Genomic DNA, 57,671 nt, shown 5'->3' with positions numbered 1-57,671 from the left:
ATTTTAATGTTTATTAGTGTTCTTGGCATTCACTTTCTATAAAAAAGGAACGATTTAACATGTCGAAAAATATCTTAATTCTTGGTGCAAGTGGGTCCATTGCCCGACTAGTTGTTCAAAACCTACTGCCACAAGTTGGTCACCAGCTCGACAACCTCACCCTATTGGTTCGCCATCCAGAAAAGCTGAATGACTTACCATTAACGAACGACCACGTGCACGTCGTCAAAGCAGACGTTACGAACACCGCTAAGTTGACGACGATTATGCAGGATCAATCCTTGATCTACGCCAACCTGTACGGGTCAAACCTAGCCCAACAGGCCAAATCAGTGGTTACTGCCATGCACAAAGCGAACGTTAAACGCCTGATTTGGATTTCTGCCAACGGGGTCTATAACGAAATTCCTGGCAAATACGGTCAGTGGAATCAAATGATGCTGGGCTCAACGTTAACGGCCTACGCAGATGCGACACATGTCGTTGAGAAGAGCAAGACCGACTACACGCTCATCCGGCCAGCTTGGTTCCAAGATGAAAACACCGTTGATTACGAACTAACTGTTAAAGGTCAGGCATTTAAAGGCACCGAAGTTTCACGGAAAAGTGTGGCTCAGCTGGTGACTCAAATCATTGATGAGCCTAGTCAGATGATTCGGGAATCGGTTGGGATTAGTAAGCCGGGTACGGATGGGGATAAGCCTGCTTGGTATTAGTATTTGGAAGTTTAGATGAAGAAACCGCCGTGGATTGGGGAATCTGCGGCGGTTTTGTTTTTTGTTCTATAGAGTGGTGCTGGTGATGTGCATTGGTATTACATTGTTTTCGGCGCCTCGTTAAATTGGTCTTTCCGCTTACTACTTTTATAGTGGGATTGCCTATTCTAGTGTCTTCTGGCCACCGCGCCGAAACGTGCTCCACAAAGCAGAGACTTGCACGTAAGGCCCTCTTACCACAATTCCCCAAAACCGGGGATGCGCATTTCTAGTATTGAGTGCAATTGGCGACGTGCATTAAGGTTACCTTGTTTTCGGCGCCTCTTTAGATTCGACTTTCCGCTTACTACCTTTATAGTGGGGTTGCCTGCCTTGGTTCTTTCCGGCCACCGCGCCGAAACGTGCTCCACAAAGCAGAGACTTGCACATAAGGCCCCTTTCCCACAATCCCCAAAAACCGGGGATTATGGGAAAGGGGCCTTATGCTCCAGTCTCTAACCGCTTTGTTCCGCACTCTGTTTTATTGCCCAATTCCCGTCTTCCTAAAATCACTCAGTAACCGCCGGGTATGCTTTTCCATCGGGTTCTTCAACAGATACCCCAACAGAATCATGCCGCCGGTCATGAGGCTTAGGACGAATATATCAATGAAGACCGTTTCTGGGTTTGGTCCACCCACTGCTTCCCGGAAGCCGCCAATGGCGTACGTGAATGGGAATAGGGGTTGGAAGACCCGGAAGATCCACGGGTTCAATTGGACTGGGTACATGGCGCCGCTTCCGGCTAGCTGCATGGCGACTAGGATCACCGCAAAGGCTTTTCCTAGGTTCCCGAACAGCGACGCACTGGTGTAAACGATGCTGGTAAAAGCCATCGAGGTCAGCACCCCGAAGACCAACATCACGAAGAAGTTTTCCACGTGGGCGTGCAACAGCAACACCGACGAGAAGATGATGATCGCCGTTTGCACCAACGATAACGTGCCAAAGGTCAGCATTTTACCCAAATACTCCTGGTGTGGCGTGGCGTTTCTAAAGCGCCGCTCCTCTCTTGGAATCGTGGTGTGCAGCACCATGATCAGCATCGTACAGCCGACCCAGATGGAGATCGTCACGTAACTTGGCAGGAAGGCTTCCCCGAAGGTCTTCACCCGGTAGATGCTTTCGTCCTTCACGTTAAACAACTTCACCAAGGTGTTGCCCATCATATTTGGATTGTTCTGCAACACCGTAATGATGCTGACAATGTCGTTATCATCCGTCAACTTCAGCTGATCGCTCATCTTCTTGACGTCACTCTGATAAGCCAACAACTTGGTTTCCAGATTACCGCTGGTTGACGCAATCAACTTATTACTCTGAATGGCATTATCGAGATAGTCTTCATTAATCCCCTTGGCCGCCTTCAACTGTTTCAAAATTGATTGCGATTTCTGGGTTGCTGAAATCAAGTTGGCACTAATACCACTCAAGTGGCCTTGAACGTTAGTGTTATACTGCGTCAGCGCCGACGTTAAGTTCTCGTTGATCTGCCGCGCTGTTCGCAAGGCACTCGCCCGGTCAGCCGCACTGGTATTGCCAGCCGCCGTTACCGTTCGCTTCAACTGGTTCAGTTGACTCTTTTCGGTAGTCAACAACTGCTTCGTCCCGCTCAACGTCGTCGTTAAACTGGTAATGGCACTCAGGTGCGCCTGCTGGTTCAAACTCTTCAGGAACGTTTCCAGTGGCGTAATTTGATTCTTCAACAGGTCCACCTGCTGAATCGCTCGGTTAAGCTGCGAATTCACTTGCCCCTTCGTCGTCGAGTTCGTGGTCTTATTCAGCTGACTCACCAAACTGTTCAGCTGCTTACCACTGGCATCCGCCGCCTTCAAGTTGGTATTTAAACTACTAAATGCCTTATTGACCGTCCCCTGCACCGAGTTTAGAGACGTGATCATCGCTGAGTTACTCTGCTGCAGGACATCAATGTTTTGCGAGGCTGAAATCACCGGCTTCAAGCCCGTTAACACCGTCGCCATGTTGGTCGAGGCGCTGTTCACATCGCCGAGGACGTTGGTGGCGAGGTTCATGCTGTCGCCCAGCGTGACGATCCAGTCTTTCAAGGCCAGAATCTCTGCCTGTTGGCTGCCAGCCTTATTGCCGACCATGTTCAACACCGAGAAGATTTGTCGGTTAACCTGTTTCAGGAAGGTTTGTTGCACCTGATTGACTAGCGTATTGGCAGCCGTTTCGGTGATCTTGCCACCCATGGGACTGTCGCGGGCGTTACTCTTGTAGATAATTTTCGCTTTTTTCGGATTATCCGAGGCGATGCTGGCGAGGTGCTTGGAGAAGTTCTTCGGGATGATGATCTCCGCGTAGTATTTGCCACTCTTCAACCGCTCCCTTGCCGTTTTGGCAGACGTAAACTGCCAATCAAGCTGTTTATCCTTCTTCAGGGTGCTGATCATCTGGTCCCCCACCGCCAGCTGTTTGCCCTGCAACGTAGCGCCCTGATCTTGGTTGACCACCGCCACCGGAATGTTTTTAATTTCGGTTGTATCATATGGGTTCCACAGTGCCCGCACGTTGATCAGCGTGTACAAACTAGGCAGCACCACCAAGGCGAGGACGGTGACGATTGTGAACCGGTATTTAAAAATCGCCTTTAGATCTCGTAAGTATATTGCGCGTATCGTTGACATGAATTGCTCCTTTTATGTGTTGCTCGAAAAATGCGACCGATTTTGGTCCGATTAACTAGTATACCAGTTGTGTCGATGTCGAGCCATTGACACTCGTCAAGTTGTTGTTCAAGAAAGTGAGTATAATGGGACAAGAGCGCCGTTTAGCAACCACTCATTATGGCCGCAGCGTTTCCAGACCACTTTCAATTTTCACCAAAATCATTTACACTGTATTCTAATGCAATTAAGTTGAATTCTCAATGCGTTTCCAACGATATGCTTGATAATTCAAATAAAAACAAACTTTTCAAGGAGGTTTTTTACCATGAAAAAACCAGCACTCTTTCTCGCATTACTTGGGGTCTTCGCTATTTTTGCGACAGCCACTGCCCCAACCACTGCTTCAGCTAAGGCAACGACGAAGGTCCTCTCATCAAAGACGATGACTAAAACCGCCTACCGCGCCGTGACCGGCTACATGTACACCACCGCTAAGCTCACCAAGAAGGCCCACAACGCGGATAACTACCCGTTGACCACCTTCTACACCTACAAGACAGCAACGGTTCGCAAAGCCAACGGCAACAAGGCCGTTTACTACTACGTTAAAAACGGCAACGGTAAGGTGAAGGGTTGGATCTGGCGTGGCCACCTTGTTCGTTACATCAACGGCCAAAAGCAGTTATCGCAGTTTAACGAACTCGTGGGCGCCACTGATAAGTTATCGACTCAAACTCACAACAACGTCATGACGATCCTCGAAAAAGTCACTAGCGCAACTACCATGACCAACCTCACTAGCCAATTAACGGCGCTGGCCAGCACGGTTAACAACAGCAATGACTTGAAACAGTTGAACACGATCATCAGCTCGTTGAAGACCAACGCCTCAGCTTTAGGAACCGCCCTCAATACCACTGGCAGCAACCTCGTGACAACGTTGAACAACGCCAACCAAGCGTTGACCATCGCTAACGGCTTGTTGAGTAAACTCAAAACTGCGGCTTAATTTATATTAGGAAGACTTTTAAATAACCCTGGAAAACCAATGCCCGGTTTTCTCAGGGTTATTGCTTACATAGCTTTAGTTAGGTAGAATAGCAAGGAAGTCACCACCCGAATCACTACACAAAGGAGCAACCATGCAGCATTTTCGTAACTTACGCAGTTTAATTAAAGAAGATTACCGGCGGATCTTTCACACCAAAACTATTTGGATCACAATCCTCGTTGTGGCGTTGATTCCCATGATTTATGCGGTGCTCAATATCGCGGTATCTTGGAACCCCTACTCGGCCAGCAACACCAGCCGACTACCGATTGCCGTCGTTAACAACGACGAAGGTAGCGCACTCAAGGGCAAGCAGTTCAACATTGGTAAGCAGATCACCAAACAGATGAAGACCAACCACGCGATCAACTGGATCATCACCAACGACTGGCAGGCCAACGATGGTCTGGATCGTGGTAAATACTATGCGTTGATTGAAATTCCTAGCGATTTCTCCGCTAAAATTGCGACCTTCGCCACGGAAAACCCACAAAAGCCAAGCGTCATCTACAAATCTAACGAAAAACTGAACCCGGCGGCAACCAAAATCACCGGGCAAGCCAAGGATACGTTGACGGCAACCATCCGTTCGAATTTCATCAAAATCGGGAGTAAGCAAGCTTTAACGATGATGAACTCGGCGGGTGAAACGTTGAGCCAAAAGGAACCGGAGATTCTCCAATTGCGGTCCTCTTTGAATGATGCCATCAAGACCATCGATAAAACGCAGGCTAACCTCGCCAGCATCAACAAAACGTCCAAGGAAACCGCAGCAACCCTGCAGACTGTTAAAACCGACGTACCGAAGATTTCCAGTCAAATCGATGACCTTCAAGCTGTGTTGGACAACGCCAAGGCCATCAACGACTCAACCCGGCAGCTAAACACGGCACTTCAAAACAACCTGTCCACGGGTATCACGTCGTTGCAGACCCAAAACAACAAACTGCAACGCCAACTGGGGAGCCTGCCAACGGATGGAAGTGCCTCAAACAGCTTGATCAAGGCGCAAACCGCCACCTCGGCAACCTTGATCAACGGCATTATCGACACGATCAACGGTAACTTACGCGTTTTGAACGTGATTAACAACTTCGTGCCAACTAATAAAACGACTGCCATGATCAAGTCACTGGCAACTACCAAGCAAAAGTTAAACAAGCAAAAGTCCCAAATCGCTAGTTTGCGGACCGTCGCCAACAGTAACGGCTCTGCCGCTAAGCGTAAGCAGCTGATCAATCAGATCAACGCTACCGGCGATAGTCTGCAAACCTTGATCAACAACGCCTACACGAACTTTAACGGTATCACGAGTCCGGCGTTGGACAGCCTTAATTCAACAATTAACACCAACCTGACTGCCAACAGTTCCGTTGTGCAGTCGATGAAGTCCCTGCTTCCTGGCTTAAAGGCGCTATCCAGTGCCGGCAACCTCTCGACCTCTCAGGTCACCCGAATCAGCCAGCGTCTGGACGGCATCAAGTCACAGTTAAAGGCGCTCAACAGCCAGATGTCGTTCATTAACAAGAAGAATCTGGACGCCCTCGTCAAACTGCTGGGGACTGATCCAAAGCTGTCCTCGTTGCTCTCAGCGCCAATCAAGCTCCAAACCGAGGATATCTATAAGATGAAGTCCTTCGGTGAACAGGTTACGCCATTCTACACCAGCCTTGCGCTGTGGATCGGCGACCTCTTGCTGACAACGTTGCTGTCGTGGGAGTACATCCTTCCCGACCGTCGCAACGGCCTGCACCGACCGAACCACTTAGAATCCTACTTGGGAAAATTGACCCTCTTCTTAGGCATCTCAGCGGTTCAAGCCACCTTCACTTTTGTGGGAGAATGGCTACTGGGCGTCCGGCCACCGCACGTATTTGCGTTCTTCATGACCTTCTACCTGGTGTCCTTCGTCTTCTTGGTCATCATGTTCAACCTGGTCTTCATGCTGGGAAATGCCGGGAAGGTGGTGAGCGTCCTGCTGATGCTGGTCCAGCTGTTTGGGACTGGTGGGGTCTACCCACTCCAAGTCGTTCCAGCGGATCTGGCCGCACTGGCACCGTTCCTCCCGTTCACCTACTCGATCCAAATGTTTAGGGAGGCCCTCACCGTCCCAGACTGGGGCATCTACTGGCACGATATGCTGATTCTGCTCTGTATCGCCCTATTCTTCACGGTCATCATGCCGCTCAGACGACTGTTGTCACCGATTGTTTATCGGATGGAGGATGAGATGGAAAGGTCGAAGTTGTAGAGCAGAGCGTGAGGAGAAGCGGTTAAAGAGCGGCGTGTAAGGTGACTCAGGTGAAAGCCCCGGGCTTGGGGTTTTACCTGAGTTACCTTACACATAGCTCTTTGCTTCTCCGAACGCGTTTCGGCGTGGCGAAGGGAACCAGTTCCAAAAGCGCACGTTCATAGTCGCTAAATCCCCGAACATCCAAGCCCCAGTGACGCCGAAAACAACGTTGCCTTAATGCACGTCGCCAATACCACTCACTAACCTAAATCCACTAAAAAACGCTCCTGAAGTCCTAAAATAGGATTTCAAGGAGCGTTTTAATTATTGTAAGTCAAAAATCTGCTTTATAGGTTAATCAGACTAATCCGTGCCTCTTAATAATGACCCTTATAATTAGCGGCCACCTCATTCCACGCTTTTCGCAAAGGTTCGGCTTTTTCCATCAAGTACTCATTAAAAGTCTTGCCTTTCAAATCGGCCTTAAGCTGCGGATCGGCATCCGGCGAATCTTCAATTTCTTGAACCATTTTTGCTAGTGCCGCCTCGTCATTTAAAAAGTCTAGCGCTCGCTGATGTTCCTCTTCAAACGACATTTTTCTGTTTCTGGCCATGTTTATCAGCCCTTTCTGATTCATATTCACTAGTCATTTTGAAACCGGCGTGAAAATTATTTAACTTCGAATTTTAAACCAAGACTATCAGAAAAATCATTTATTTTAAAGCGAACAACGATCCAATTTTTAAGTCACTTACCGAACCAATCACTCGCACCAACAACAATATAAGTCGTCAATAAAAGCGGTAGATTCCCAATCAGAAATCTACCGCTCCATATTTATTTTCAACTAAACATTCCGCCGTCTAAACACATAAAACCCAATCCAAAGGAAAATCGCAATGTAAATCACGTTCCCCACAAACATCTCAAACGACGAAAGCTTAACGAGCGCTTGATAAGTTCCGGGATGCGCCAACGCATTGGGATACAGCAACATCGTCAACGGGTTCCACTTCGCCCATTCCCACTTCTGAATCAACATAATCAGCAATTGACCAACAATGCTGGTCGCAAAGTAGCCGATGATGCCGACTGAAACAGCGGCTGAGGAGCTGGTAAAGACGTTGGCCAGTAAGAACACTAAACTCAGCAACAACCACAACGTGACAAAAGTCGCCGCACTGATTTCCAGTGTTCGGGTGAAGATGGTCAGTCCGTCGCCCACACCCTTATCTAAATCGAGGTGGTGACCAAACAAAATCGCCTTCATTACCAGCGCCATGCCCAAGCTCAACACGTACCAGAACACACTATAGATAAACATCGCCAGCCACTTGCTAACGAGGATCTGCCCGCGACTGTAGCGCCGGTACAGCACTTCCTTGATCGTCCCGTACTGAAATTCCATGGTGATAATCGTCGCACAGGCCGCAATCATAAAGAAAATGATGATGGGTCGGGCAAAATACAGTGATTCAAAGGTCGCAGCCGGTTCAAACGTTTTCGGGTAAATGCGAGACAGAATCGCGAAGAACGCCTCCGCTGCTAGTAGGAAGAATGCGCTGATCCAGGTACTGTTCTTCTTATAAAGTTTGAATAATTCCTGCTTCACTAAAGTGCCCACTAGCTCATCTCCTTTTGCTGCTTCTTCTGTAACTCGCTGGCTTTCAAGACTTCGAGCAGGGACGTTTCCAGATTACCTTCCAGTCGATCGATGTCTAAGACGTCAATCTCACCGTTAACTAACACCTTCAGCATTTCAGGTAACGTGGTGTCGTCCGTTTCAACGACCTCTAACTGTGGATTTGGCGTTAATTGGAATCCCGCTGCCTTCAATAGTTGCTGTGCTTGCGGATCATTATTGGTTTTTAGGATGATCGTCTGCTTGCCTTGCGAAGCCAATAACCGGTGCATCGTGGTTTGTTGTACGATGGCACCCTGATCAATGATCAAGAGGTCTTGCGCCAGTTTTTGCAGCTCACTTAAAATGTGAGACGAAATCAGGAACGTGGTGCCCTTTTGTGCTTCCAGCATAATGACGTCACGTAGGTCTTTGGTCGATTGCGGATCAAGCCCGTTCATCGGTTCGTCCAAAATCACGAGCTCAGGTTCGCTGACCAAGGCCATCGCAATACCCAACTTCTGCTTCATCCCCAAGGAGTAATCCTTAGTTTTACGTTTAATGTAACTATCCATATTCAACTGCGAAATCACGTTTTGAACGTGGCGCAACTGGTGGTCACCATCGGCAAACAGCCGCAGGTGATCCCAACCAGTTAAAAACGGGTAAATGCCGGGGTATTCGATCAACGCCCCAACCTTACTGAGCGCTTCGTGACTCGTTGGCGTAATTGATTCACCATCGATTTCAATCGTCCCGGTCTGGTAATTGATCAGACCAAGGAGCGTCTTCATCAGGGTCGACTTCCCAGCACCGTTAGGCCCAACGAGCCCAACAACGTGCCCCCGTTCAACCGTAAACGACACGTCATGCAAAATGTGCTTATTGCCGAAACTCTTGTTGAGATTCTGCACGGTTAAGATATTTCCCATAAGGGCCTCCTCATTGTGACTTACCTTTTATTTAAGCACAGCTGGCGGTTGGGGGCAAGAGCGTGAGGAGAAGCGGTTAAAAGGTGGCGTGGAAGGCGTCCCCAGTGAAGGCGCCCGGGCTTGGCGGTTTCACTGGGGACGCCTTCCACATAACCTTTTGCTTCTCCGAACGCGTTTCGGCGTGGTGAAGGGAACCAGTGACGAAATAGTACGTTCACAGTCGCTAAATTCCGAAACAGTTAAGCCCCAGTGACGCCGAAAAATCCGTTGCCGGAATGCACGTCGCAAGGCCCACTTTTGCAAGTGAACAATAACTGCCACTCTGTCCAAATACTATCCAAATTAAAAACGATCACCCTATTTGGGTTAGCCGCTTTTAATACTGCATTTTGAAATCATCATTAATATTCAGCGCTGTCCTCACCATGGTAGTGTTGGCGACGTGTATTGCTACTACCTAGTTTTCGGCGCCTCTTTGGATTCGACTTTCCGCTTACTATTTTTCTAGCGGGACTGCTTTCCTTGGTGTTCTCTGGCAACCGCGCCGAAACGTGCTCCGAGAAGCAAAGAGCTATGTGTAAGCCGACTTTGGCAAAAGCGCCCAAAGCCCAGGCGCTTTGCCAAAGTCGGCTTACACGCCGCTCTTTAACCGCTTCTCTCCGCACTCTATACTCTACACGTAATACACCTCAACCCCCGACAAAACAACATCCCCAGTCAAATAAACCACTTTCCCGTCCACCTGCTGCACGCCATTTTCATTAATACCACTCAATGACACGTTCGTTTTGTTGATCACCTGCCACGCCTGCGGTAAGTACAGTTCCACGCCGCTAAACCGGCTGTTCACATCAATCACGGCATTTTCAATTAAGTCAGCCTTATCAAAATACACCTTCAGTCCCGTCATATACGCCGTCACGTTGACCCGTTCTAAGTTGTTGCCGCGGACATAGCGGATGCTGTTGCTCATCCGACTTTCAATGTTTAATTCCGTTTTATCGTCCGACACTGTCTCTTCGTCAACCATGCCGCCATTATATTGGTGATGATGGTGTGGGCCATACGGATGGCGTGGTGGTGTAATCGTTTCTCCCAGTAACGGTGCCGCGGTCGGAAAAAAATTAGCGAAAAACCAATCGTCAGTAATAGTGCAATTCCCAGAATCGTCCAAGGGGCTAACGCCTGAATGCCCAGTGGGCCAGCGTACAAGATGCTCAAAAAGGCCAGTGAAAAAATAATGCCGCCAATACTTAACATCACCAGGCTTTGAATCAATGCCCCCGCCAAAACCAGGGTCGCGATGACGCCCCAGAAACTAAAGTGGTAATTGATCAGATTTAGCTGACTTGCCCCCAACAAAAGCGCCCCAACGATGAAAAAAGCGCCCCAGAACCAGTTACGGTTGCGAAATGAACGATTCATAATTTATTCAAGGAGTCACAACTTGTCCGCAATGACCCCATCCTCCTGTCTGCCAGTTTGGCAAAAATTTATTTTACGTGATAAAACCAGTAATAATCGGCAATTTAACCAACTATACCAAATTAATGATGTTCCATTTTTGAATTTTATGTTATTATGACTGCACAGGCGTTTATCGTGACTTTAATCACTAATTTTGCCTTAAATAATGGCTATACCATTTAATTATAGCTGTTCCAATTCTTCTAGCCGCCGCTTCAACACCGGATAATAACGCCGTGACACGTACACCTGCTTATGCGATTGCTGGAACGCCACAACGTTACTCGAGAGAGAATGGGTCAACGCAAACACGTTGGCCACGTTTAAAATAGCGGATTTTGACACCCGCATAAAACTTCCGGGTAACAGGTTTTCCAGTTCGTATAAGCGGTGGCGGGTTTCGAAGATATCATCCGCCGTATGGGCATTGACCTGCCGCTCCTCAGTTTCGAAAAATAAAATCTCATTCAAATCGAGGTAGTAGGCCGTGTCCCCCTTGTAACACGTTAACACCGGTGGCGTCGGAACATCCGGAACGTTCAACTGCTGCAGTAACTGTCGAATTTCCGCATCCTCGGCGGGTGTGCGAATCACGATTTCCGGCTCAGCCAGTGTTTGATCAATTTCAATCCGGACCTTCACAACGTTTCCCACCCTTCTATGTTTCTAGTTAACCTGATTTTACCCATGGACACAAGCTGTTTGCGCTAAGTGGCTAAAATGTGACCGTAAGTGGTCGTCTTTATCAACGTTAGGTTATTTGAACCGGTTGAAAATGTAAGCGATTTCATATTCATGCAATCAATTTTGACGTCTCAACCATGCCTTTTAAGCTCCACTTAAGTTCCCAGCCATAAGATGTTTGCATACCAAACAACTTGCGAAACATGTGTAATTTTTAAATCCAAACTTAACACCGTATCACCTAACACTTAACCACGAACTTAATGCCGTGGCCATAACGGAGGTTTCTGATCCATGACAATTGCGCAACAACAACACTTGATTCTCAGTCGCCACGAGGTCAGTTATCACGACCTCACCCTCTTCAAGCAAACCGATGGGTCGCCGATCGCATTTCTGGGTCGCGGCACCGCCGCCATCGATATGTACCGGGGCAACTTTGATATCAAGGATAACTTACAAACTAAGATTCCGCTCACCATCACTGATGAGCAGGTCGCTGAAGATGACATCACCCTGACGTTAGGGTTCGATGGCCGCGACTACCTTAGTCTTAACTTCACCATCGATAGTCACGACCGCCTACAAGTGACGCCAACCTTACTCATTGATGGTTGGAACCGCCTCTGGTTGCGGCTCACGGCTCAGTCAGACGAAAAGGTCTACGGGCTGGTGAACAACTCTCATATTTCAACTTACGCGGGCACCACTTCCCGCTCTGGTCATCCGAACCCGGAATTGGCCGCAACAAGCACACCCTGACCACCTTCCAAGCGGATCAAAATCACGCGGGTGGCGACTACTACACCACCAACTATCCGGAAGCAACGTTTGTTTCCACGCAACACTACTTCTGCCACGTGGAGAGTTACACCTACGCTGACTTTGATTTTCAAAACGATGACTACCACGAACTGCAATTCTGGGGCGTGCCGACTAAGTTAGTGTTTGACCAAGCGCCAACCTACTTAGAACTCGCGACCAAACTAACAGCGCTCATGGGCCGCAACGCCAACTTACCGACTTGGACCGACAACGGCATCATTTTGGGCTTACAGGGTGGCACGCAACGCGTCAACGACCTTAAAAATAAACTCCAGGCCCACGACGTTCAAATCGCCGGTCTCTGGTGTCAGGACTGGGAAGGCATCCGCATGACCAGCTTTGGCAAACGCCTCTTCTGGGATTGGCGCGCGGACGAAAGACTTTATCCGCACCTCACCGATCAGATTCAGGCTTGGCAACAGGACGGCATTCAATTTTTGGGGTACATCAACCCTACATCGCTAACGATGCCGAATCCTTCCAAGCCGCGGCCGCCAAGGGCTACTTCGCTCAAACACAGGACGGTGGCGTTTACCTCGTTGATTTCGGTGAATTTCACTGTGGCGTCGTTGACTTTACCAATCCCGACGCCTTCGAGTGGTTTAAAGGCATCATCAAGCACCAGTTGATTGACGCTGGCATCACCGGTTGGATGGCCGATTTCGGCGAGTATTTACCCACCGACGTCGTGCTGTACGACCATTCTGATCCACTGATGATGCACAACAAGTGGCCAGTGCTTTGGGCCCAGTGCAACTACGAAGCGGTGCAAGAATCCGGTAAAGCCGACCAACTGATGTACTTCATGCGTGCCGGCGCTGCTGGTAGTCAAAAATACACGCCGCTACTTTGGGCTGGTGATCAAAGCGTCAACTGGAGCCAAGACGATGGGCTGATTTCAACCGTGCCCGCCGCCCTCTCAAGCGGCATCATCGGTAACAGCCTAAGCCATAGCGATATCGGTGGCTACACCAGCCTCTACGGTAACGTGCGGTCGAAGGAACTGTTTATGCGGTGGGCCGAAATGGCCGCCTTTACGCCAATCATGCGGTCCCACGAAGGCAACCGACCTGACCAAAACTTCCAAGTTTACGAAGATGACGAAGCCATCGATCACTTAGCGCAATATACGAAAGTCTTCAAACGACTCACTGCATACCGCCGCGCCGTGATCGCCGAAGCCGCGCACCGCGGGTTACCCGCACAATGGCCACTGTTTATGCACTACGAGGACGATGCGCATGCCTACGACGTTCAAGACGAGTTCTTGTTTGGCAGTGACCTACTGGTTGCCCCCGTCAGCCAACCGAACCAAACCAGTTGGTCAGTTTACTTGCCAGATGATCAGTGGGTCCACCTCTGGTCAGGACGGCCTTACACCGGTGGCACCCACACCGTTCCAGCACCCTTGGGTGAAATTCCAGTCTTTTACCGCAAGGACTCAGCCTTTGCGGATCTCTTTCAACAGATAGGAGCTTCAAAATGACTTATCACGTGACGAATCCCTATACTGGACAGTCGGTTATCGACTATCCCAATGCATCTGATACCGACATCGCAACCGCCTTACAGCGGGGCGATACATACTACCACGACCACTACAACGATTCGGTAGCGCAACGGGCAGCCCAACTTCAAAAAATCGCCGACAGTTTCCGCAACCACGTTGACGACCTTGCCGAAACGGCCATGACTAACATGGGCAAACTCTACCGCGAAGGCCTCGGTGAAGCCAACGCCGCCGCTAATATCGCGCAGTACTACGTGGATCACGGGCCACAGGCGTTGCAGCCAAAACCCTATACGTATTTGGACAACAAACAAGCCCTTTTACGCTACGATGCGACTGGCATCGTGCTGGCAATCGAACCCTGGAACTTTCCTTATACTCAAGTGATGCGGGTGTTTGCGCCGAACTTCTTGTTGGGCAATCCAGTGATCTTAAAACACGCCGCCATCGTTGCGGGGTGTGCGGACTTGTTTGAAAAGCTGGTTTGGGACGCTATCGGTGACGATGGCGCCTTCAAGAACCTGTTCATCACTAACGATCAGGCCGCCGCAATCATCGCTGACGACCGCGTCCAGGGTGTCGCCCTCACCGGTTCCACCAAAGCCGGCAAAATCGTTTCAATGGAAGCAGCCCAAGCCTTAACCAAATCCACTCTAGAACTTGGCGGCAACGACGCCTTCATCGTCCTCCCCGGCGCTGACATTGATCAAGCCGTGGCGGATGGCGCCATCTCACGTCTGCGAAATGCTGGCCAAGTCTGTACCTCAGCCAAACGCTACATCGTCCATGAAGCCGTCGCCGAGGAATTTACCACTAAAATGATTGCGACCTTCAAGGCCCAACAAATTGGTGATCCGAAGCTGGACAGTACCACGATTGCGCCCCTGTCTTCTAAAGTGGCTCAAACTGGGCTTCAAGCCCAAGTTGATGCCGCCGTTGCCAACGGTGCCAAGGTCCTAGTTGACGGTGGTGCCGTGACCGATCAGCCCGGCAACTTCTTCAAGCCGGTGCTGTTAACGGGCATGACCCCCGCCAACCCAACCTACGATGACGAATTCTTCGGTCCCGTGGGTCAGATCCACGTGGTTAAGTCAACGGAAGCCGCCATTAAACTGGCGAATAGTTCGCAGTACGGCTTAGCCGGTGCCGTTTACGCTGGCACCACCGCCGAAGCACAGGCGGTCGCCGAACAACTCGAAACCGGTCAGATTTTCTTGAACCAACCTTCCAACGGTTACCCACAGTTACCGTTTGGTGGCGTCAAGAACTCCGGTTACGGCCGTGAAATGAGCGACCTCGCGTTATACGAATTCGCTAACCAAAAGATGATTGCGTTAGGCTGATCACCTTTTCAGCACCACTTGATTCTTAGCTCGATCCCAACGAGCTAAGGTGAGACAACTGTTGCGTTGTTTGACCTCAGCTCGCCGGGATACATAAACTACTTAGCAATCGGAGGGATTTAGCAAAATGGATTCTACAGAAACCCAAGCCGCAACTCAAAAAAACGACATTGCGCCCCGCACCGTCACCCTGCGTAACAAAATTGGTTACGCCATGGGCGACGTTGGGAATAACTTCCTGTTTGATATGGGACAACTCTACTTATTGAACTACTTTACCGACCAAGTCGGGCTTCCCAGCGCAGCCGCCGGGACGGTCTTTCTGGTTGCCAAAATCTGGGACGCCTTCGCTGACATGTCAGTGGGGACCTGGATCGATAACCGAACCAACATTAGTAAACGCGGGAAGTTCCGGCCGTTCCTATTGTGGGCCGGGATTCCACTCGGCCTGCTGCTGATCGCCAACTTTACCACGCCAAACTTCTCGGTGACCGGTAAACTGATCTGGGCCTACCTCGCCTACATGCTGTTTGGGACCTGTTACAGTATCTCCAACGTGCCGTTTGGTTCGATGATCCCGACGATGACCCGAAACAGTCAGGAACGTTCCGAACTGGCCTCTTGGCGTCAAGCGGGGTCTAACCTAGGCTTGATGCTGGCGACGATTGGGTTTATGCCGATCGTCAACCTGCTGCCAAACGAACAGACCGGTTACACCGTGGCTGTCGTGGTCTTCGCAGCTCTCGGCGTCATCTGCCAGTGGATCTCCTACGCCAACATTAAAGAAAACTACTCGGCGCCCGCGAAGCAGAAGGTCAATAAAAAGGACCTTAAAGCAGCGTTCAAATCACTGCTGAAAAATAAACCGCTCATCACTTTGAGCATCGTTAACCTGTTCACCTTCTCGGCTTTTAACCTCAAGCTAGCCGTTCAAGTTTACTACTGCAAGTACATTTTGAAAGATACTGCCGCCATCTCATGGTTGGGCTTCTTCAGTATCGGGATGGTCTTCGTCTCGGTATTTTTAACCCCAATCTTAACCAAACGCATTGATAAAAAATACGTCTACATGCTGGGCTGCGCCATCTGGGCCATCGCCGACATTCTTGGCTTCTTCATGGCCGACAACACCTTCCTGTTCGTGTTCTTTACCTCTATCGCCTACCTTGCGACGGCTTTACCAGCGCCCTCAACTGGGCCCTCGTTTCCGACTGTGTGGAATATGGCGAATGGCAGACCGGCATCCGTTCCGAAGGGATGACCTACTCCTTCTTCCTGTACTTCCGAAAGCTCTCTCAAGCCATTGCCGGCTTCGTGCCTGGCGTCGTGCTCGCCTGGGTCGGTTACGTCCCTGGTCAAACGCAAACCGCCGGCGCCCTACTGGGGATTCGTGGCTTGATGTTCCTGTACTCGGCCGTCTTATCGATTGCCACCATCATCTTGATGTACTGGGCTTACTCCCTGACTGAAAAGCGCTACGGCGCCATCGTCAAGGACCTGCTGAACCGTCGCGGTGATGAAAAAGTTAACTCAGTTCAAATGACTAATTAAAAAGGGGAATTTTATCATGAAGTATTTTTTAGATAGTGCCAAATTAGATGAAATCAAGCTTGCTTACGAACAATACGGCTTTGACGGTGTCACCACCAACCCCAAGCACATTATGGCCAGCGGCAAGCCGTTCATGACGGCGATTACCGACATCGCTAACTATGTGGCTGACAAGCCCGACTTCCCGGTTTCCGTAGAAATCAACCCTCACTTGGAAACCGCTGATGAAATGGTTGAAATGGCCACCAAGATTAGCGCCTTATCACCCAACTTCGTCATCAAGATTCCAACCAACAAACAGGGCATCATCGCCGCTCGCCGCCTCGAACAGGCCGGCATCCGCACGAATATGACGCTGGTCTTCTCCCCAGCCCAATCGATCATGCCGGGTAAAATCGGTGCCAAATACGTTTCGCCATTTGTCGGCTGGAAGGAAGATTACGGCGACGATGGCATGAACTACGTCAAGGACGTGGTCGACATCTACCGGACTTACAACTTCAAGACCGAAATCATCGTGGCCGCCATCCGCAACGCCAAACAGATCCAACAAGCTGCCATTTACGGTGCCGACATCGTGACCTGTTCACTGGCCGTTTACGAAAACAGCTTCTACAACCCTTACACCGACTAGGCTTGAAGATTTTCCAAGACGCCTGGGACAACACGGAAACGGAGTAAGCCATGATCACTTTAACGAAACTGCAACAAGCTAACCCTGATACTAAAATCACGTTAGTCACCGACCCCGCCTTCGCACTGTACGGCCGTGTGGTCACCCTTCCGCACCAAAATGAACTCGCTGAAACGTTGGCGGCCAACACAGCGATTCCCGCCGAAAAGAACGTCTACGTGCGCGACGACCCGCAATTTTTAACGGCCGCACAACGCGCCGACATCGGCCGCGACTTCTACGGTGAACAAGCCATCGAAATCGGTTACTGCAACGGTAACAGTGACCGGATCAACGCCTTTGAATGGCACAACTGTTCCGAACTGAATTTAGCCACTACGGATTTAGTGCTGTTCCTTGCCCACCGTAAGGACCTCGATGGCAAGACAATGACGACGGACAAGGCCCACGCTTTCTTCGTGCCAGCCGGGACCGCCATCGAAGTGTATCCAACCACCCTGCATTTTGCCCCCATCCGAGTTTGGCAATCCGGGTTCAAATGCCTAGTGGTGCTCACCGCCGACACCAACACGCCGCTGAACAGCGACCGGCAACCTGACGACCTGCTGTTCCAACACAACAAATGGCTCATCACCCACCCTGAAAATACCCGAATGGTGAATAACGGCGCGTTTGCTGGGCTTTCCGGCACCAACACCGTCATCACCCCACTTACTACAGACTAACTTAGAAGGAAGCGCACACTTATGAGCAAAATTCTCTACCTCCCCGTCGTCCGTCGTAAATTTGACGCCGACACCGCTGAAAAAATCATGCAAAGCACCAAACAGCAATTATCCGAATACGATTTGGTTGCGCCAGAAGCTTCATTAGGCGACCCAACAGAACTGAGCAGCTATCTGGCCTCTGTTCGTGATCAACATTTCGCTGGCATCATCTTCCATAACACGACCTTTACGGATGCCGAGTTCATCAAACTGGTCCACGAATGGTACCCCAACACCCCAATCTTATTGTTGGCACCCCACGAACCCAGCATTCACGGTTGGTTACGCCTCAACGCGTTAACTGGCATCATGAGCTCTGGCAACTATTTAGCCAGCCAACACCACCAGTTCGACCACATCTACGGCAACCCTGACGAACCGGCCGTTCACGATAAGATCAATAGCTTCGTGAAGGCCGCTCAGATCAAGGACGAAGTCGCCCACCTCAACATTGGCGTTGTTGGCACCTTTCCACCCGGATTCTTCTTCTCAGATGCCAACGCTGCTGAACTTCAGAAGCATTTTGGCACCCACCTGATCCACTACAACATCGACGACTGTTTCGACCAAGCCTACGCTTTAGAACCCGCCGTCTACAAGGAACAACTGGACTACGCCATCGCCAACTTCAAGGATCTTGACGCCAAGGGTGATGAAACCATCCGCTTCGTGAAGTTCGCCACCCTGATGAAGCAGTACCAAGCCCAAGACCACTTAGGTGCCCTAGCGTCACGCTGCTGGCCAGACTTTTTCGACAAATACCACAGTGCCCCCGGCGCCGTTTGGTCCCAGCTCTGTGACCAACAGTTGCCGACTGCAATGGAATGTGACATTCACGGTGCGTTGTCGATGTACATCCTGCAACAGATGACCAGCGACCACGCCGCCACCTTCTTGGGTGACTTCTCCAGCATGGATCCAAGCGATAACACGATGACCACTTGGCACGACTACGGCGCTTACTCACTTGCCAACCCCAAGTACGGCGTTGAAGCAGCGTTCACCCAAACCGCAAAGTGCCCGTTAGCCCGAACATGGTCCTCAAGCCTGGACAAGTGACCTTCTTACGGGTCCACTACACCGAACTTGACGGCTACGAATTAGCAATTTCTCGCGGCAACGTGTTAGACGTTGAACCACAATTCAACGGTGCTTCTGGTCGAGTCCAAATGGACGCGCCAGTTGAACAACTGGTTGACCAATTCGTTGAAGAAGGCTACGAATCTCACTTTGCGCTGGTTTATGGCGATTACGTTGATGATTTGAAGGCTCTTGGTCGGTTGTTGCAGATTCCGGTTAAAGTTTATACGGATTAATAAAAGTACCGCTAATTTTCGAGGTCGAAAATTAGCGGTACTTTTGCTTTAAATTTACTCGTCTTACCTCACCTCGCTCGTGTATACTAAATTGTAAACGATTACACAAAAAAAGGAAGACCTCACATGGACTATCTCATTAACATGCCCGTCAACAACTGGTCCGTTGACGAATTCGACAGCACTGACGACCTCAAACACTTTTACCAGCAGTATGGTTGCAACGGCATCGAGGCCATTTTAGTTGGCGATGATTTCTCACCTAAGATGAAAGCCGACATGATTCCCGGCCTGCACCTCAGTTTCTACGCCAACTGGCTACCGCTATGGCAAAACGACACCGAAACCTTAATGAAGGAGTACGGTTCCGAAGCTGCCTGGACCGAATTTTTCCAAGCCAAGAACCGCGAAGAACTGATTGAAGTCTACGGTAAACAGTTGATTGCAGCCCATAAGTTAGGGGTTAAATACGTGGTCTACCACGTTGGCGACACTACCCTCGACGAACTCTACGCCTACGACAAGGCCGACATCAGCTACAAGAACCAGCAAATCATCGATGGTACCGTGGAGATGGCCAATACCCTTTACGACCGCTATGGTGAGTATATGGACTACGACTTTCTATTTGAAAATTTGACCGTGGGTGAGCTGAACTTGCTGAATCCCAAAACACCACTAGAACTATTAGACCGGGTAAATATTCCTAATACCGGCATCGTTTTGGATACTGGTCATTTAAGCAACACGAATTTAGCCATCACGAACCAAGACGATGCCTGTGATTACATCATGCAGATTCTCGACCGAAACGAGAGTCTAATTCCGTACATTAAGGTCATGCATTTAAACTGTAGCGTGGCCGCCCATGACGGCTTCTTTGCGGAAGTTGCTAAAAACGTACCGTTAGACCACTCTAAGTCGTACCTCGACCAGTTTGCGCAAGTCTACAACCGGTTGGGTAAGGCTGATCAGCACATTCCGTTTACGACGTCGGCTATTCAGAAAGTGGTGGACCGCGTACAGCCAGAGGTTGTGGTTAACGAACTGGCTCACCATAACCGTGAGGAGTGGGGCGACCGGATTGGGACGCAGATGGCGGCGTTGGGAAAGTATCAGAAGTGAGTTTTCAACATTGATATAGCGTTAGTCCGTCAGGTTAAGTGCTGGAGATGCCCTGAGGTGGTGTCTGTGGCGCTTTTTTGTTGGATTAGCGTTGGGTGGCGACGTTCATTGCTATTACGTTGTTTTCGGCGTACTTTTGACTGAATTTTTCCGCTATTAGGTTATAGTCTAATTTCGGCTTCGTTACTTTTTTCTGGACACCACGCCGAAATGCGCGAGGAGAAGCAAAGGGCTATGTGTAAGGGGAATCCCAAGTAAATCTACCAAAAACGGTAGCTTCACTTGGGATTCCCCTTACACGCCGCCCTTTAACCGCTTCTCCTCACGTTCTGTACCCTTTACTTTTCCTTTACTTCCTTTTAAGTTCGCTTTAAGCTACCAGCCGTATATTAGACTCATCAACAAGCAAACAACAACTTAATCAATCCAATTTGAAAGGAAGCCCTGCCCATGAAGCCTAGTGGTCATCACCGGTACCCCCTAATGCCAACGGTGATCACGGTAATGAATCTTTAAAGGTTCAAGCAAGTAATACCCCCAAACATGATGAGGTCGGCTAGCCCCCTAACTAGTCGGCTTTCCTTAATCAAAATGACGAGTAACACCCTTTTCAAGCATATATATAAACAAACAACATAAACCCGAAAAATCTTCCAACAGGACTCCCATGCTGTTGGGGGATTTTGGTGAGAGAGTGTGAAAAAAATCGGTTAGGTCCCAGAAGATAAGCAGGTAAGGACGTAGAGTCCCGGGTCTGGGGTCTGCGTCCTTACCTGCTTACCTGGCCGGGACCTGATTTTTTCACACGTTTAGGCTATATAACCGTCAAGAACCCCATTTTATGTTTCACTTAAGCCAAATTTAAGTCCCGCTTAAGCGTCACCCCTTAATATATAACTTGTAGATGAGGTTCCTACCTCTCTAAAATTGATCACCCTCACGACACTAGCCCCCTAACTAGTATCGTGAAACAGTCGCTACTCCCACTAACAACCCCAAACCAACAACTTGATGCCCCCTAATCATCAAGTCTCCCATTCATCAGCGACCGGGAATTGATCAATTTGTAGATAACTAAAAAATCACCGGCCGTCCTCCCCTGACATTGCCGGTGATTTTTTGTATTTTATAACGCAACCTCACTTTAAGCTAGGCTTAAGTTGCCATTAAGTTCTGCTTAAGCTACACCCGTTATGATGTTACTTGTAGATGAGGTTTTACCTCTCTAAATTGATCACCCTCGCCAAACTAGCCCCCTAACTAGGTTGGTGAATCGGTTGCAACTCCCACTCTTAACAAACCCCTAAACTAACAACAACTTGGTGTTCCCTAATCACCAAGCCCCCATTCATCCGCAACCGGGTGTGATCAATTTCTGACATAACTTAAAAATCACCGGCCGTCCTCCCCTGACGTTGCCGGTGATTTTTGTTTTTTAATCCGCCACTGATAAATTCAACTTAAGCTTCACTTAAGCACCAGTTAAGTCCGCTTTAAGCTCCCCGAACTATCATGGTTCTTGTAGATGAGATTCAATCCTAGTCAACTGAAAGGAAGTCTGTTTATGAAAATACTACTTGCAGCTATCCCCGCCGTGATCACGGTCGCGACCATTAGCGCCGTCACCGTCCACCGTCACCAGCAACGCTTGCTGGCAATGATTCCCCTCAAATAACCAAGAAGTGCAAATTTAGCTCCCACGATTTCTCAAATCAAACTTTTCCAAACCAACTTAACTGAATTGAACAACACCCCTAATTAACTGAAATACCCCTCTCTCTTAGCAACATCTTCTTAGCAACATCTCCCTAACTAAATAACGCAAAAAACGGCCACTTTCCCCTGAGTGGCCGTTTTTTTGTGTCCGTAAGCCATAAAAAATAAGTCCACTCATAACGAGTGAACTTACCGTGAAACATTTTTAGCGATAAATAACAATGTCAACATCATCGTTGATCAAACCGACTAACCTTACTTAGAATCTGTTTTCTTGCGTTTCTTCCAGCCAGTCAACCCCAGCGCACTCATCAAAAGTAACCCGATAAGTGATGTGGCCTGATTAGCCTCATCAGTTTGTGGCAAAGTAGCCTGTTCATTTGATGTTGGTGACTGACCGACTGTAACAGTCCCAGTTGCCGCTGGTGTTTTAACCGCGCCTGGTGTCGTTGGTGTCGCTGTGACTTGACCACCACTTCCGCCAGTCTTGGTATTACCACCGTTGTCACCGGTACCCGCGCTGGCACCACCGCCAGTAGTACCACCAGTATCTACTATTGGTGTGTCAATAACTGGTGTCGTGCCGCCTGGGGTCTCGTTACCACCTGAACCGTTACCGCCACCTGGGGTTGGTGTTTCAATCCCAGTTCCCGGTGTAGACGTTCCTGGCGTAGAAGTTTCTGGCGTAGAAGTTCCCGGAACAGCCGTGTAGTGCACGTTAACGATCGTATTGGCATCCGTTGGTGCAACCGCTAATTGCGCGACAATTGCCAAATCAGGGTATACCCTTGAATCGTAGGACTCAAAACTGCAGGGAAAACATTCGAATCAACAACTGTCCAATCACCATAAGTGACCGCTCCCGTTGCAACGTTCAAAGTCGCCTGACGCTCATAGTGCACGAGCTGGATCACACTATCCGCCGCCTTAGTGCCATCCGGATTCAAGTAATTGATCGTCCGTGAAATGATCTGGTTAAGATCACTTTGAGTCAAGCCACCCGGATACTTAGGGCTATCCTCATCGCCAGGAACGATTGACGTTCCCGGATCTTTAGGTCCCGTTGGGTTGCTTGGATCAATCGGCTTGTTTGGATCTGGGTCCTTTGGCCCAACGATGATCTCAGCAGGATAGTATTTGACCGTCGTGACGATCGGCGCTGTGTCGCCGGTGACCGTAACAGCATCGACTGTCGTTACGATTGGATACAGACCTGCCACACTTGGACTCGTCACCGCCGCAAATTGATCAGTCGTCACTGGTGTCCATGGTGAGTAGGTCACCGTTCCAGTCGCAACATTAACGGTCCCGGTTCGGGTAAAGGCTAACGTTGCAGCACTGTCTGGTGCAACCGTCTCACCCGTACCAGCGTTTACATAGTGAATCGTTTGCGTCACGATGGTGTTCAGATCCTTTTCGGTGACACCTTCAGGGTATTTCGGCCCATCTTCATCACCTGGTACGATCGAGGTCCCCGGATCTTTTGGCCCGGTTGGGTTGCTTGGGTCGATTGGTTTGTCTGGATCTGGATCATGTGGTCCGACAATCACTTCAGCTGGATAGTAAAATACTGTCATATCGGTATTTTCATCCGTTGCCGTCACCGCTTGGGCATCAACTTGTGGGTTCAATGTGATCTTACCCGCCACTGTTGGGTTGACGACTGCCGGATAATTGGCAGTCGCTGGCGTCCAATCCGTGTACGTGACTTGCCCGGTCTGAACGGCCACGATACCGTTGCGTTCGAAGGCTTGCGTTGCCACGTTGTCCTTGGCGACCGTCTCACCAGTAAGTTTATCGATATAGTGAATCGTTTGGGTCTTAGTAACGTTCAAGTCGTCTGCCGTCAAACCACCTGGATACTTAGGGCTATCCTCGTCACCTGGTACCACGTCCGTCCCCTCGTCCTTTGGCCCAGTTGGGTTACTTGGATCGATCGGCTTAGTTGGATCGGGGTCTTTTGGTCCCACGATAACTTGATCAGGATAGTATTTGACCGTCTCAACGATCGGTTGACTATCGCCTTTCACCGTTGTCGCCGGGATACTAGTGACCAAAGGATAGTACCCATCGACCGTTGGACTGACGACTTCACCAAATACATCCGTCGTGACCGCTTTCCAGTCAGCGTAACTCACGGTGCCGTTTTGCACATCAACTGTCCCAGTCCGCGTAAACGCTAATTCAGCGGTTGCGTCTTTCGCAATTGGTTGTCCAGTCGCGGCATCAATATAATGTACCGTTTGCGTTACTGACGTTTTCAAATCATCGGCCGTCACGCCACCCGGATATTTAGGACTGTCCTCATCACCGGGAACGATCGACGTTCCTGGATCTTTTGGCCCAGTTGGGTTAGTCTCGTCGATTGGCTTGTTTGGATCAGGTTCATTTGGCCCGACGATGATTTCTTTAGGGTAGTATTTAACCGTTTCAACGATTGGCTGACTGTCACCAGTGACCGTAACCGCTGGAATTGCCTTGACCAAAGTAAACATGCCATCAACGTCTGGGCTAACAACTTCACCAAATTGATCAGTTGTCGTCGCTACCCAAGGTGAGTAGGTCACTTCCCCAGTGGCCACATTCACCGTCCCAGTTCGCGTAAAGGCCAATTCAGCAGTCACGTCAGTTGCAACCGAATCACCAGTTGTTGCATCAACATAGTGGACCGTTTGGGTGATCTTTGCATTCAGCTTATCTGCCGTCACGCCTTCAGGATATTTCGGCCCGTCCTCATCACCTGGCACGATCGACGTTCCTGGATCTTTTGGCCCGGTTGGGTTGCTTGGGTCGATTGGCTTGTCTGGATCAGGGTCATGCGGACCAACGATCACTTCAGCTGGATAGTAAAATACTGTCATATCAGTATTTTCATCCGTTGCTGTCACCGCTTGGGCATCAACTTGTGGGTTCAATGCGATCTTACCCGCCACGGTTGGGTTGACGACTGCCGGATAATTGGCAGTCGCTGGCGTCCAATCCGTGTACGTGACTTGCCCGGTCTGAACGGCCACGATACCGTTGCGTTCGAAGGCCTGCGTTGCCACGTTGTCTTTGGCGACCGTCTCACCAGTAAGTTTATCGATATAGTGAATCGTTTGGGTCTTAGTAACGTTCAAGTCGTCTGCCGTCAAACCACCTGGATACTTAGGGCTATCCTCGTCACCTGGTACCACGTCCGTCCCCTCGTCCTTTGGCCCAGTTGGGTTACTTGGATCGATCGGCTTATTAGGATCAGGATCTTTTGGTCCGACAATGATCTCAGCTGGGTAGTATTTAACGACCTCAACGATTGGCGCGGTCTCGTTAGTTACTTTTACCGCTGGCACCACGCTAACGTTTGGATAATACCCAGCCACCGTTGGACTAGTAACTGCCGCAAACTCATCCGTTGTCACTGGCTGCCAATCAGCATATGTCACCGTACCGGTCGCAACGTTCAGCGTTCCGGTCCGGGTGAAGGCCAATTCAGCATTGTTAGTTTGTGCGATTGGATCGCCCGTTACCGCATCAACGTAGTTAATCGTCTGCGTTACCTTGGCATTCAGATCATCGGCCGTCAAACCGCCCGGATACTTAGGGCCATCCTCATCACCCGGAACGATCGTGGTACCTTCATCCTTTGGTCCAGTCGGATTAGTTTCATCGATTGGCTTATTAGGATCTGGATCATGCGGCCCAACAACGATTTCGGCCGGATAGTAGAAGACAGTGATGTCTTTATCCGTATCAGTATAAGCCACATCCATGGCAGCAACTTCTGGTTCAAAGGTAATTTTGCCTTCAACGACCGGACTAGCAACTGCCGCAAACGTTCCGGGTGCCGGTGTCCAATCAGTATACGATACGGTCCCCTTTTGAACATCAACGAGACCAGTCCGGGTGTATTCAATGATTGCGGTATTGTCTTCAGCAACCTTTTCACCCGTGGCCTTATCAACGTAATGGATCGTTTGTGTTCGCTGACCATTCAGGTCTTCTGCTGTAACCCCAGCCGGATATTCAGGGCTGTTGTCATCACCTGGAACGATTTTGTCGCCTTCGTCCTTTGGCCCGGTCGGATTGCTTGGATCGATTGGTTTGTCTGGATCCGGTTCTTTTGGACCAACAACAATCTCATTTGGATAGTAAACAACCGTCACTTCTGATGGGGCACTATTGACCGTTACCGGAACGCCTTCAACGACTGGGGTCTTGGTAAAGTAACCCGTAACCGTTGGACTAGTCGCATCTGGGTAAGCCGTTGGGCCCTTCCAGTCTTGATAGTAAACAGTTGGGTTCCCATTTTCATCTAGTTGATCAAACCGAATCAACGCCACCCGACTGTACTCAGCCGGTGTAACCTCATCTGGCGCCAGTGTCTCACCAGTCAACGCGCTGACGTAGTGGATCGTCCGGTCAACCGACTTATTCAGGTCATCTTTAGTGACCCCATTTGGGTAGACCCGCGGATCATCAGGCTTATCCGTCACAGTATCGCCCTGATCTTTAGGTCCAGTTGGATCACTTGGCTCAACTGGTTCTTTCGGTCCAACAATTACCTCGGCTGGATAATAGTTAACCGTATCCTCATATGCCGGGTTCTCTTGGGTCACGTCAACTGGCACTTCTGGATAAACTGGCTTACTCGTGACATAACCCCGAACCACTGGATTGGTAACTTCCGCAAACGTATCAGTCGTCACCGGACGCCAATCCGTATAAGTTACCTGCGGATTACCTTGGCTGTCAGTCTTGCTGAAATCAACACTGGCAGCCCGTTTAAAGTCTAGCGATGTCGTATAATCGGACGCCACCGTCTCACCAGTTTCACCGTCTTGGTAGTGCAGGATCTCCGGTACGATTGTTTCTAAATTATTATCAGATACCCCTGGCGGAAAGACAGGTGAATTTGGATCACCCGGTTTAACTGGGGTATTGGGATCCTTTGGTGATACGTTAGTACTTGGGTTATTGGGATCCTCAACCGTATCTGGGTCAACAGTATAGACTGCCGGGTAAAGTTGAACATACTGTTTAACGTCCCCATTTAAAAGACCTGGTATCGTCGTTAGTCCACTTGTGGCAGGTAAGTAGCCATCGATTTTTTCCAGATCTTCTTTAGCAATTGCTGGAAAGACGGCAGCTGCACCGTTAGCCTGAGTATACGTTCCTCGCGTAATGGTGGCACTATTAGCTGAAACGCCTGATGGGGTGCCACCAGCCTGTACGATCATCGACGTTGGTTGACTTGACTTAATTTCAGCGCCCGTCAAAGCATCCATATAAACAATGGTTCTGGTATCTTGACCATATTGTAAGGCAGCAGCGGCCCCTGGAATATCGCCAATGTTATTACTTTCAACCACGTAGATGCCATCAGTTGCCGTAAACCCAGCTGCCGCTAAATCGGCGCTCCAAGTCCAGTTACTGCCAACTGTCGCCGTGACCGACTTCTTGCCATCATCAGACTTGATCGTGATCGTATCGCCGACAGCAGTTCCAGTTCCAGATGCAGCTAACTCGGTTGAACTAAATGGGTTCCATGTAACGGTTGGTTTGAGCTGAATATTTTCAATTGTAAATACACCATCGTAGACCCGATTAGATGCGGATACTGCGGTTGGTGACGTGCCTGTCGTGTAATATTGACTGGTCGACACCGTGATCGTATCGGCGTTGCCGACTGTCGCAGTCTTGGTCGTTGCATTAATCGAAATTGATTTTGGAAAACCGTCACCAATATTTGTCAACACCGTAACGCTCGGACTAGCGCCGGGGGCATCGGATTCAATAAATAAGGATGGGACCCCACCGGATGCCTGTTGGAAAGTCGACGATGTGCCGTCATAGCGAGATTTTGATTAGGCACCGTGACAGTGATCACTGATGCCGGTGTCAGTTCAACCTTGCCATTCACGGTACGCGTATTGGTGGCCGAGATGGTCACGCCCTTGACCCAAATTTGACCGTTAATGACCTCGGTTGAAAGCGCATTGGGATAAGTGGCAATATTACCACTGAATGGTGTCCCTGAAAATTCAATCGCTACCGTTGGACTCGTGTAAAAAGCATTTGTCCCGGGTCCACCCACTTGAGTCAGTCCAGCAGCCGTTGTCGAAGCGTTGGTCTTATCCTTATAGATAGCGATTGCTTCTTGCAGCGCCGTATTGGTCATCGTTACTGATCCAGGATTAACCGCCGAGACCTGTGTCGCCGGAATAATGACCGACGACATGACCAATGGAGCGGCCGGTACTGCTGCTGATACGGCTTTAGTAGCTGCTGTCGATGGTGCTGCAGCCGCAATTGATTGTTGCGTTGCCGCCGAAGCAGAAGCTGCTGTTGTCGTTGAACTGTTATCAGTCGAATTTACATTACCGGATGTTTCCTGTTTAATAGTTGGCGTTTGGTCTGGTGCCGTACTTTCTGATTGAGATTGGGTAGCTGTCGCCCCGGCGCCTGAACCACTGGCTGGCGTGGTGGCAGTTGTACTTGCTGAATCACTAGCCGGTTTCGTGGTAGCAGTCGAACTCGCATCCGTTGAAGCAGCTGGTGTTGCTGGGGCACTATCCACCGGTTGATATGTTGAATCAGCAGAAATTTCAGATGATGTCGTCGTTTGTGCCGACTCAGCAGTCGCTTGCTGGGGCGTTGAATCTGCGACCGGTTGCTGTGGTGCCGCAGTTGCATCAGCCGCCGGTGTCGTTAAGGTTGCAGTTTGCTCGTCCCCCGTTCCACTGGTAGTTGATGGTGCTGGTGCACTAACTACCGGATCAGCTGTGTCGCTAGTGGCAGCCTTGGCAGGGACAGTCGAAACGGCTAAACCTAGTGCAGTGGTTGCAATTCCAGCCACAATCCAATTTTTGCCATTTTTATACATTTTATACCAAACTTTTGTCTGGGCCGTGTCCTTTATTAGCTTGGCACGGCCGCGAACCGCTCTCTTACTCATGCCAATTCCTCCTCCTCGAATCTTGGCCATTTTCGCTACAAACACAAACACCTGACTTCCCCAACTTTCACAGCGTAGTTTAATGCGATTGGTATAGATTATCAACTAATTACACACCAACTAGCAAAAGTCGGTTCACACCTAAAATATCGTCATTTTTTTGAATGTATTATAACGGCTGTCAATTATTGGTATAGTTACAAGGATAGCTGTGCTCATCTCCAGCACAAGTTCGTTTTGATTCATCACCTATATTGGGCACATTGAAATGGCTTTAAGAAACGGGTAGCTTCAGGCTGTTTTTGGCCGCCACGCTGAAACGTGCGCCACAAGGCAGAAGGTTATGTGTAGGGGAGAAAAAGCGGTATTGCCCCAAAACCAGGCAATACCGCTTTTTCTTCCCTACACGCCACCTTCTAATCGCCTTGTTCTGCACTCTGCGCTATAATAGACTCTAATCAAACTCTAACGATAAAAGGGGACCTCACCATGAACGTCCATACCGGATCAGAACCTTGGAACCACGCCGCTGCCTTAGCGGTTCGCCTAAACGTGTTTGTTCAGGAACGTAACATCGCTATTGAAGATGAATTTGACGACCACGACCTGCCCGACACGGTTTACGCGGTGGTCTATGCGGACGCTAAAACACCCGTTGCAACTGGTCGTTATCAGCCGTTAGATGCTGACACGATTCGGATCGCCCGGATCGCAACGCTGAAAGACTACCGTGGTCAGCACCTTGGTGCACAAGTGGTTGCGGCTCTGGAGGACAAAGCGCGTCAAGAAGGTTACAAAACATCCCTGATTCACAGCGAATTGACCGCCCAAGGTTTCTACGAACGCCAAGGCTACGTTGTTAGTTCCGAAATGTACTTGGAAGACGGCGTTCCTTGCGTCAATGTCGAGAAAAAATTATAACAGCAAAAACGACAACCGGATTTTTCGGTTGTCGTTTTTTAGTTCGTTTTGCGCAACGTCTCAGAAATCGTTGTCACGACCTGCTGTTGCGCCGGCGTAAATACGTGCGACCGCCGATAGACTAAACTCGTCATAAATTGCGGCACCTGCTCGTCTAATAACGGTACCCGCACGACATCAGCATCCTGCTCCAAAATGGTCGTAGTTAAAAAACCGACGCCAACCCCATCCGCAATCAGGTTCAGCAAACTCTGCGTCCCGTTAGACCTGAAAACGACGTGCGGCCGGAAGTGGTTCTGTTTCGCCAAATCATTGAAGGCGCGGTTGTGAATGAAGCCGCCCTTGAACAGGACAAAGTCTTCACCCTTCAAATCCGCAAAGTAAACTCCGGCTGTTTCGCCAACGGATGCGTGCGCGCAACGTAAATTGCAAAGGGGCGTTGATCAAATATCACCGTCTCTAAGTTAGGATCGTTTAGCGGTGCCACTGATCCTAATAACGCGAGGTCAATCGTCCCCGCCTGCAAAGCTTCCAAGGTGGTCATCGACCCCTCCTCCAACGTTTGCAGGCGACTCAATAAATTAGCCGCCTTCAACTGCTTCGCGATTTTCGGAAAATAAGTATTTTCAATAATCGGCGGTAATCCCAGCAATAGTTTTTCCTGCTTCTGATTTTGCAACTCTTGCCGCAGCAATCGATCCTCGTTCACGATGTTGGTCGCGTGCACGAGAAGTTGCTGGCCACTAGGCGTTATCAGCAGATCACCGTGTGCGCGATGCCGAATCAAGAGCGTTGCATCCAGCTCCTTTTCCAGTCGTTGCAACGCAAACGTGATGGTTGGTTGACTGACATGAAAATACTGCGCCACTTGAGAAAAATTTTTAATTTCGGTGAGTTTAACAAAGTAAGCTAAATCCCGGATATTCACGACGATCGCATCCCCTACGCGTTATTTTAAAGCTTCTTTCTCCTATTATAACCATTTCTTATTAAGAGTGAGTAAGTTGACTATCAAAAATCAACGGCGTTACACTGACCTTATTCAAATACGAAGAAGGCCAAAACATGTCATATCAATTACTAAACGATCCATTCCAAAACAAAGGGACCGCTTTTACCACTGCTGAACGCCGCTCACTTGGTTTAGAGGCTTACTGCCGCCTTACGTTCAAACGCTTGATCAACAGACTGAGCAAGCTTACGCTCAGTTTCAAGCGGAAGCAACGCCCCTAGCTAAGCGTCGGTTCCTGATGACGATTTTTAACGAAAACCGCGTTCTTTTTTACAAACTGTTCAGCCAGCACGTTACCGAATTCATGCCAATCGTTTACGATCCAGTGATTGCTGACAGCATCGAGCACTATAGCAGCCTATTCGTTGATCCTCAAGGCGCAGCGTTCTTGTCCATTGATGATCCCGAGGCCATCAAGGCCAGCTTAACGAACGCCGCAGCTGGTCGCGACATCCGTTTAATCGTGGTCACCGATGCTGAAGGCATCCTTGGTATCGGTGACTGGGGCACTAACGGTGTCGATATCGCCGTTGGTAAGCTGATGGTTTACACTGCCGCAGCCGGTATCGATCCATCACAAGTCCTCCCAGTCGTTTTGGACGCCGGGACGAATAACCAAACCCTATTAAACAGTCCCCGCTACCTTGGTAACCGCCACGAACGGGTAACTGGCAAGCGTTACGATGCGTTCGTTGACCAGTTTGTGACTACCGCTGAATCACTGTTCGATAATCTCTACCTGCATTTCGAAGACTTTGGTCGCGACCACGCAGCCAACTTGTTGGCCAAATACCGGGATCGTTACACCATCTTCAACGATGATATTCAAGGCACCGGATCATTACGTTAGCTGCCGTCCTTGGTGCGCTCAACGTGTCGAAACAATCCTTACTCGACCAGCGTTACCTGTGCTTCGGTGCTGGAACTGCCGGCGCCGGAATTGCTAAGCGGGTTTATGATGAATACCTGCAACACGGTTTAACCCCCGCTGAAGCTAAAAGTCATTTCTACCTCGTTGATCGTCAGGGACTATTGTTTGACGATGATGCAACGTTAACCCCAGAACAGCGGGAATTCGCTCGTTCCCGGACGGAATTTAACCACCCCGAAACGTTGACGACTTTGGCTGCCGTAGTAAGCGCCATTCACCCAACGATTTTAGTCGGCACATCAACGCAACCGGGTACCTTCACCGAGGCCATCATCCGTGACATGGCAGCTCACACTGAACGACCAATTATTTTACCATTGTCCAATCCCACTAAATTGGCCGAAGCCAGCGCAAAGGACTTACTGACTTGGACTGACGGTCGGGCATTGGTCGCCACTGGGATTCCAGCCGATGACGTGACGTTAAACGGTGTCACTTATCAAATTGGCCAAGCCAACAACGCACTCATTTACCCTGGGTTAGGCCTTGGCGTGATTGCTAGCACGGCAACGACTTTGAACGATACCATGTTGTCCGCCGCTGCTCACTCCCTTGGTGGGTTAGTTGACCCAGATCAACCCGGTGCCGCAATCTTGCCACCCGTTACGCAGTTGAATCAGTTCTCAACTGCAGTGGCCAAGGCGGTCGCTCAGAGTGCTGTGGATCAGAAGTTAACGCGGACAGCTGTTGTGGATGTGTCGCAGGCGATTGCTGATACGCAGTGGGTACCAGAATATTAATCTTTATTTTTGAGAGTGGAACAGACTCGCGTGACCCGGTTGGGGGTTGGCGGGTCTGTTTTTTTCGCCGAAATGATCAGTACCGGCACTATGCCTTTTAGGAATGAGCGTTGTTTGTTGCTGAGTGCGGTTTGGCGACGCTCATTGCTATTACTTTGTTTTCGGCGCCTCTTGGACTTGGATGTTCCGGATAATCGATTTTATTGAAACACTGATTACGGGACTTCGTTTAGGCCACCGCACCGAAACGTGCTGCGAAGAGCAGAGAGTTGCATATACGGGAGTCCGTCCCATACTGGCGAAACCCAGCCAGCATGGGACGGACTCCCGTATACTCCACTCTCTAAGCGCTCTTCTCCGCACCTAATGCGTAATAATCTTCCCCAAAAATTGCCGCGCCCGCTCATTTGTTGGTTGGCCATCGAAGAACTTTTCCTTCGTATCATCTTCCAAAATCTGACCATCTGCCATGAAGATAACCCGGTTAGCCACTTCGCGCGCGAAGCCCATTTCGTGGGTCACCACCAGCATTGTCATGTCGGAATCTTTAGCGATATCCTTCATAACGTTCAGCACATCATCGATCATTTCGGGATCCAGCGCACTGGTTGGTTCATCAAACAGCAACGCCTTGGGCTTCATTGCCAACGATCTCGCAATGGCGATCCGCTGTTGTTGGCCCCCTGATAATTGCGATGGGAACTTTTCAGCTTGGTTGACCAAGTCTACCCGGTCCAACAAATCCATCGCAATTTTGCGGTTTTCTTCTTCTGGCCGCTTCAGCACCATTCGTGGCGCCAGCATGATGTTTTCCAAAATCGACTTGTTAGCATACAGATTGAAGTGTTGGAACACCATCCCCACGTTCTTACGAATTCGGTTCATATCGGTCTTCTTTTCCGCTAGATCCTGACCGTTTACGATCAACTGGCCCTTTTGAATCGTTTCAAGACCGTTGATCGTCCGAATCAGCGTTGATTTACCAGAACCAGATGGGCCAATCAGCACCACCGTTTCGCCACCATCGATTTTTAAGTTAATGTTGTGCAGTGCGTGGTAGTCGCCGTAGTATTTTTCAACGTTATGAAATTCGATCATTGACATGTGAATCCCTCCCTTTTCTACTATTTAATGTGCGCGTTCAATGAGGTGATCAAAGATACTGATGAATGCCGGGGTCGTTCTAAACATCCGCTCTGGGTGGAACTGGACCGCAAACACGTTGCCATCATCGGATTCAATCGCTTCAATGACGTGGTCATCGCTTTCCGCCACTGCGGTAAGCCCCTTTCCCAGATCGTGGATGGCTTGATGATGGAACGTGTTGACCAAGAAGCGGTGCCCCATCAGCTTATCTAGGAATGAATCGGCCGTCGTTGTAACGTGCTGGGTAGGAATCTCCCAAGACGTTGGCAACTGATTATGCTTCTCAGTGGCCCCCATTTGAACGTAAATGTCTTGGTACAACGTCCCACCAAGCGCAACGTTAATGACCTGTTCGCCACGACAAATCCCTAAGATTGGTTTATGGGCCTTCACAGCTGCCTTCACCAACGCAATTTCAAACCGATCGCGGTAAATATCCGACTCAGCCATTTCCCGAATTGGTTCCGTATCATATAGTACTGGCGACAGTCCCTGACCGCCAGCTAACAATAACCCGTCAACAAGTTCTATGTAGTCTTCTGCATCGCTAGGATCGCCTAGTGGCAAGACAACGGGTAAGCCGCCTGCTTTGCGAATCGCGTCCACGTAGTCTTTTTGGATGTAATCAAAATAGTTCGTATCTAAAGTCTGTGTTGGGTGAATCATGTGATTGCTAGCAATGCCAATTTTAATGGTCAATTCAAGGCCCTCTCTCTGAATATTAAAATGAATATTAGAGTGAATATTCAGAATATTTAAACCATTTTTGAATGAATATCACTCGCTACATTAAAATATACTAATTATTTTTTAATGTGTCAAGTATGGCGCATTAACGGTAACTACGCAGAATTCAGAGATGTATTAATTAGAACAAGTCACTTTTATTTTCATATAAAGCGTGGTATAGTATTCAAAAACCGCCAAGGATGTGAAATTAATGAGAAAAAATTCGATTAAAATCTTACTTGCTTTTGTTTTTTTATTCGTTGGCATGCTCGCCCTACCAACTGGCGCAAAGGCTGCTGATCACTATACAATTGGGACTGGGCCGACCTTTATGCCGTTTCAGATTCAGGATAATCAGGGTACATATACCGGCAAACATCCGGGATTAGAGATTGAAATCTTCAAAGCAATCGCTAAAAAAGAACACTTTACTTACACCTTCAAGCCCATGGAACTTACCGCCAACATCACGGCGTTGGAAGGAAATCAGACTGACGGTATCCTGGCCGCACTGATGATCACGCCTGAGCGGAAAGATAAAATCGATTTTTCAGATTCCTACCTAAGTGTTGGGCTGACCTTGGCCGCCCCTACTAATAGTAAGATCAAGAGCTGGAAAGATTTAAAAGGCAAGACCATCGCCGTTAAAGCCGGGTCAACTTCCGAGGCCTACGCCGAATCCGTTCAAAAGAAGTACGGCTTTAACCTGCGGCGCTTCAAAGATAGTAACACTGAATTTAACGACGTCTTAGTTGGCAACACCGTTGCGGCCGTTGATTCCACCGCCACCGTTGAATACGCCATTAAGAATAAGATGAAACTGCACCTCGTTGGGAAAGCCTACAATAAGAATCCCGTTGCGTTTGGGGTTAAGAAGGGCACCCATAAGAAACTCCTTCGTCAATTTAACGCGGGCTTGAAAGCCATCAAAGCTGACGGCACCTACAATAAGATCATTGAAACCTACCTTGGTAAACACAGTACCGTCACCGGATCAACTAAGATCGACCGGTCGTTCATTGGCCTTCTGCGCGACAACGCCACATCGTTCTTAGACGGGATCAAAATGACCGTTGAGATCACGATTGTTGCCATCATTCTCGCCACCGTTATCGGCGTCATCTTGGGGATCATGGGTGTCTTTCCAAACAAAGCGCTTCGGGCCATTTCCACCACTTACGCTTCATCTTTAGAAGTATCCCCGTCATGGTGCTGGCCTTCTTCGTCTACATCGGGATTCCCAACCTGACCGGGCAAAAGATTCCGCTGTTCGTCGCCGGGGTCGCTACAATCACGTTGGAAAACAGCGCCTACACGGCTTCGTTCGTTCGCGGCGGGATCAACGCCGTACCAAAGGGCCAAATGGAAGCCGCCAGAGCCTGTGGCCTCTCCTACCTGACCGCCATGCGCCAAATCGTGCTTCCACAAGCCGTCCGCATCATGGTGCCATCCTTCATTAACCAATTCATCATCGCTTTGAAAGGGACCTCAGTGCTGTCAGCCATCGGGGTCGCCGAACTGACGCAACAAGGGACGATTATCATCGCCAAGAACATGGAAGGGTTCAAGGTTTGGTTGCTGATTGCGGTCATGTACCTGATTTTGATTGGCATTTTGACCTGGCTGTCAAATGCCGTGAAGAAGCATTATAAGTTGGCGGATTAACGTATAAGGATCAGTAATCAGACACTTCTATATGCCAGAAATTCCAATTATAGTGACCCTAAGACATGTCATCACAACAACTATTTCCAGTCATTTATAGTCAATGTATTCAACTAAAGAGGACCAGCCAAGCCCAATTCACAAGCTTGACTGGTCCTCTTTAAATTGTTTCATGCTAAAAGCCGCCAGCGCGATGCCACGCATCAACTAACGGCTGACTCTTCTCATCCAGCCACTCACTGAAAGTCATTTTTTTCAATTCAGCCTTCAACTTAGGATCTGTATCTGGAGCGGTTAGCATGTACTGCCGAAATTTTTCCGTTTGAACCGGATCATCAAGAAGTTCCAAGACATACTGTGTTAATTCGGTTCCACTCATTTCTTCAATTGCTTTCATTTTAGCGCCCCCGTTCAGCAATATAAATTTCACATTTTTGCAAAACAAGTTTAAATTTTTTCAAATGCGTTTTGCGTTCTAATACAGCTATTAATAATGGAATCGACTGATGATGAGAAAATTTCGTAATTCGATAACTAATAATTTCAAGCAGGTGCTCTTCGTGCATTTCTTGATAATAGAAATAACCGGATAATCGACTTAACATCATTAATATTTCAATCAGTTCTTCGACAAACTTTTCAGCATCTGAACTTTCAGCCCAATTTGCAACTTGCATTGTTTGCGTTAGTAATTCTAGTTGCGTGTCTATATTTCTTCGATTACCCGCGCCAATCATACCATCAAATTGTGCGAAATCCAATCGATCAATCTTCGCTCAATCTCTGTCACATAGAGATCTAACGCCTGCTTCGTGTAATCAAACCGTTTCATCTGTAGATTCAAATGCCAACTCCGGTTTGCAATTCGAAACTGCCGAGCCGCGGTTAGAACGCCAAATAACGTTGCTAACGACACCATGACCGATAACCAGCTCAATATCCCGGCAACCCGTAGTTCGTGGACACTCCCCAGAATCGTGACAATGTTCATCAATAAAATCGTAATCAACGTCCACAAAAATTCCACATCCGCACTCATTCGTCGCCATTGTTTCATTTAGATACACCCTTTCAACCTGATTTCAACTTAACTACGTCTCATAACCAGCGTTAAATTGATGTGAAATCGGTTTGATTAGACCTGGCGTTGCTGGTGTCGTTTGTGTCCAGCGTAAGTGTTGGGTGCGATTTGGGTGTTGGCTGTTTGTCATCGCTTCGCTCGTCAAAGCCGCATTGAAAAGCGCTCGTTCAGGCTACAAAATTCGGCGCCATTTAAACTGTTATTTCCAGGGGCCCTGAAGTGACTGAAGCTTGTCAACCACGCGCTTTCTGGCCACCACGCCGAATGGTGCTGCGCGAGACTGAGAGCTGCATGTAGGGGCACTTCGATAAAACCGCCAGGCCCGGGCGCTTTCACCGAAGTGCCCCTACACACCGCTCTCAACCCGTCTCGCTCCGCACACTTACGCTGGACACAAACAACAGCAAAAAAGAAGCCGGCCACAACTCCTACCAAGGAATTACAGCCGACTTCTTTAACTTGTTAACTTAATTCTACATTAACCCTTATTTCTGAACGTTCCCATTCTCCACACTCACCGGCCGGTAAACCACCTGATAAACCACCAACATCACTGCGAAGACGACCAATGAAATAATCATTGAAACTCGCGTTGAGGCGTTGAATAACAGGAAGACTAGTACGGCGCAGAAGAAGATCAAACTGACCCAATCAGTCACTGGGTACCCTGGCATCCGGAAGGTCTTGGCCCCGGCTGGGTTAGTCTGGCGGTATTTGATATGACACCACAACAAGATGACCCAAACTAAGACGAAGTTGATCGTTGAAACCCCGGAGATCAGCGTGAAGACGCTGGCTGGCATGAAGTAGTTCAAGATAACGATAATGAACAACACTAAGGTCGAGAAGTTCAGGGAGTCGTTTGGCACCCCGCTCTTGCTTAACATCATGAACCGCTTTGGTGCGTTGCCCCCATGACTCAGGGCGTGCAACGTCCGGCTGGTACTGAAGAGACAGCTGTTGGTTGCGGATAAGGCGGCGGTCAAAACCACGAAGTTTAAGATCCCGGCAGCCCGGTGATCCCGATGCCAGAAAATACTTGGACGAACGGACTAGCCGTTGTGGTGATTCCATTCCAAGGGTAAACACTCATGATGGCGATCATAGACCCCACGTAGAACAACCCGATTCGAATTGGCAAACTGTTGATGGCCTTAGGTAAGTTGGCTTCGGGATCGTTCGTTTCCCCAGCGGTCAACCCGACCATTTCGATGCCGACGAAGGCGAAAACGACCATTTGGAAGGACATCAAGAACCCGTAACCCCCGGTTGGGAAGAACCCACCGTGACTGACCAAGTTAGTAAATGATGCCGTTTGACCATCGACCTTGAAGTGGATGATGGCTAAAGCAAACCCGACGACGACCAGAATAATAATGGCTAACACTTTGATCATCGAGAACCACGATTCCATTTCCCCGAAGGCCTTCACGTTCACCCGGTTGGTCAAATACAGCAGGATCAAAATGACGAACGGTGCCACCCACTGTGGTAGACTTGGGAACCAGTATTTAATATAAATCCCGGTTGCGGTTAAATCGGCCATTGCCAAACTGATCCAGCAGAACCAGTACAACCAACCCGTGACGAACTCCATCCGGTCACCTAGGTACTGTTTCACGAAGTCCAAAAATGAATGCTTGCTGGTATCGGATAACAGCAGTTCCCCGATCGCCCGCATCATGAAGAAACAAAACAACCCGACAATGAGGTAGGCCAAAATGATTGATGGCCCAGACGTCCGGATGGCGCTCCCAGAGCCCAGGAACAGACCAGTCCCAATCGCCCCACCGATGGCAATCATCTGAATATGGCGACTCTGTAGCGACCTAGATAGTTTTTTCTGATTCTTACTCGTTTGCATACATGCTCTCCTTTTCTCTGACTGAGGGTCCACCGGGTGGTTCTGGCTGACACAAAAACGACGCCCCTTGCACCTACCACACGTTATGGTAAGTACAAGGGGCGTCGTAACGCTGTTCCACCCAAGTTTCACAGTTCCTTATGAACTGCCTTTAATCGCTGATATCGGTTGCGCAACCTGTTTGATGTTTCTGCCATTTTCTAGTACTGGCTCTCAGCAACTCGCCAGCTCTCTGTCCGTCTTAAGACTTCTTGTTTCACATTCTACTTTAATATTTTTAAAATGCAAGGGGTAGGAATAACGAACATTAATTTGGAATAGTCTACAAACGTTATTATTTCGCTGGTTTGTCACCCGTTAAAATCACTGAAAAAAAGTTTTTTTATTCTAAAATTAAAATATAATTAGATTTTCTAATTAAGGTTCTAAAGACCGCTTTCATCACTTAATTAGCGCTGTTTCAAATACTGCCGAAATACCGGCATCAAAATCGTCTGCAGCAAGTTTTCAAACCGCTCTCGCGTTAGTGGCCGGTCATCACCATAGAACATCTCACCCAGCATTAAAACCGTTAAACTTCCGCGTGCCGAAATGCTTCAATCATCCGCCACGTCAGACTCAACGTTGTGTCATCCTTTGGCAGATCCTTTCGATCGTACCAAGCCGCGTTCGCCAGTTCGTCTCGCTCCAACTGAATCGCAAGTTCCTCGTTCAAGTCCGCAAAGAAGCCCATCAATACGGACCCCGAAAAGGCCCAAGGCTGGCTCGCATAGTAACGAATATTATGAACTGCTAAGCCCACTTCTTCAGCCACTTCTCGTTGTACGGTAGCTTCCATGGATTCACCAACCTCAACGTAGCCGGAAATCAAGGTTCGACGCCGGTAACCGTTCAAATTCCGGGTCAACAACAAGCGGTCGCCATTCGTTACGCCAACGATAATTGCGGGCGCAATGGTGGGAAAAATCTCCCGGTGACAGTTCGGGCATTTAAGCGCCCGTTCTTCAGTCTCACGACCCATTTGATGACCACAACGGCCACAGAACCGGTTAGCCGCATACCATGACGCTAAGTGACAGGCAGTCGCTCCCGCATAGCCTAACCATTCGGGATCCAGATGCCGAAACGTCCCAACGTCTTCGTAACGGTAATCAGTCGTCTCGACCACCGGATCCTCAATCAAGTAAAACCGCGACTGATCGATTGAAAACAAGTAGGTATACTGTTCCAAATCAAAGTGCCACTGCGCCGTCACTTCTTTATAGCGCGGTAGTTGTTTACCCTTATACAAAACGGCCTTTCGATCGTGATAAATCACAACGTAATCGTCCTTAGAAGGCGCCGTTTTTCGGTTATAGTGATTGTCAAATACTTTGGGTGCGATGTCTTGAAACATGAGCCTACCAGCTTTCTATCACGTTGACCACCGCCAAATCGGCGATAGCGCGCTACGGTTATTTAACACTAATTATAGCATGCTTAGTTTCGAACAAACACACCCGAAAAACCAGGTTTGATTGGTTGAGCGTTCTCCTGTTAGCCGACATGTCTGTCAGCATTGTTTCTGGTATCGTTAAAGCGAGTTCCAAAGCAACGTTTAATAACCGCACCACGATTGCTTACCAGCTATCAGCAAGACTTCCTCTGGGCGGCAATTTTAGCCATTCCAACGTAAGTGCTGGGTGCGATTTGGGTGTCGGCTTTTTGTCGTCGCTTCGCTCGCCAAAGCCGCATCGAAAAGCGCTCGTTTAGGCTACGAAATTCGGCGCCACTTAAACTGTTATTTCCAGGGTTCTTGAAGTTTCAGAAACTTGTCAACCACGCGCTTTCTGGCCACCACGCCGAATGGTGCTGCGCGAGACTGAGAGCTGCATGCAAGCGTAAGCCATACAACACAAAAAAGAGGTCGATTTCTCGACCTCTTTTTGCGTACGATTAAGCGTTATTTGTTAACGATAAACTTAGCGGCTTCGCCCTTGTTAACCAGCACAACGTTGCCAGCAACGATGTTAGCCATAGCGTCACGCGCTTCAACAGTGGCGTTCCCAACGTGTGGGGTCAAGATAACGTTCTTCAAAGTCTTGAAGCCGTCGTCAACTTCGGGTTCCTTTTCGTAAACGTCCAAAGCAGCCCCAGCGATTTCACCAGCCTTCAAAGCATCCAGCAAGGCAGCTTCATCAATGATTGGCCCACGACCAACGTTAATGATCGAAGCAGTGGACTTCATGGCCTTAAAGGCGTCAGCATCGAATTGGTGATGGTTGTCAGCAGTTTGTGGGGCGTTAATGCTGATGTAGTCACTGGTCTTGATCAATTCATCCAATGAAACATACTTCACCTTCATTGAACGCTCTTCAGGATCTGACAGGCGGTTTGGCTTGTAGTATTGAACGTTCATACCCAAAGCATTGGCCTTGCGCGCAACGTCACTCCCAATGTTGCCCAAACCAACAACCCCTAAGGTCTTGCCGGCAATTTCGTGGCCCAAGAAGTAAAGTGGGGCCCAGCCAGGGAAACCTTCGTGACGCATCTTTTGATCACCCTCAACAATTCGGTGACTTAATGCTAAAATTAAACCAATGGTAACTTCAGCCACGGCGTTTGTTGAAACGGCTGGCGTGTTGGTTACTGGGATACCCTTTTCCTTTGCGTAGGCGGTATCAATGTTGTTGAACCCGGCACCGAAGTTCGCAATTAACTTCAGTTTAGGTGCAGCATCAATGATGGCCTTATCCACTTTAGTTGACAGTGGCGTGATTAAAAAGTCGGCATCCGTAACGTTTTTGAGTAATTCTTCATGAGAAATTAAGCCGTCACCAGCGAAAACGCTGACATCCAAACCGGCATCGGTCAGGGTTTTAGTGGCAACTTCTGGTAACTTAGCTGATAAATATACTTTGCTCATAAGATTTTACCTCCAGTATTTTGTTAACGCTTTCATTATCGTCCTAAATCGTTCAAAGTTCAATCACGCACTTTTTCGTAACCGTGCCAAAAGCCCGTCATATACCGCTGGAAAGCAATTGATATTTATTTCACAACTAACCAAATTCACGGGTTTGTACGCTTATCAATCACCTTAACGATGCGTTGATTTTAGCACGAATTTCTGAAAATCAAACGATTTAGCTCGACCCCAAATCTTAGTTTCTTGAAAGGAAAATTCACCATGACCGATCTCGTTCGTAACGAAGTTTTACAAAAGTTAGCCGATGGCGCGTTCAATTGTCCCAAGGAGTTTACCCTGTCCATGTTTAGCGGCAAGTGGAAAATCAACATGATTTACCACATGGGTAAGGAAGGTGCCTACTACTTCAATGAATTTCAAAAACTATTACCCGCCGCTTCACACAAAGAACTTGCTGAAAAACTGAAGGAACTGGTTGCGGATGGCCTCGTGGTCAGAACCGAAGAAGCCGGCCAACGCCGCAAGGTTTCCTACGCCCTAACACCGCTGGGCGAAACCCTGCTCCCCATCGTGAACGCGATGTACGACTGGGGCACGCAACGATTAGCCGAACTGAAAATGCAGGACGTGAAGTTCGGCCTCGGTCAGGTTAAATCAACCACGAAGTAACCTACCGACCATGTGTCATTCATGCTACACTACTTGAATAAGTAATGATTGAGGTGATGTCTCCAATGCAGTCTGATACAACCGTTTTCCTTGGTCTTTGGATCGTTCAATTAACCGTCGCCAACTTTTTTATTGCGGGGTTTGTTGAACTATTCAACACCATCTGGCGACAGGCGTTTCAACCTGACGACCTGCCACCGTCAATCAAACGCCATCGTCGCAGAACTTGGCTTTTCTTGCCCATTATCGTGGGCGGTGTCATGCAGTACGGTGGCTTAATTAGCGGGCGCAATACCGCCATGTTCATTAACATCAGTTTATTTGTGCTGGTCATTCCACTATTGGCCCGAAACAACACAACCGTGACCTACCTCTTTCGGTGTGCCATTCTCCTCGGCGTCTGGCAACTGACCCACCTCACCAACTGGTTCATGGCGCCATCGATTGCGGGTAACGGTGTTTTGTTGCTTATGATGCTCCTGATCGGTCATTACACTGATGAGATCCGCTACCACTGGCTTCCCGCCATGGCAACTTGGTTGACCATTGCCCTGGTATTTTGGCTCACGATTCCCGACCACGTCTACCACGTTCCCATGACACCACTACTGCGCGGGCAGGCTATCACCATTTTTCTGGCGATGGGGTCATTAGCTACCAGCTACTGGATTCGACGCCAACAAGAACTCATCCAAACCCAAAAGATTCAACAGTTGGCCGACTATGATAGTTTAACTAACGCCAAAACCTACTCGCACTACCAACGTGATACTACCGGCCTTTTTCAGGACGCTCGGCAGTCACATCAACCACTAACGCTGGTGAGTTTGGATATCGACCGCTTCAAACAAGTCAACGATACGTTCGGCCACCTTGCGGGCAACACCGTTCTGGTGGGCGTTGCCGATACCTTGAAGCAAACACTGGAGACCCATGGTGAGCAGAACCACATTTATCGAACCGGTGGCGAAGAATTTAACATTATCTTCCCTCACAAATCAATCGATGCGGCTCTGCCAATCATCGAAGCCTGCTGGCAAGCCGTGCGGAAAAGTTACTTTACGTCTGGCGATGATCAAATTTCCGTCACGATTTCAATGGGCGTTACCCAAGTGGTTGAAACAGATCAATCGATCAACGACACCTACAAACGCGCCGATAGCAACCTCTATCAGAGTAAGCAGCGCGGCCGAGATGCCGTGACGGTCAACGGCCACACGTTGCATACGGATCACGATTTAAGTACTGATGCTGATATTCACACGTTCTTCACCCAATCGATCATGACCGTTATTGACGGTGACCCAATTCTCTGGGGAAACGAGCTATTACTCCGGCTATACGATAAAGATCGCGAACACTGGGTCTTGCCGTCAGAATTCGCTATTTCTGTTGAAATGCAAGTTGCGCTGATCAACAAAGTGCTTCAAACTGACGTTAACACCCGGCTTGGCCTAAACCTCACCGCCGACCAGTTTCAGGATCCACACGTTAGCGATGTCTTATGTGACTTTTTCCAAAAAACACCTGCGATTCCGGAACTGGGTGTTGAAATTATCGACGTTCCTAGTCTCGATGTGATGGCTGAAATTAGTCAAAACTACCACGAGAGCGGCATCACGATTTATATCGATGACGTCGGTAGCGACAACAGTTACGAACTCGTGCGCGACATGTTGCCCTACATCGATGGGATTAAATTTGCCATGCAAAACCTGCGCCGAACCGACTCCTTAACCCGGATCCAAGACCGAATCAAATTCTGGGTCGAAGTCGCGAACACCGCAAAGATCACCTTTATCTTGGAGGGCGTTGAAAACCAATCGGAACTCGCTTTTGCCAATCATTGGGCATTCAGCAGTTTCAGGGATACTACTTTGACCGGCCATCGTTGCCAACGCGGGTATAGGGTGCGATGTGAGACGAAAGTCGGCAATTCAAGTCAATCATCGCACTTCGCAAACTGACAGTAACAAAAAAGCAGCTAGCCACCAGGCTAACTGCTTTTTATGATGCCATTTAATCAACTGCGCGTTCAACGCGTTTAATAAAGTCTTCAAACAACGTCAACATCTGCGCATCCACTTCAAACATGGTTTCCGGATGCCACTGCACCGCCACGATGAGGTCATTATCAACACTCTCAACTGCTTCAATCGTGTCATCGCTGGCAGTCGCGGTCACTTTAAGCTGAGACGCCACCGTCTTAAGTGACTGGTGATGATGGCTGTTCACCAACAGCCCATCCGCCTGCACGATCGTTGCTAACCGACTCTGAGCATCGATGGCAACGTGGTGAGTCCCCTGCGTCATTGCGGCATTTTGAAAATGCTGTAAGGTTGGGTGCCCAAACTGGGTGGCGATATCTTGATACAAATCACCGCCCAGTGCCACGTTGATCACCTGAATGCCCCGGCAAATGCCAAAGATTGGGATTCCACGCTTAACGGCTTCTCGAACCAGTGTTAGTTCGCTTTCGTCTAACAACGAATCCGTCATGCTTAACTGTGGCAGTGGTTCTTCACCGTAAAACCGGGGCGCCACATCCGGACCACCTGGTAATAATAGGCCATCGATGATATCAAGGTACCGGGTGACCAACTCTGGATTTCGCGTTGGAATCAACACTGGTGCCCCACCAGCCTTCACAACCGCCGCAACGTCCCCCTGATTGACACTGTTGCGGTAAGCATTGTCTAACACCCGACTTTCAGCCGGGATTCCGATAATGACTTGTTTGCTCATCACAGCTACCTCCAATTTATCCGTTATTTCCAATAAGCGTACCGGTAAAGTGTATCACGCAACAACGTTGGTTGCACGCCGGCGACTTTGGTACTGATCAAGTTCGCTTGAGTACTTTGGTAAAGTGGCGTGAAGCCTTGATTGTCAGCCAAAGCCTTGGCCGTGGCCTGCATCGTTTGGTAACGATCTTTAGCAGACTGTTTATCCGCCGAAATCGTGGCGATTTGTTTCTCGTAAGACTTATTGTCAAACTTCCCGAAGTTAATACTGTTGGTGATTGAAGCCTTGTTCAAGAAGTCCACTGGATCTTGGAAATCACTGGTCCAGCTTAACGTCCCACTTTGGAAGTCACCCTTGGTGAAGGTGCTGATTTCGTTGTTCAACGGAATGGCACGAAGGGAAACCTTTAACCCTTTCAGGTTCTGTTGAACGGCCCCTTGAATGTACTCCCCAACGGATTTGTTCACGTCTTGGTCGTTAGTTAAGAGTTCGATTGAGACGGTCTTCTTACCCAGTTCTTGTTGGGCTTGTTGCCAGTACTGCCTGGCCTTCTTCAAGTTGTAAGGGTACAAGTTCCCGGTATCGGCGTTGAAATCTTTGCCGGTGGTTGGGTTCGTGAAGTTACCTTCTGGAATGGCACTCTTTGATGGCAGTGAGCCATCCTTCAACACGTTCTTAACCAAGGCTTTTCGGTTAATGGCGTAGCTAACCGCTTTACGTAATGCCGTGTTGTTAGTGGCCTTTTGCTTTGAATTCCAAACGATGAAATTCAAGCGGTTCAACTTGGTCAACTTCAAGTTCTTCTTCAACTTACCGGTACTATCCGCCTGAACTTGGTTACCGGTGACCGTTGTGACTTGCACATCACCTGACGCAAACAGGTTTTGCGCCGTACTGTTATCCTTAACGGTTTGCACCTTAACCGTCTTCAACCGAACGTCCTTAGCGTTGAAATACTTCCCGTTCTTCGCGTACGTCCAAGTATCACTACTCCCCGTCCAGTTTTTGATGTTGTAGGCGCCGTTGCTGAGGGTTTTGGCGGCACTGCTGCCGTACTTTTCGCCGTATTTTGAAACAAACTTTTGATTTAATGGGTAAAGCTCGGTGGCTAAGCGGGAATTGAACCACGGTGTTTTTTGCGCCAGCGTAATTTGGAGCTTATGTTTGTTGAGCGCCTTAGCGCCCAGTGTGCTAACCGCTTTTTTACCGTTATTGATCGCCGTTGCGTTCGCAATTCCTTCCACGTGACCGGCTTCTTGCGACTTCGTCTTTGGATCAACCTGCCGTTGCAGTGAGTAGACGAAATCCTGTGCCGTCACAGGCTCGCCGTTTGACCACTTGGCATCCTTACGTAGCGTGATCGTGTAGGTTTTACCGCCATTGGTTGGCGTTGCGATTTTAGTGGCAACACCGGGAACAACCTTCCCCTGTTTATTCGTTGTATAAAGACCCTCGTAAATCTGGGCAATTGCTGCCTGACTCACAATGTCAGTCGCCTTGTTGGGATCGGTTGTTGCAATCGCCTGACTGGCCGTGACCTTTAACGCCTTACTCTGAGTCCCCGTTTTGGGAGTACCGTTGCTTGAGCTGGTTTGACCACAGGCGCTTAATAGCAGCCCTAACCCTAATGCTGTGATGCCGAATACCGTTTTTCGTTTCATGCTGATGTTCCCCTTTTCTGGTTTGATTTCCCTAATAACCTGATTTGAATAGTTTGAAAAAGCAATTTGAATAGATTGAATTTTAATCGGTTAAACTTCGGTGTTTTACGGCTACCGTGCCGAAACGCGTTCGGAGAGGCAGAGACCTGCACCTAAGGGACTTCCACCACAAGCCCCAAAAACCGGGGCTTGTGGTGAAAGTCCCTTAGGCTCCGGTCTCTAACCGCCTTGTTTCGCACTCTACACAAAAAAACGCCCCCTACTCATATTGCTACAAGTAAGGGGCGAAAACTTCGCTGTACCACCCTTATTCACGCGTTGCCGCGTCTCAAGATACCCATTGATATCCGGGAAGGTAACGGTTCCTACCGTCGCACCAGCGTTAACCAATGCGAAACCAACGAAGCTCATCTTCACAACCGTAATCCCATCCGTTTTCACCATCCCGGACTCGCTAGGGTAATCGTGGGTTGCTACTCTTCTTCCGTGTCTTTGTTAAAATTCAATTGCTTTTCGATGAGTAAATCTTAATTCCGTGTGGTTGAAATGTCAAGGTGTTTTTTAGTGTGCGGAGCGAGACGGGTTGAGAGCAGTGTGCAAGGTAACATCGGTGAAGGCGCCCGGGCCTGGCGGTTTTACCGATGTTACCTTGCATGCAGCTCTCAGTCTCGTGCAGCACGACTCGACGAAGTCAGAAGCCTATCTGGCCATTCGGCGTGGTAGCCAGAAAGCGCGTGATTAGCAAACTTCTACAACTTCAAGAACCCTAGAAATACCAGTCTAAGTGGCGCCGAATTTTGTAGCCTGAGAGCGCCGGTTTTTATGCAGTTTTAGCGAGCGAAGCGATGACAAACAGCCAACACCCAAATCGCACTCAACACTTACGCTAGACACAAACGACAACAAAAAGGACCACCAAAACCGGCAGTCCCATACGATATCTATTATTCAAAGTCAGTGTTAGTCACAGTGTAGTTGAAAACTAAGCATCTAACATCGCACCAACGGTAATCGCAATATCCGAACTAGCTGCAATCATCGAGATGACTGCTGAGCCAGCGGCACCCGCTTTAATGACATCGGGAAGGTCCGTTACCGTGATGCCACCGATGCCAACGATTGGTCGGGTTGAGAGGCCGACCAATTGTTTGAGTCCAGCTAACCCAATAACCGGGTCAGCGTCGGCTTTAGAGCCGGTTGGAAAGACCGGCCCGCTACCGTAGTAGTCAATCCCATCAATGGCATTGGCTGCTAAAATTTCGGCTTGATTCGAGCAGGAGAGACCAATAAACATTTGACCACCCACTGCTTGGATAACGGCCTGAATTTTTTCATCCGATTGGCCAACGTGAATTCCATCGGCCTTGGTCATTTGAGCCAATTCAACGTCGTCGTCCACGATAAACGGCACGCCCGCATCAGCGCAGAGGTTGCGCAACGTTATGGCGGTCGCTACCCGTTCCTCTTCGGTGAGCTGAGACCGTTGCCCCTTATCGCGAAATTGAAACGCCGTGATACCAGCTGCTAAAGCAGCCTTCACAGTCGGCACAAACTGGCCGGCTGGTACGTCTTGGGACCCACACACAAAGTAGGCCTTTAATAATTGAGGATCAAAGGTCGTCATTTGGTGTGTGCCTCCCCGTATGCCCAGTGGTTCAGTGGACCGTGTCCGTGTCCCACCTGAATGGTGTTCTTGATAGCAGCCTCAACGAAGTCTTTGGCTGTTCGAATGGCGGTTTCAATGTCATGTCCCTTGGCCAGTTCAGCGGTCATGCATGATGACAACGTGTCACCAGTCCCATGCGTCCGAACCGTATCGACCCGTGGCGAACTCAACCAAAAATCATGGCCATCCGCTAACAACACGTAGTCGCTCACCGTATCGGTATCACCATGACCACCCTTAATGATGACGTTCTTCGCCCCAGCGGCCTGTAGTTGTTGGGCTGCCAGTTTCGTGTCATCCGGAGTGGCGATGGTCATACCAGTCAAGCGTTCGGCTTCCGGTAAGTTTGGCGTTACGATAGTTGCCAGTGGTAACAGTTCTTCTTTCACCACTTCGATGGCGTCATCTGCAAGTAGCGCAGCGCCACCCTTCGCAATCATCACGGGATCAACTGTCAGTGGGCCGAAATCGTATTTTCTTAAATTATCAGCAACGATGCGCACGTGTTCTGCATCGGCTAGCATCCCCGTTTTGCAGGCTTTGATTGCTAAATCATCTGCCAATGAGGCAAATTGTTCATCAATCAGCTTCTTGGGTAACGCCATGAAATCTTGAACGCCTAATGTGTTTTGAGCCGTCACCGCAACAATGACCGCTGTGCTGAAAACATGGCGTTCCTGCATGGTCTTCAAATCAGCCATGACGCCCGCACCCCCACCGGAGTCGGTCCCCGCAATCGTTAACGTTTGTGGAAATGCATTTACTTCCTCAGCCATTCTACCTATCACGCCTTTCAGTCAAATTGAGCAATTTTTCGATGTCGGCCACCGTGGTCAGGTGAAGGGCATCCATCAAGCGCGCTGAGAAGGTACCAGGGCGCTCTTCCTTTAGTTCCTTGGCAACCAGTTCGCCAATCGCAGCAAAGACCACACAGGCCGTCTGAGCGGCCTCAAAGTAGTCACCATCACTAACGGCACAAAAGGCAGCCACGATACTACTTAACATGTCGCCAGAACCCACGTGTAGCTGGAATAGTGGTGTGCCGTTATGAACCTTGACGACCCGCTCGCCATCCGTGATGACGTCAGTTTCACCACTTAAAATCACAACGCAGTGTTGCTTTTGCGCACACGCTTTAGCGATTTCAACTAGGTCCTGATTCCCAGAACCAGCATCGATGCCCTTAGCCTGCCACTCAACGTCAGCCAACGCCGCAATTTCACCAGCGTTACCGCGAATCACGTCCACTTGGAACTGACTCATCAAATCGGTAGCCACTTGTTTGCGGTAAGCAATTGCGCCAACCGCTACCGGATCGATCACCAATGGCTTATGCAACTCGTTAGCTGCTTGACCCATTGCTAAAATGTGGTCCACTTGGGGTTTAGAAAAAGCCCCCAAGTTCAACGCAACTGCACTGCTGATCTGCACCATTTCGCGCGTTTCAGCAATTTCTTCCGACATAATTGGCGATGCGCCAATCGCGTTGATCCCATTCGCAACGTCTTGAACCGTCACAAAGTTGGAGATGTTCAAAACAACGGGATTCGCCGCACGCAGCGTATCTAGTAACCCAATTTTCATTACAAAAACCGCCTCCCAAAACTGTTTTAAAACAACGCCTCGTTCATTTTTCAGTTAAAAAGGCCGACCCAAACGTGATGCGTTCAGGTCGACCTGTTTCCGGTAATTCTCCGGCCGTCGATGAACACGTTCCTACGCAAGTATGAACTTACAGGTTCAAAGGGATCATGCCAAGCACATCTCAGCCCCGGTAGCGGGACACCCCTCGTGTTGTTTGACTTTAATTTTACCACGAAATCGAGCTGAATACCTTTATTTTTATACCAGTAATGGAAGCGATTCACTTTAACTATGGTTTTTCGACTGTTGACGCCCAATCAGACGACCTAAAGCCGTGATGCCGTTAACTGTTAGCCCACATGTATCTTTAGCTCACCAGTGTCAGCAACTTAGTTCTCATCTTGGGAACGTTCCTGATACCTCAACGCCAACTTCCCCGTCTGCCGCAACACCGCATCCAGCGCACTATCCGGCAACAGCCGTCGTCCTAATAGGCCCGCATAAGCCGCAACCCCAGCCGTATATCGCGTCCGTGGTCGCCGAGCAGTTGCCGCTTGAACAACTTTCCGCGCAATGATTTCCGGTTGGGCGCCAAACGCATCCACCGTTTGTAAAAAGGCCGCCGCTTGCTTTGATAGCTCTTGATAAGGCCCATCATGAGAAACTTCCAGTAATTGCTCACCAGCAATCTTAGCCCAGTCAGATTTGATTGGGCCGGGTTCGATCACGGCAACTTGAATGCCAAAATCGGCTAACTCTAACCGCATCGAATCGCTCAAGCCTTCCACGGCGAATTTAGACCCCACGTACCAGCCACCAAGCGGGTTGGCAATTTTGCCATCAACCGAACTGATGTTAATAATTCGCCCAGCGTGACGTTCGCGCATTAACGGCAAGACCGCCTTGCTCATTTCGGTCACCCCAAAAACGTTCACATCAAATTGTTGCTTCGCCTTTTCAAGCGGGACTTCCTCAATCGCCCCAAAAACGCCAAAGCCCGCATTATTGACCAAGACATCTAGGCGTCCTTCAGCAGTTGCAATTTGTTGTACCGCCGCTTGGATACTCTCACTGTCAGTTACATCTAACGATAACGTGTGGATCCCAATATCATCCAAGTCATTCATTTTATAAACGCGCCGAGCACCAGCGTAAACTACAAACCCGTGCTGTTTCAAATGCTTAGCGATGGAAAAGCCAATACCGGATGATGCCCCGGTCACGAAAGCTACTGGTCGTTTTTGTGTCATGAGAAGGCCCCTTTTCTAATGTTAGATTAACGCTATCATACCATGGATTCTGATTCACGTTATCGCCAAAACGATTTAATCAAAATATGCCGAGAATCCCGCAACTTTAGCCGATGTGGTTGACGTGAACGAACTCAAACGCGTTTAAATTTCGAAACAATCAACAAACGGCCCCGTAGATTCCTAGTTTCAGAATCTACGGGGCCGCTTTATTGCACTAAAAAACTAATACCCGATTTACCAATTAGCCGTATCTGGATCCGCTGCCGTCCCAGCGACACCTTGGTAACTATCAATTTTCTTCATATCATCCGCAGTGATTTCAAAGTCGAAAATCTGCGTGTTGGCTTCAATGTATTCAGTATGCACTGACTTTGGTAGTGGCAAGAAGCCGTGTTGCAAGTGCCAGCGTAAGACTAATTGTGGCACTGACTTGCCGTATTTGTCAGCGATTGCCTTTAAATCGGTAATTTCAAAAATCTTCCCTGTTCCCAGTGGGCTGTACGCCTCGGTCACGATGTCGTGGGCGTTGTTGTACTCAACGACAGCTGGTTGTAAGTCGGATGGGTTCAAGAAGATTTGGTTCACCATTGGCGCAATTTTGGCCGTTTCCAGCAAAGCGTCAATGTGGTGTGACCGGAAGTTAGAAACCCCGATGGCCTTCACAGTACCGGCTTCGTAAGCTTCTTCCATTGCCTTCCAGCTACCCGCATTGGCAGCCTGCCAATCGTCCCGGAACGCAATTGGGTTTGGCCAGTGGATCAAGTATAGATCGACATATTCTAGGCCTAACCGTGACAGTGATTTGCCCAAGGCTTCCTTGGTTGCTTCGTAGCCGTGATCATCGTTCCAAAGCTTCGTGGTCACAAACAGGTCTTCGCGCTTCACACCAGAATCGTGAATGGCTTGGCCAACACTTTCTTCGTTACCGTAAAATGCCGCGGTATCGATATGGCGATAGCCCGCCTTGATTGCATCTAACACTGCATGATAGGCAACATCGCCAGAAGGTGTCTGCCAAGTTCCAAAGCCGACAACCGGAATCTTAACGCCGTTGCTGAGTGTATACGTATCAGTTAATGCCATGTTGAACCCTCCTCTAATATTGAGACAATACCATAGTTAGTGTAGCGTGATTCGGTCAAAATACCAACGATTTGGTCCCGAAATCAACGGCTAAATTGCAGGCATCGTACTCAACCAATCGTGCTGGAGCAGTTCGTGGGTGCCCTTGGTCACGGGTAACCAGATTTTCGCCTGAGCAATATCCTTCAGTGATTGCCAAAAGGCGTGGTCGTGCTGGTCATGTGGCGCAGGTTTAATTTCAATGATTTGATTTGTTTCGGTTTTAGCCGTGACAACGGTGGGGGTCACCTGAACAAGTTGCACGGCGATGGTTTCAAGATTGGTTTGCGTTAACATCGGAATCATCCTTTCCATGCGTTGATTACAGGTTCTAGTGTATCGAAAAAATGTCGAGAAACTGTTGCGATTCTGTGTTCAAATTGTGAAGCTTTGGTAGCGAAATGCTTAAATTTCAATGATTGCCTAAAATCGATTAAAGTTTACTAAACTTTTTCAGAAAAATGGTTTGGTTTTTCATAGAACGTTGTATAATGATGTTAATTAAGCGCTTACAAACATTAACCATTATCAGCCGGTTAATGATCTGAATATTAATTAAGAGACCTACAGGGAGGATTTTTAGCAATGCAAATTACAACTGACGTTTTCGGTCAACACAATGATCAAAACATTGACCGCTACACGATTACCAACGCTTCTGGGAGCTTCATTCAAGTCATCACCTTAGGGGCGACTTGGACTGGTTTTACCGTTAACAACCATCCATTGATCGTTCATTTTGACACTTTGGGCGAATACGATGCCCCAACTTCTTACAGTCTATGTAAGGCAATTGGCCGGGTTGCTGGTCGGTTAGGTAAGGCGCAAGCGACCATTAATGGCAAGCAAGTTCACTTTACCGCCAATGAAAATGACAACACTTTGCACGGCGGCCCGAACGGCTTTTCTGAAATCGTCTGGAATGCGGAACAAAGCATCCGCGACCACGATGCCAGCGTGACCTTCTCACGCCACATTCCAAGTAGCGAAGACAACTTCCCTGGTGATTTGGATGCCCGCATCACCTACACGTTGACTGACGACAACCAAGTCTCCATCAACTTTAGTGCCGCCTCAACCGAAGACACCCTCTTCAACCCAACGAACCACGTTTACTGGAACTTGACGGACGGTCAAAAGGATTTGACCACCCAAGAACTCCAAGTTAACAGTACTCGTCGGTTGACGTTAGCTGATTCTGATAAGGTCCCAACCGGCGACTTCACCGACTTAGCTGGCACCGGCTACGACTTCGCCACCGCCCGCGACATCCCAAGCGCTTGGCTGACATTAAAGCCCAAACTGGCAAGGTTGAAATCGATGATGCTTACGAAGTTACCCCAAGCGCTGACAAACCAATTGCGACCTTAAGTGACAGCAAGAGTAACCGTCACATTGACATCTTCTCTGACCGGAACTCATTAGTGGTCTTCACCGCTAACCCATTCGATCAAAGCAAACCTTACAACGCCTTAGCTACCGAAGCGCAGACGTTGCCAGATGCCATCAACCATGATGGCTTTGGTGACATCGTGTTGCCTTCGGGTCAATTGAAGGATTACACGATTCGTTACAAGTATTATGAAGCTTAATCGTTGAATTTTTAACGCCCGCATATTCGTTGAATGTGCGGGCGTTTTATTGTTGTTTGTGTTTAGCGTAAGCATGTTTAGTTTGTGAAATTCAATGATTCTGGTTTTCTATAGTGGGAGGATGCCGCGGGAGGCTCCGGCGCTATGCGAGGCTGGAACGCAGTGGCGGGCCTACGAGCTAGGAATGGCTGAGGACCGTCATACCGACACTGCTGAGCCTCGCGCGCCTCCGCCTCCCGCTACATGGTGCGTTGTCGGCACCCCAAACTGCTGGCTTATCACATTATGAAGTCGCCGAAAATGTGTAATGGCAACGTTGGATGGTAACTCAACAACCGCAATAATCGATAGCGGTCGATGTTCAGTAACCGCAATGGCCCAACGATTACCTGATGCTGGCCTTCATCAATTGGACGCCACATTTATGCTGATTCAACGAGATAATATTGCCGTTCAACGCGTTTTGAGATGTTCTGCGATAGTGCCGAATTGCGCCAACATGAGATGGAGGTAAGCAGCTAGGTGTATGCTGTGTCGCGATAATTGGCGGTTGTTGGTGTTCTTCCGACAACCGCCAATTATCGGGGACGAATTGAAGAATCGCATGGGTTTTGGCGAGGCTTCAATTCGAGGGCTGAGACCGCCCTTTGGCTCAGGCCGGCCCCACAGCAGGAACCTAGCTGCTTACCGGAATCGACAGTTCACGCAAATCATATTTCACAAACTTATATCAAGGATGCTTACGCTGGACACAAGCGTAAGCATCCCGCTTTGTGGTACAATACTTCACAGCATGAAACACTAACTAGACAACCATAGAATAGGAAATTTAACTTGAAAACAACGCAAACCAATCAGTATCATTCACGTAACAACTCTCAAAATCACCGGCCCAACCAACGTCGGCAGCAACAAGACGTTCAAGTCGAAATGGGCCAACGTTTCCCATTAACGATCAAACGACTTGGCATTAACGGCGAAGGTATCGGCTACTTTAAGCGTAAGTTGGTCTTCGTCCAAGGCGCGCTTCCCAACGAAGTGGTCGTTGCCGAAGTTACTGGCATCAAGCCGAACTTTTTGACGGCGAAGGTTCACCGTTTGAAAACACCTAGTCCTGACCGGGTAACGCCTCGCGATGCTTACGCGGGCGAAGTTGGTGGTTTCGAACTCGAACACCTCGCTTACCCGGCACAACTCGAATTTAAACGCGATGTTGTCCGGCAGTCGTTAGAAAAATACCAACCAAAGGGCTTCAGAAACTACCTGCTCAAACCAACGATTGGCATGACCGATCCTTACGGTTACCGAAACAAGGCACAGTTCCAAATTCGTCGGGCAACCGACGGCCACGTGATGGCTGGTCTGTATCAGGAACGGAGTCATAAACTAGTTGATCTAGAAACCTGTTCCGTTCAAATGCCCGCAACGATGGCCGTTATGCGGACGGTGGTCAACCTGCTTGAAGAACTGGACGTTTCGATTTACAACGAAAAGAAACACAGCGGCTTAGTGAGAACCGTTGTCGTTCGGGTTGCTGCTGGCACCGACGAAGTTCAGGTTGTCTTTGTCACCAACGGCACTAACTTCCCGCAACAGGCTGATATGATTGACCGGCTTCAAACAGCTCACCCCGAAGTTGTTTCGATCATGCAAAACGTTAACAGCGAACGGACTTCCCTGATTTGGGGCGATGACACCTATCTATTGGCCGGTAAGCCTCAGATTCGCGAAGTCCTCAACGATTTGCAATTCAACTTATCAGCGCGAGCCTTCTTACAACTGAACCCCTACCAAACCGTCACGCTGTACGCCGAGGCGCTTAAGGCCTTGGATTTAAGCCCTGACGAAAACGTGGTGGACGCCTACTCCGGCGTTGGGACGATTGGTCTTTCCATGGCCCACGCGGCTAAAGAAGTTCGTGGGATGGACGTGATCGATGATGCCGTTAAAGACGCTCGCGAAAACGCCGCTTTAAACGATATCACCAACGCCACGTACGAAACTGGCACGGCCGAAACGTTGCTACCTAAGTGGTTAGACGAGGGCTTTGAACTGGACGCCCTCGTGGTTGACCCCCCTCGTACCGGCCTCGATGACCAATTGATTCGCGCTATTTTGGCGTCAAAGCCAAAGAAGTTCGTTTACATTTCCTGCAACCCATCCACGTTAGCCCGGGATTTGGTCAAATTAACCCGTCAATATCGCGTGGATTACATTCAATCTGTCGACATGATGCCCCAAACGGCACGGTGTGAAGCGGTCGTTAAATTCACCCGGATCTAATGATTGAACTCTTAGGCACATATCGTTATGATGTAGTAATACACTACATTACTTGGTGAACGTTGGATTTTTCAATAACGTCACTGCTAACTCATACCATTAATTTCATGAAAGAAGGTTCCCCATGCAAAATCCATTTGAGAATGGAGACAACCACGAAGGCCCTAACGGCATTCCCGTCCCGCCAAACTACGCGACCGTCGTGCGAAAGGATAACGGCGAGATTCGAATCGGCAAAGTCGGCTTTTCACTGACCGCCTTTCTGTTCAACGTGCTCGTGCCGATTTTCCGTGGCGACTGGTACAACTTGTTGTGCATGATTGGGATCCAAATGGGCATCACCCTTGGCATCCAGTCGTACCCCTTTGCCTCAACGACCGATTTCGCAACGGCTTGGAGCACGATTGAATTCCTCGTCGGCCTACTTTGGGGCTTTATCTACAACATGATGTACTTTAGACACCTATTTAACCGCGGCTTTACCCCGGCAACTCAGCGCTCGTATGATTTGTTGGCGAAGCGCGGGTATTTGCCGAAGTGGTTAAAGAAGTAGAGTGTGGAGAAAGGCGGTTAGAGAGTGGAGCCTAAGTCACTTCCGCCAGAATCCCCGGGTTTTGGGGATTGTGGTGGAAGTGACTTAGGTGCAACTCTCTGCCTTTCGGAACACGTTTCGGCTTGAGGACAGTAATGCGCCGTTCTCTTATCTGAATCACTAAACACAAAAAATAGGAGCACCACGATTCCCAGTTTGGAAATCATGGTGCTCCTATTTTCTTGTGTGCTTTTTTAATATCAGTAATTACTCTGCACTTTAAATCCACAGAGTAGTCCTTGCGACGTGCTTTCCGGCTACCTAGTTTTCGGCGCCTCATTGGATTCGACTTTCCGCTTACTACTTTCCTAGCGGAATTGCCTTCTTTGGCGCCCTCTGGCCACCGCGCCGAAACGTGTTCCGAGAAGCAAAGCGCTATGTGTAAGGCAACTTCAGCGAAAACGCCACACTAT

Annotated in this window: 46 protein-coding genes, 5 pseudogenes and 1 riboswitch (1 of these 52 running past the window's edge); of the genes and pseudogenes, 23 read left to right on the top strand and 28 right to left on the bottom strand. The window is 49.0% G+C overall.

Features of this window, described 5'->3' with window-relative positions:
- Both JCM2765_RS02510 and JCM2765_RS02505 read left to right on the top strand, forming a co-directional pair.
- A pseudogene (locus tag JCM2765_RS02510) lies at positions 1-42 on the top strand (DMT family transporter) (it extends 875 nt beyond the left edge of the window).
- A 17-nt stretch (positions 43-59) separates the two neighbouring features.
- A complete protein-coding gene (locus JCM2765_RS02505; protein ID WP_054733367.1) occupies positions 60-716 on the top strand; it encodes an NAD(P)H-binding protein in 657 nt (218 codons plus the stop codon).
- Positions 717-1,236: 520 nt separating this feature from the next.
- On the opposite strand, the gene JCM2765_RS02500 is transcribed toward JCM2765_RS02505, so the two are convergent.
- Positions 1,237-3,402, bottom strand: a complete 2,166-nt coding sequence (locus JCM2765_RS02500; protein ID WP_054733366.1) for a YhgE/Pip domain-containing protein — start codon at positions 3,400-3,402, stop codon at positions 1,237-1,239.
- Positions 3,403-3,709: 307 nt separating this feature from the next.
- Between JCM2765_RS02500 and JCM2765_RS02495 the strand changes: the two genes are divergently transcribed.
- Both JCM2765_RS02495 and JCM2765_RS02490 read left to right on the top strand, forming a co-directional pair.
- On the top strand, positions 3,710-4,393 hold the full coding sequence (locus tag JCM2765_RS02495; RefSeq protein ID WP_054733365.1) for a hypothetical protein: 684 nt from the start codon (positions 3,710-3,712) through the stop codon (positions 4,391-4,393).
- Between the two features lie 133 nt (positions 4,394-4,526).
- Complete coding sequence (locus JCM2765_RS02490; protein ID WP_054733363.1) at positions 4,527-6,686, top strand: YhgE/Pip domain-containing protein; 2,160 nt, start codon at positions 4,527-4,529, stop codon at positions 6,684-6,686.
- A gap of 359 nt (positions 6,687-7,045) precedes the next feature.
- On the opposite strand, the gene JCM2765_RS02485 is transcribed toward JCM2765_RS02490, so the two are convergent.
- The 6 genes from JCM2765_RS02485 to JCM2765_RS02460 all read right to left on the bottom strand — a co-directional run bounded on the left by JCM2765_RS02485 (position 7,046) and on the right by JCM2765_RS02460 (position 11,331).
- Complete coding sequence (locus tag JCM2765_RS02485; RefSeq protein WP_057152081.1) at positions 7,046-7,282, bottom strand: hypothetical protein; 237 nt, start codon at positions 7,280-7,282, stop codon at positions 7,046-7,048.
- A 234-nt stretch (positions 7,283-7,516) separates the two neighbouring features.
- Positions 7,517-8,293: a DUF2705 family protein gene (locus tag JCM2765_RS02480; protein ID WP_054733359.1), complete on the bottom strand. Its 777-nt coding sequence runs from the start codon at positions 8,291-8,293 to the stop codon at positions 7,517-7,519.
- On the bottom strand, positions 8,293-9,222 hold the full coding sequence (locus tag JCM2765_RS02475; protein ID WP_054733356.1) for an ABC transporter ATP-binding protein: 930 nt from the start codon (positions 9,220-9,222) through the stop codon (positions 8,293-8,295). The genes JCM2765_RS02480 and JCM2765_RS02475 overlap by 1 nt, the downstream gene beginning before the upstream one ends.
- Before the next feature lie 673 nt (positions 9,223-9,895).
- Positions 9,896-10,234: a hypothetical protein gene (locus tag JCM2765_RS02470; protein ID WP_054733353.1), complete on the bottom strand. Its 339-nt coding sequence runs from the start codon at positions 10,232-10,234 to the stop codon at positions 9,896-9,898.
- Entirely contained in the window at positions 10,210-10,647 is a 438-nt protein-coding gene (locus JCM2765_RS02465) for a LiaF transmembrane domain-containing protein (protein WP_054733350.1), read from the bottom strand. Before JCM2765_RS02465 ends, JCM2765_RS02470 begins: the two co-directional genes overlap by 25 nt.
- Before the next feature lie 225 nt (positions 10,648-10,872).
- Complete coding sequence (locus tag JCM2765_RS02460; RefSeq protein ID WP_054733347.1) at positions 10,873-11,331, bottom strand: LytTR family DNA-binding domain-containing protein; 459 nt, start codon at positions 11,329-11,331, stop codon at positions 10,873-10,875.
- Positions 11,332-11,667: 336 nt separating this feature from the next.
- Here JCM2765_RS02460 and JCM2765_RS17775 point away from each other — a divergent pair, with 336 nt between their 5' ends.
- From JCM2765_RS17775 to JCM2765_RS02420, 9 genes and pseudogenes are all read left to right on the top strand, one after another.
- Positions 11,668-12,135, top strand: coding sequence for a hypothetical protein (locus tag JCM2765_RS17775; protein ID WP_225351926.1), 468 nt, complete (start codon positions 11,668-11,670; stop codon positions 12,133-12,135).
- A gap of 475 nt (positions 12,136-12,610) precedes the next feature.
- On the top strand, positions 12,611-13,684 hold the full coding sequence (locus JCM2765_RS17770) for a TIM-barrel domain-containing protein (protein WP_225351925.1): 1,074 nt from the start codon (positions 12,611-12,613) through the stop codon (positions 13,682-13,684).
- Complete coding sequence (locus JCM2765_RS02450; RefSeq protein ID WP_054733341.1) at positions 13,681-15,051, top strand: aldehyde dehydrogenase family protein; 1,371 nt, start codon at positions 13,681-13,683, stop codon at positions 15,049-15,051. Before JCM2765_RS17770 ends, JCM2765_RS02450 begins: the two co-directional genes overlap by 4 nt.
- A 127-nt stretch (positions 15,052-15,178) precedes the next feature.
- Positions 15,179-16,602, top strand: a pseudogene (locus JCM2765_RS18955) (glycoside-pentoside-hexuronide (GPH):cation symporter).
- Positions 16,603-16,618: 16 nt separating this feature from the next.
- A complete protein-coding gene (locus JCM2765_RS02440; RefSeq protein ID WP_225351924.1) occupies positions 16,619-17,236 on the top strand; it encodes a transaldolase family protein in 618 nt (205 codons plus the stop codon).
- Positions 17,237-17,286: 50 nt separating this feature from the next.
- Entirely contained in the window at positions 17,287-17,961 is a 675-nt protein-coding gene (locus JCM2765_RS02435) for a DUF4867 family protein (RefSeq protein WP_054733340.1), read from the top strand.
- Between the two features lie 21 nt (positions 17,962-17,982).
- Complete coding sequence (locus tag JCM2765_RS02430) at positions 17,983-19,062, top strand: hypothetical protein (RefSeq protein ID WP_054733337.1); 1,080 nt, start codon at positions 17,983-17,985, stop codon at positions 19,060-19,062.
- The gene (locus JCM2765_RS02425) at positions 19,059-19,319 is read left to right on the top strand and encodes a hypothetical protein (RefSeq protein ID WP_054733333.1); all 261 of its coding nucleotides are present in this window, start codon (positions 19,059-19,061) and stop codon (positions 19,317-19,319) included. The genes JCM2765_RS02430 and JCM2765_RS02425 overlap by 4 nt, the downstream gene beginning before the upstream one ends.
- 126 nt (positions 19,320-19,445) lie before the next feature.
- Complete coding sequence (locus JCM2765_RS02420) at positions 19,446-20,444, top strand: TIM barrel protein (RefSeq protein WP_054733330.1); 999 nt, start codon at positions 19,446-19,448, stop codon at positions 20,442-20,444.
- Between the two features lie 1,971 nt (positions 20,445-22,415).
- On the opposite strand, the gene JCM2765_RS02415 is transcribed toward JCM2765_RS02420, so the two are convergent.
- From JCM2765_RS02415 to JCM2765_RS02405, 3 genes are read right to left on the bottom strand one after another with little or no spacing between them, the layout of a single operon-like run.
- Positions 22,416-22,934, bottom strand: coding sequence for an LPXTG cell wall anchor domain-containing protein (locus JCM2765_RS02415; RefSeq protein ID WP_054733328.1), 519 nt, complete (start codon positions 22,932-22,934; stop codon positions 22,416-22,418).
- Positions 22,913-27,892 (bottom strand): mucin-binding protein, encoded by a 4,980-nt coding sequence (locus JCM2765_RS02410; RefSeq protein ID WP_156301647.1) that lies wholly within the window; start codon positions 27,890-27,892, stop codon positions 22,913-22,915. Before JCM2765_RS02410 ends, JCM2765_RS02415 begins: the two co-directional genes overlap by 22 nt.
- Positions 27,889-29,094, bottom strand: coding sequence for a KxYKxGKxW signal peptide domain-containing protein (locus JCM2765_RS02405; protein WP_054733322.1), 1,206 nt, complete (start codon positions 29,092-29,094; stop codon positions 27,889-27,891). Before JCM2765_RS02405 ends, JCM2765_RS02410 begins: the two co-directional genes overlap by 4 nt.
- A gap of 489 nt (positions 29,095-29,583) precedes the next feature.
- On the opposite strand from JCM2765_RS02405, the gene JCM2765_RS02400 reads away from it, so the two are divergent.
- Positions 29,584-30,015 (top strand): GNAT family N-acetyltransferase, encoded by a 432-nt coding sequence (locus JCM2765_RS02400; protein ID WP_054733319.1) that lies wholly within the window; start codon positions 29,584-29,586, stop codon positions 30,013-30,015.
- Between the two features lie 38 nt (positions 30,016-30,053).
- Here the strand turns inward: JCM2765_RS02400 and JCM2765_RS02395 are convergent.
- Positions 30,054-30,883, bottom strand: a pseudogene (locus tag JCM2765_RS02395) (LysR substrate-binding domain-containing protein).
- A 197-nt stretch (positions 30,884-31,080) separates the two neighbouring features.
- On the opposite strand from JCM2765_RS02395, the pseudogene JCM2765_RS02390 reads away from it, so the two are divergent.
- Positions 31,081-32,698, top strand: a pseudogene (locus tag JCM2765_RS02390) (malolactic enzyme).
- A 363-nt stretch (positions 32,699-33,061) separates the two neighbouring features.
- On the opposite strand, the gene JCM2765_RS02385 reads toward JCM2765_RS02390, so the two are convergent.
- Positions 33,062-33,802, bottom strand: a complete 741-nt coding sequence (locus JCM2765_RS02385; RefSeq protein ID WP_054733308.1) for an amino acid ABC transporter ATP-binding protein — start codon at positions 33,800-33,802, stop codon at positions 33,062-33,064.
- Positions 33,803-33,826: 24 nt separating this feature from the next.
- Positions 33,827-34,543, bottom strand: a complete 717-nt coding sequence (locus tag JCM2765_RS02380; protein WP_082404961.1) for a gamma-glutamyl-gamma-aminobutyrate hydrolase family protein — start codon at positions 34,541-34,543, stop codon at positions 33,827-33,829.
- Positions 34,544-34,784: 241 nt separating this feature from the next.
- Here JCM2765_RS02380 and JCM2765_RS02375 point away from each other — a divergent pair, with 241 nt between their 5' ends.
- On the top strand, positions 34,785-35,822 hold the full coding sequence (locus JCM2765_RS02375; protein WP_369404031.1) for a transporter substrate-binding domain-containing protein: 1,038 nt from the start codon (positions 34,785-34,787) through the stop codon (positions 35,820-35,822).
- Entirely contained in the window at positions 35,780-36,238 is a 459-nt protein-coding gene (locus JCM2765_RS18950; protein WP_369404030.1) for an amino acid ABC transporter permease, read from the top strand. The genes JCM2765_RS02375 and JCM2765_RS18950 overlap by 43 nt, the downstream gene beginning before the upstream one ends.
- Before the next feature lie 175 nt (positions 36,239-36,413).
- On the opposite strand, the gene JCM2765_RS02370 is transcribed toward JCM2765_RS18950, so the two are convergent.
- The 6 genes and pseudogenes from JCM2765_RS02370 to JCM2765_RS02345 all read right to left on the bottom strand — a co-directional run bounded on the left by JCM2765_RS02370 (position 36,414) and on the right by JCM2765_RS02345 (position 42,088).
- Positions 36,414-36,635 (bottom strand): hypothetical protein, encoded by a 222-nt coding sequence (locus JCM2765_RS02370; protein ID WP_054733306.1) that lies wholly within the window; start codon positions 36,633-36,635, stop codon positions 36,414-36,416.
- A 1-nt stretch (position 36,636) separates the two neighbouring features.
- Positions 36,637-36,999 (bottom strand): hypothetical protein, encoded by a 363-nt coding sequence (locus tag JCM2765_RS02365; protein WP_054733305.1) that lies wholly within the window; start codon positions 36,997-36,999, stop codon positions 36,637-36,639.
- Positions 36,972-37,295 (bottom strand): hypothetical protein, encoded by a 324-nt coding sequence (locus JCM2765_RS02360; RefSeq protein WP_054733304.1) that lies wholly within the window; start codon positions 37,293-37,295, stop codon positions 36,972-36,974. The genes JCM2765_RS02365 and JCM2765_RS02360 overlap by 28 nt, the downstream gene beginning before the upstream one ends.
- 509 nt (positions 37,296-37,804) lie before the next feature.
- A pseudogene (locus JCM2765_RS02355) lies at positions 37,805-39,183 on the bottom strand (amino acid permease).
- A gap of 571 nt (positions 39,184-39,754) precedes the next feature.
- Positions 39,755-40,579: an NAD(+) diphosphatase gene (gene nudC / locus JCM2765_RS02350; RefSeq protein ID WP_054733303.1), complete on the bottom strand. Its 825-nt coding sequence runs from the start codon at positions 40,577-40,579 to the stop codon at positions 39,755-39,757.
- Positions 40,580-41,125: 546 nt separating this feature from the next.
- Positions 41,126-42,088 (bottom strand): 2-hydroxyacid dehydrogenase family protein, encoded by a 963-nt coding sequence (locus tag JCM2765_RS02345; RefSeq protein WP_054733302.1) that lies wholly within the window; start codon positions 42,086-42,088, stop codon positions 41,126-41,128.
- Between the two features lie 264 nt (positions 42,089-42,352).
- Between JCM2765_RS02345 and JCM2765_RS02340 the strand changes: the two genes are divergently transcribed.
- Both JCM2765_RS02340 and JCM2765_RS02335 read left to right on the top strand, forming a co-directional pair.
- On the top strand, positions 42,353-42,760 hold the full coding sequence (locus tag JCM2765_RS02340) for a winged helix-turn-helix transcriptional regulator (RefSeq protein WP_054733300.1): 408 nt from the start codon (positions 42,353-42,355) through the stop codon (positions 42,758-42,760).
- 65 nt (positions 42,761-42,825) lie between these two features.
- Positions 42,826-44,727: a sensor domain-containing diguanylate cyclase gene (locus tag JCM2765_RS02335; RefSeq protein WP_054733297.1), complete on the top strand. Its 1,902-nt coding sequence runs from the start codon at positions 42,826-42,828 to the stop codon at positions 44,725-44,727.
- 52 nt (positions 44,728-44,779) lie between these two features.
- Here JCM2765_RS02335 and JCM2765_RS02330 read toward each other — a convergent pair whose 3' ends face one another.
- The 8 genes from JCM2765_RS02330 to JCM2765_RS02290 form a co-directional block, all read right to left on the bottom strand.
- Positions 44,780-45,505 carry a gamma-glutamyl-gamma-aminobutyrate hydrolase family protein gene (locus JCM2765_RS02330; protein WP_054733293.1) on the bottom strand — a complete coding sequence of 242 codons (726 nt, stop codon included), beginning with the start codon at positions 45,503-45,505 and terminating at the stop codon, positions 44,780-44,782.
- Between the two features lie 23 nt (positions 45,506-45,528).
- Complete coding sequence (locus JCM2765_RS02325) at positions 45,529-47,166, bottom strand: peptide ABC transporter substrate-binding protein (protein WP_054733290.1); 1,638 nt, start codon at positions 47,164-47,166, stop codon at positions 45,529-45,531.
- 982 nt (positions 47,167-48,148) lie between these two features.
- Positions 48,149-48,790, bottom strand: a complete 642-nt coding sequence (thiE, locus tag JCM2765_RS02315; RefSeq protein ID WP_054733285.1) for a thiamine phosphate synthase — start codon at positions 48,788-48,790, stop codon at positions 48,149-48,151.
- On the bottom strand, positions 48,787-49,608 hold the full coding sequence (gene thiD, locus JCM2765_RS02310; protein ID WP_054733282.1) for a bifunctional hydroxymethylpyrimidine kinase/phosphomethylpyrimidine kinase: 822 nt from the start codon (positions 49,606-49,608) through the stop codon (positions 48,787-48,789). Before thiD ends, thiE begins: the two co-directional genes overlap by 4 nt.
- A gap of 1 nt (position 49,609) precedes the next feature.
- Positions 49,610-50,416: a hydroxyethylthiazole kinase gene (thiM, locus tag JCM2765_RS02305; protein WP_054733279.1), complete on the bottom strand. Its 807-nt coding sequence runs from the start codon at positions 50,414-50,416 to the stop codon at positions 49,610-49,612.
- 112 nt (positions 50,417-50,528) lie between these two features.
- A riboswitch (TPP riboswitch) is annotated at positions 50,529-50,632 on the bottom strand.
- 173 nt (positions 50,633-50,805) lie between these two features.
- The gene (locus tag JCM2765_RS02300) at positions 50,806-51,666 is read right to left on the bottom strand and encodes an oxidoreductase (RefSeq protein WP_054733277.1); all 861 of its coding nucleotides are present in this window, start codon (positions 51,664-51,666) and stop codon (positions 50,806-50,808) included.
- Positions 51,667-51,903: 237 nt separating this feature from the next.
- A complete protein-coding gene (locus JCM2765_RS02295) occupies positions 51,904-52,752 on the bottom strand; it encodes an aldo/keto reductase (protein ID WP_054733275.1) in 849 nt (282 codons plus the stop codon).
- Positions 52,753-52,842: 90 nt separating this feature from the next.
- Positions 52,843-53,088 carry a hypothetical protein gene (locus tag JCM2765_RS02290; RefSeq protein ID WP_054733272.1) on the bottom strand — a complete coding sequence of 82 codons (246 nt, stop codon included), beginning with the start codon at positions 53,086-53,088 and terminating at the stop codon, positions 52,843-52,845.
- 288 nt (positions 53,089-53,376) lie between these two features.
- Here JCM2765_RS02290 and JCM2765_RS02285 point away from each other — a divergent pair, with 288 nt between their 5' ends.
- Both JCM2765_RS02285 and JCM2765_RS18635 read left to right on the top strand, forming a co-directional pair.
- A complete protein-coding gene (locus JCM2765_RS02285) occupies positions 53,377-54,162 on the top strand; it encodes an aldose epimerase family protein (RefSeq protein ID WP_054733260.1) in 786 nt (261 codons plus the stop codon).
- Positions 54,072-54,383: an aldose epimerase family protein gene (locus JCM2765_RS18635; protein ID WP_082404959.1), complete on the top strand. Its 312-nt coding sequence runs from the start codon at positions 54,072-54,074 to the stop codon at positions 54,381-54,383. Before JCM2765_RS02285 ends, JCM2765_RS18635 begins: the two co-directional genes overlap by 91 nt.
- A 278-nt stretch (positions 54,384-54,661) precedes the next feature.
- On the opposite strand, the gene JCM2765_RS16980 is transcribed toward JCM2765_RS18635, so the two are convergent.
- Positions 54,662-54,805 (bottom strand): hypothetical protein, encoded by a 144-nt coding sequence (locus JCM2765_RS16980; protein ID WP_156301645.1) that lies wholly within the window; start codon positions 54,803-54,805, stop codon positions 54,662-54,664.
- Between the two features lie 508 nt (positions 54,806-55,313).
- Here JCM2765_RS16980 and rlmD point away from each other — a divergent pair.
- Together rlmD and JCM2765_RS02275 are read left to right on the top strand one after the other, a co-directional pair.
- Complete coding sequence (gene rlmD / locus JCM2765_RS02280; RefSeq protein ID WP_082404965.1) at positions 55,314-56,666, top strand: 23S rRNA (uracil(1939)-C(5))-methyltransferase RlmD; 1,353 nt, start codon at positions 55,314-55,316, stop codon at positions 56,664-56,666.
- A 124-nt stretch (positions 56,667-56,790) separates the two neighbouring features.
- A complete protein-coding gene (locus JCM2765_RS02275) occupies positions 56,791-57,219 on the top strand; it encodes a DUF2628 domain-containing protein (RefSeq protein WP_054733258.1) in 429 nt (142 codons plus the stop codon).
- Positions 57,220-57,671 lie beyond the last annotated feature (452 nt).

The sequence above is a fragment of the Secundilactobacillus similis DSM 23365 = JCM 2765 genome, assembly GCF_001311075.1.
GTDB lineage: Bacteria > Bacillota > Bacilli > Lactobacillales > Lactobacillaceae > Secundilactobacillus > Secundilactobacillus similis.
This window is presented reverse-complemented; position numbering and strand designations above follow the sequence as displayed.

What these genes read in the sequence shown, in the direction of transcription:
- JCM2765_RS02505 (WP_054733367.1), top strand. Translation starts at nt 60, where the DNA reads ATGTCGAAAAATATCTTAATTCTTGGTGCAAGTGGGTCCATTGCCCGA.
- JCM2765_RS02500 (WP_054733366.1), bottom strand. Translation starts at nt 3,402, where the DNA reads ATGTCAACGATACGCGCAATATACTTACGAGATCTAAAGGCGATTTTT.
- JCM2765_RS02495 (WP_054733365.1), top strand. Translation starts at nt 3,710, where the DNA reads ATGAAAAAACCAGCACTCTTTCTCGCATTACTTGGGGTCTTCGCTATT.
- JCM2765_RS02490 (WP_054733363.1), top strand. Translation starts at nt 4,527, where the DNA reads ATGCAGCATTTTCGTAACTTACGCAGTTTAATTAAAGAAGATTACCGG.
- JCM2765_RS02485 (WP_057152081.1), bottom strand. Translation starts at nt 7,282, where the DNA reads ATGGCCAGAAACAGAAAAATGTCGTTTGAAGAGGAACATCAGCGAGCG.
- JCM2765_RS02475 (WP_054733356.1), bottom strand. Translation starts at nt 9,222, where the DNA reads ATGGGAAATATCTTAACCGTGCAGAATCTCAACAAGAGTTTCGGCAAT.
- JCM2765_RS02465 (WP_054733350.1), bottom strand. Translation starts at nt 10,647, where the DNA reads ATGAATCGTTCATTTCGCAACCGTAACTGGTTCTGGGGCGCTTTTTTC.
- JCM2765_RS17775 (WP_225351926.1), top strand. Translation starts at nt 11,668, where the DNA reads ATGACAATTGCGCAACAACAACACTTGATTCTCAGTCGCCACGAGGTC.
- JCM2765_RS02450 (WP_054733341.1), top strand. Translation starts at nt 13,681, where the DNA reads ATGACTTATCACGTGACGAATCCCTATACTGGACAGTCGGTTATCGAC.
- JCM2765_RS02440 (WP_225351924.1), top strand. Translation starts at nt 16,619, where the DNA reads ATGAAGTATTTTTTAGATAGTGCCAAATTAGATGAAATCAAGCTTGCT.
- JCM2765_RS02435 (WP_054733340.1), top strand. Translation starts at nt 17,287, where the DNA reads ATGATCACTTTAACGAAACTGCAACAAGCTAACCCTGATACTAAAATC.
- JCM2765_RS02430 (WP_054733337.1), top strand. Translation starts at nt 17,983, where the DNA reads ATGAGCAAAATTCTCTACCTCCCCGTCGTCCGTCGTAAATTTGACGCC.
- JCM2765_RS02420 (WP_054733330.1), top strand. Translation starts at nt 19,446, where the DNA reads ATGGACTATCTCATTAACATGCCCGTCAACAACTGGTCCGTTGACGAA.
- JCM2765_RS02405 (WP_054733322.1), bottom strand. Translation starts at nt 29,094, where the DNA reads ATGAGTAAGAGAGCGGTTCGCGGCCGTGCCAAGCTAATAAAGGACACG.
- JCM2765_RS02400 (WP_054733319.1), top strand. Translation starts at nt 29,584, where the DNA reads ATGAACGTCCATACCGGATCAGAACCTTGGAACCACGCCGCTGCCTTA.
- JCM2765_RS02385 (WP_054733308.1), bottom strand. Translation starts at nt 33,802, where the DNA reads ATGTCAATGATCGAATTTCATAACGTTGAAAAATACTACGGCGACTAC.
- JCM2765_RS02375 (WP_369404031.1), top strand. Translation starts at nt 34,785, where the DNA reads ATGAGAAAAAATTCGATTAAAATCTTACTTGCTTTTGTTTTTTTATTC.
- JCM2765_RS18950 (WP_369404030.1), top strand. Translation starts at nt 35,780, where the DNA reads ATGGTGCTGGCCTTCTTCGTCTACATCGGGATTCCCAACCTGACCGGG.
- JCM2765_RS02370 (WP_054733306.1), bottom strand. Translation starts at nt 36,635, where the DNA reads ATGAAAGCAATTGAAGAAATGAGTGGAACCGAATTAACACAGTATGTC.
- JCM2765_RS02360 (WP_054733304.1), bottom strand. Translation starts at nt 37,295, where the DNA reads ATGAAACAATGGCGACGAATGAGTGCGGATGTGGAATTTTTGTGGACG.
- nudC (WP_054733303.1), bottom strand. Translation starts at nt 40,579, where the DNA reads ATGTTTCAAGACATCGCACCCAAAGTATTTGACAATCACTATAACCGA.
- JCM2765_RS02345 (WP_054733302.1), bottom strand. Translation starts at nt 42,088, where the DNA reads ATGAGCAAAGTATATTTATCAGCTAAGTTACCAGAAGTTGCCACTAAA.
- JCM2765_RS02340 (WP_054733300.1), top strand. Translation starts at nt 42,353, where the DNA reads ATGACCGATCTCGTTCGTAACGAAGTTTTACAAAAGTTAGCCGATGGC.
- JCM2765_RS02335 (WP_054733297.1), top strand. Translation starts at nt 42,826, where the DNA reads ATGCAGTCTGATACAACCGTTTTCCTTGGTCTTTGGATCGTTCAATTA.
- JCM2765_RS02330 (WP_054733293.1), bottom strand. Translation starts at nt 45,505, where the DNA reads ATGAGCAAACAAGTCATTATCGGAATCCCGGCTGAAAGTCGGGTGTTA.
- JCM2765_RS02325 (WP_054733290.1), bottom strand. Translation starts at nt 47,166, where the DNA reads ATGAAACGAAAAACGGTATTCGGCATCACAGCATTAGGGTTAGGGCTG.
- thiE (WP_054733285.1), bottom strand. Translation starts at nt 48,790, where the DNA reads ATGACGACCTTTGATCCTCAATTATTAAAGGCCTACTTTGTGTGTGGG.
- thiD (WP_054733282.1), bottom strand. Translation starts at nt 49,608, where the DNA reads ATGGCTGAGGAAGTAAATGCATTTCCACAAACGTTAACGATTGCGGGG.
- thiM (WP_054733279.1), bottom strand. Translation starts at nt 50,416, where the DNA reads ATGAAAATTGGGTTACTAGATACGCTGCGTGCGGCGAATCCCGTTGTT.
- JCM2765_RS02300 (WP_054733277.1), bottom strand. Translation starts at nt 51,666, where the DNA reads ATGACACAAAAACGACCAGTAGCTTTCGTGACCGGGGCATCATCCGGT.
- JCM2765_RS02295 (WP_054733275.1), bottom strand. Translation starts at nt 52,752, where the DNA reads ATGGCATTAACTGATACGTATACACTCAGCAACGGCGTTAAGATTCCG.
- JCM2765_RS02290 (WP_054733272.1), bottom strand. Translation starts at nt 53,088, where the DNA reads ATGTTAACGCAAACCAATCTTGAAACCATCGCCGTGCAACTTGTTCAG.
- JCM2765_RS02285 (WP_054733260.1), top strand. Translation starts at nt 53,377, where the DNA reads ATGCAAATTACAACTGACGTTTTCGGTCAACACAATGATCAAAACATT.
- JCM2765_RS16980 (WP_156301645.1), bottom strand. Translation starts at nt 54,805, where the DNA reads ATGTGGCGTCCAATTGATGAAGGCCAGCATCAGGTAATCGTTGGGCCA.
- rlmD (WP_082404965.1), top strand. Translation starts at nt 55,314, where the DNA reads ATGGGCCAACGTTTCCCATTAACGATCAAACGACTTGGCATTAACGGC.
- JCM2765_RS02275 (WP_054733258.1), top strand. Translation starts at nt 56,791, where the DNA reads ATGCAAAATCCATTTGAGAATGGAGACAACCACGAAGGCCCTAACGGC.